Source organism: Gelidibacter sp. (assembly GCF_053579655.1).
Genome location: NZ_JBMDWE010000004.1, coordinates 56,922 through 114,592, shown reverse-complemented (window position 1 = coordinate 114,592; position 57,671 = coordinate 56,922). Strand labels below are relative to the sequence as shown.

41 protein-coding genes and 1 riboswitch (1 of these 42 only partly in view) are annotated in these 57,671 nt (G+C 37.7%); of the genes, 19 read left to right on the top strand and 22 right to left on the bottom strand.

The annotated features are described in order from the left end of the window. Positions 1-85 precede the first annotated feature (85 nt). The 4 genes from ACOH2D_RS03670 to ACOH2D_RS03655 all read right to left on the bottom strand — a co-directional run bounded on the left by ACOH2D_RS03670 (position 86) and on the right by ACOH2D_RS03655 (position 3,464). On the bottom strand, positions 86-685 hold the full coding sequence (locus tag ACOH2D_RS03670; protein WP_348035298.1) for a DUF5683 domain-containing protein: 600 nt from the start codon (positions 683-685) through the stop codon (positions 86-88). Then, positions 675-1,574: a ParB/RepB/Spo0J family partition protein gene (locus ACOH2D_RS03665; RefSeq protein ID WP_348035297.1), complete on the bottom strand. Its 900-nt coding sequence runs from the start codon at positions 1,572-1,574 to the stop codon at positions 675-677. The genes ACOH2D_RS03670 and ACOH2D_RS03665 overlap by 11 nt, the downstream gene beginning before the upstream one ends. Continuing rightward, positions 1,574-2,338, bottom strand: a complete 765-nt coding sequence (locus tag ACOH2D_RS03660) for a ParA family protein (protein ID WP_348035296.1) — start codon at positions 2,336-2,338, stop codon at positions 1,574-1,576. Before ACOH2D_RS03660 ends, ACOH2D_RS03665 begins: the two co-directional genes overlap by 1 nt. Positions 2,339-2,579: 241 nt before the next feature. After that, complete coding sequence (locus ACOH2D_RS03655) at positions 2,580-3,464, bottom strand: SDR family oxidoreductase (RefSeq protein WP_449534387.1); 885 nt, start codon at positions 3,462-3,464, stop codon at positions 2,580-2,582. Between the two features lie 214 nt (positions 3,465-3,678). Between ACOH2D_RS03655 and ACOH2D_RS03650 the strand changes: the two genes are divergently transcribed. The 10 genes from ACOH2D_RS03650 (at position 3,679) to ACOH2D_RS03605 (ending at position 18,427) form a co-directional block, all read left to right on the top strand. After that, the gene (locus ACOH2D_RS03650; protein ID WP_449534386.1) at positions 3,679-6,447 is read left to right on the top strand and encodes a M16 family metallopeptidase; all 2,769 of its coding nucleotides are present in this window, start codon (positions 3,679-3,681) and stop codon (positions 6,445-6,447) included. Between the two features lie 238 nt (positions 6,448-6,685). Then, positions 6,686-8,326 (top strand): CTP synthase, encoded by a 1,641-nt coding sequence (gene pyrG, locus ACOH2D_RS03645; protein WP_348037821.1) that lies wholly within the window; start codon positions 6,686-6,688, stop codon positions 8,324-8,326. A gap of 102 nt (positions 8,327-8,428) precedes the next feature. Further along, the gene (gene yidC / locus ACOH2D_RS03640; RefSeq protein WP_348037819.1) at positions 8,429-10,324 is read left to right on the top strand and encodes a membrane protein insertase YidC; all 1,896 of its coding nucleotides are present in this window, start codon (positions 8,429-8,431) and stop codon (positions 10,322-10,324) included. Positions 10,325-10,763: 439 nt separating this feature from the next. Continuing rightward, a complete protein-coding gene (locus ACOH2D_RS03635; RefSeq protein ID WP_348037817.1) occupies positions 10,764-11,474 on the top strand; it encodes a toxin-antitoxin system YwqK family antitoxin in 711 nt (236 codons plus the stop codon). A 332-nt stretch (positions 11,475-11,806) separates the two neighbouring features. After that, positions 11,807-12,994: a tRNA 2-thiouridine(34) synthase MnmA gene (gene mnmA, locus ACOH2D_RS03630; RefSeq protein WP_348037815.1), complete on the top strand. Its 1,188-nt coding sequence runs from the start codon at positions 11,807-11,809 to the stop codon at positions 12,992-12,994. A gap of 31 nt (positions 12,995-13,025) precedes the next feature. Next, complete coding sequence (locus ACOH2D_RS03625) at positions 13,026-14,639, top strand: S8 family serine peptidase (RefSeq protein WP_449534385.1); 1,614 nt, start codon at positions 13,026-13,028, stop codon at positions 14,637-14,639. Further along, on the top strand, positions 14,640-15,584 hold the full coding sequence (locus ACOH2D_RS03620) for an NAD(P)H-dependent flavin oxidoreductase (RefSeq protein ID WP_449534384.1): 945 nt from the start codon (positions 14,640-14,642) through the stop codon (positions 15,582-15,584). It abuts the gene before it with no gap. Between the two features lie 526 nt (positions 15,585-16,110). Next, positions 16,111-17,499 (top strand): MATE family efflux transporter, encoded by a 1,389-nt coding sequence (locus tag ACOH2D_RS03615; protein WP_449534383.1) that lies wholly within the window; start codon positions 16,111-16,113, stop codon positions 17,497-17,499. 119 nt (positions 17,500-17,618) lie between these two features. Next, entirely contained in the window at positions 17,619-17,846 is a 228-nt protein-coding gene (locus ACOH2D_RS03610; protein WP_348038115.1) for a DUF8828 family protein, read from the top strand. Beyond that, the gene (locus ACOH2D_RS03605; protein ID WP_348038113.1) at positions 17,846-18,427 is read left to right on the top strand and encodes a phosphatase PAP2 family protein; all 582 of its coding nucleotides are present in this window, start codon (positions 17,846-17,848) and stop codon (positions 18,425-18,427) included. Before ACOH2D_RS03610 ends, ACOH2D_RS03605 begins: the two co-directional genes overlap by 1 nt. Here the strand turns inward: ACOH2D_RS03605 and ACOH2D_RS03600 are convergent. The 6 genes from ACOH2D_RS03600 to ACOH2D_RS03575 form a co-directional block, all read right to left on the bottom strand. Then, positions 18,424-19,305, bottom strand: coding sequence for a diacylglycerol/lipid kinase family protein (locus tag ACOH2D_RS03600; RefSeq protein ID WP_348038111.1), 882 nt, complete (start codon positions 19,303-19,305; stop codon positions 18,424-18,426). The genes ACOH2D_RS03605 and ACOH2D_RS03600 overlap by 4 nt on opposite strands. Positions 19,306-19,563: 258 nt before the next feature. Beyond that, a complete protein-coding gene (locus tag ACOH2D_RS03595) occupies positions 19,564-20,925 on the bottom strand; it encodes an acyl-CoA dehydrogenase family protein (RefSeq protein WP_348038109.1) in 1,362 nt (453 codons plus the stop codon). 776 nt (positions 20,926-21,701) lie between these two features. Beyond that, entirely contained in the window at positions 21,702-22,748 is a 1,047-nt protein-coding gene (locus ACOH2D_RS03590) for a YncE family protein (protein ID WP_449534382.1), read from the bottom strand. A gap of 5 nt (positions 22,749-22,753) precedes the next feature. Further along, positions 22,754-24,580: a TonB-dependent receptor gene (locus tag ACOH2D_RS03585; protein WP_449534381.1), complete on the bottom strand. Its 1,827-nt coding sequence runs from the start codon at positions 24,578-24,580 to the stop codon at positions 22,754-22,756. A gap of 31 nt (positions 24,581-24,611) precedes the next feature. After that, a riboswitch (cobalamin riboswitch) is annotated at positions 24,612-24,829 on the bottom strand. Positions 24,830-25,176: 347 nt separating this feature from the next. Beyond that, positions 25,177-26,277 carry a methylmalonyl Co-A mutase-associated GTPase MeaB gene (gene meaB, locus ACOH2D_RS03580; RefSeq protein ID WP_449534380.1) on the bottom strand — a complete coding sequence of 367 codons (1,101 nt, stop codon included), beginning with the start codon at positions 26,275-26,277 and terminating at the stop codon, positions 25,177-25,179. A gap of 16 nt (positions 26,278-26,293) precedes the next feature. Further along, positions 26,294-26,866, bottom strand: coding sequence for a DUF2911 domain-containing protein (locus tag ACOH2D_RS03575; RefSeq protein ID WP_348036123.1), 573 nt, complete (start codon positions 26,864-26,866; stop codon positions 26,294-26,296). Between the two features lie 483 nt (positions 26,867-27,349). On the opposite strand from ACOH2D_RS03575, the gene ACOH2D_RS03570 reads away from it, so the two are divergent. From ACOH2D_RS03570 to pncA, 5 genes are all read left to right on the top strand, one after another. After that, the gene (locus ACOH2D_RS03570) at positions 27,350-27,802 is read left to right on the top strand and encodes a KTSC domain-containing protein (RefSeq protein WP_348036124.1); all 453 of its coding nucleotides are present in this window, start codon (positions 27,350-27,352) and stop codon (positions 27,800-27,802) included. Positions 27,803-28,050: 248 nt separating this feature from the next. Further along, entirely contained in the window at positions 28,051-29,589 is a 1,539-nt protein-coding gene (locus ACOH2D_RS03565; RefSeq protein ID WP_449534379.1) for a bifunctional metallophosphatase/5'-nucleotidase, read from the top strand. Between the two features lie 578 nt (positions 29,590-30,167). Further along, a complete protein-coding gene (locus tag ACOH2D_RS03560; protein WP_348036126.1) occupies positions 30,168-31,193 on the top strand; it encodes a threonine aldolase family protein in 1,026 nt (341 codons plus the stop codon). A 17-nt stretch (positions 31,194-31,210) separates the two neighbouring features. Further along, positions 31,211-32,608 carry a nicotinate phosphoribosyltransferase gene (locus tag ACOH2D_RS03555; protein ID WP_449534378.1) on the top strand — a complete coding sequence of 466 codons (1,398 nt, stop codon included), beginning with the start codon at positions 31,211-31,213 and terminating at the stop codon, positions 32,606-32,608. A gap of 303 nt (positions 32,609-32,911) precedes the next feature. Then, a complete protein-coding gene (pncA, locus tag ACOH2D_RS03550; RefSeq protein ID WP_449534377.1) occupies positions 32,912-33,517 on the top strand; it encodes a bifunctional nicotinamidase/pyrazinamidase in 606 nt (201 codons plus the stop codon). Positions 33,518-33,873: 356 nt separating this feature from the next. Here the strand turns inward: pncA and ACOH2D_RS03545 are convergent, their stop codons facing one another. The 3 genes from ACOH2D_RS03545 to nrfH form a co-directional block, all read right to left on the bottom strand. After that, positions 33,874-37,038: a cytochrome c biogenesis protein gene (locus tag ACOH2D_RS03545; protein ID WP_449534376.1), complete on the bottom strand. Its 3,165-nt coding sequence runs from the start codon at positions 37,036-37,038 to the stop codon at positions 33,874-33,876. A gap of 61 nt (positions 37,039-37,099) precedes the next feature. Continuing rightward, positions 37,100-38,599, bottom strand: coding sequence for an ammonia-forming cytochrome c nitrite reductase (gene nrfA, locus ACOH2D_RS03540; RefSeq protein WP_348036130.1), 1,500 nt, complete (start codon positions 38,597-38,599; stop codon positions 37,100-37,102). Between the two features lie 12 nt (positions 38,600-38,611). Next, positions 38,612-39,211 (bottom strand): cytochrome c nitrite reductase small subunit, encoded by a 600-nt coding sequence (nrfH, locus tag ACOH2D_RS03535; protein WP_348036131.1) that lies wholly within the window; start codon positions 39,209-39,211, stop codon positions 38,612-38,614. A gap of 508 nt (positions 39,212-39,719) precedes the next feature. On the opposite strand from nrfH, the gene ACOH2D_RS03530 reads away from it, so the two are divergent. After that, the gene (locus tag ACOH2D_RS03530) at positions 39,720-41,288 is read left to right on the top strand and encodes a serine hydrolase (RefSeq protein ID WP_449534375.1); all 1,569 of its coding nucleotides are present in this window, start codon (positions 39,720-39,722) and stop codon (positions 41,286-41,288) included. 151 nt (positions 41,289-41,439) lie between these two features. Here the strand turns inward: ACOH2D_RS03530 and ACOH2D_RS03525 are convergent, their stop codons facing one another. Then, positions 41,440-45,381 carry an AsmA family protein gene (locus ACOH2D_RS03525; protein WP_449534374.1) on the bottom strand — a complete coding sequence of 1,314 codons (3,942 nt, stop codon included), beginning with the start codon at positions 45,379-45,381 and terminating at the stop codon, positions 41,440-41,442. A gap of 299 nt (positions 45,382-45,680) precedes the next feature. On the opposite strand from ACOH2D_RS03525, the gene ACOH2D_RS03520 reads away from it, so the two are divergent. The 3 genes from ACOH2D_RS03520 to ACOH2D_RS03510 all read left to right on the top strand — a co-directional run bounded on the left by ACOH2D_RS03520 (position 45,681) and on the right by ACOH2D_RS03510 (position 47,830). Beyond that, positions 45,681-46,871: an NlpC/P60 family protein gene (locus ACOH2D_RS03520; RefSeq protein ID WP_348038147.1), complete on the top strand. Its 1,191-nt coding sequence runs from the start codon at positions 45,681-45,683 to the stop codon at positions 46,869-46,871. A 274-nt stretch (positions 46,872-47,145) separates the two neighbouring features. Then, complete coding sequence (locus ACOH2D_RS03515) at positions 47,146-47,484, top strand: type II toxin-antitoxin system RelE/ParE family toxin (protein WP_348038149.1); 339 nt, start codon at positions 47,146-47,148, stop codon at positions 47,482-47,484. Between the two features lie 4 nt (positions 47,485-47,488). Beyond that, positions 47,489-47,830 (top strand): helix-turn-helix domain-containing protein, encoded by a 342-nt coding sequence (locus tag ACOH2D_RS03510; protein WP_348038151.1) that lies wholly within the window; start codon positions 47,489-47,491, stop codon positions 47,828-47,830. 142 nt (positions 47,831-47,972) lie between these two features. Here the strand turns inward: ACOH2D_RS03510 and secA are convergent, their stop codons facing one another. The 8 genes from secA to ACOH2D_RS03470 form a co-directional block, all read right to left on the bottom strand. After that, the gene (gene secA, locus ACOH2D_RS03505) at positions 47,973-51,326 is read right to left on the bottom strand and encodes a preprotein translocase subunit SecA (protein ID WP_348038153.1); all 3,354 of its coding nucleotides are present in this window, start codon (positions 51,324-51,326) and stop codon (positions 47,973-47,975) included. Between the two features lie 175 nt (positions 51,327-51,501). After that, on the bottom strand, positions 51,502-51,723 hold the full coding sequence (locus tag ACOH2D_RS03500) for a DUF2795 domain-containing protein (RefSeq protein WP_010177336.1): 222 nt from the start codon (positions 51,721-51,723) through the stop codon (positions 51,502-51,504). 159 nt (positions 51,724-51,882) lie between these two features. Continuing rightward, on the bottom strand, positions 51,883-52,455 hold the full coding sequence (locus ACOH2D_RS03495) for a cob(I)yrinic acid a,c-diamide adenosyltransferase (protein WP_449534373.1): 573 nt from the start codon (positions 52,453-52,455) through the stop codon (positions 51,883-51,885). A 187-nt stretch (positions 52,456-52,642) separates the two neighbouring features. Then, positions 52,643-53,974 carry a DUF58 domain-containing protein gene (locus ACOH2D_RS03490; protein ID WP_449534372.1) on the bottom strand — a complete coding sequence of 444 codons (1,332 nt, stop codon included), beginning with the start codon at positions 53,972-53,974 and terminating at the stop codon, positions 52,643-52,645. Between the two features lie 166 nt (positions 53,975-54,140). After that, positions 54,141-55,196 (bottom strand): AAA family ATPase, encoded by a 1,056-nt coding sequence (locus tag ACOH2D_RS03485; RefSeq protein WP_449534371.1) that lies wholly within the window; start codon positions 55,194-55,196, stop codon positions 54,141-54,143. Between the two features lie 4 nt (positions 55,197-55,200). Continuing rightward, entirely contained in the window at positions 55,201-56,406 is a 1,206-nt protein-coding gene (locus ACOH2D_RS03480) for a DUF4350 domain-containing protein (protein ID WP_348036638.1), read from the bottom strand. Next, positions 56,403-57,131, bottom strand: coding sequence for a hypothetical protein (locus ACOH2D_RS03475; protein ID WP_449534370.1), 729 nt, complete (start codon positions 57,129-57,131; stop codon positions 56,403-56,405). The genes ACOH2D_RS03480 and ACOH2D_RS03475 overlap by 4 nt, the downstream gene beginning before the upstream one ends. Continuing rightward, positions 57,128-57,671, bottom strand: partial view of a stage II sporulation protein M gene (locus ACOH2D_RS03470; protein WP_449534369.1) — the 3' portion only. The gene runs 443 nt beyond the window's last position; only the last 544 of its 987 coding nucleotides appear in the window; the start codon falls outside the window, past its right edge; its stop codon occupies positions 57,128-57,130. The genes ACOH2D_RS03475 and ACOH2D_RS03470 overlap by 4 nt, the downstream gene beginning before the upstream one ends.

Genomic DNA, 57,671 nt, shown 5'->3' with positions numbered 1-57,671 from the left:
ACTTCGACTTGGCTCAGTACAGACTTGCTGTTCGCGATTAATCATTCCCTTGGGTATTAAAATCTTTAGCATGCTCGTTTCATGATTAAAATTTAAAATTCAAAGTCACACCCAAATTGGTGGAGTTTTCCTGTTCATTATATTTGAAATGCGGCTTTAGAGCCAAATTTTCATCTAAATTATATTGAAGTAAATGCGCATCCACGTTGGCATCAATGATATTGAGCGCATAGAGTCCGAAGGTAATCAGTAGGGATAATTCTTTGTTACGTCGCAAGGTGTTTTGTGCGCGGATCAAACCTTCACTCGAAACTTTTGGAGATGGGCCATCGCCATAAAACTCATCATCGGTATGACCTGCGAGTCTGCTTTTGTAAGCATTACGATAGCGCTTATACACTTTATCATTGTCTAAGTAGAAATACACTCCAGTCCCAAGAGCGGCATAAACGATTGGAATTTTCCAGTATTTTTTGTTGTAAGCTTGTCCCAAACCAGGTAAAACGGCCGAATAGAAAGCTGCCTTAGAAGGGGCTAAAATGTTCATCGGTTCCCTAACGGGGCTGTCAATAATAACTTCTTTGGCAATATTTGAAGCAATACTATCTGTTTTGGTTTGTGAAAAGCCAAAAAAACAGACATAAAATAAAATAAAAGTGGTTATATAAAGACGTTTATTTGGCACTTTGAACGAGTTTTTTGATACGATTAAAATCTTCTTCAGAATGAAAAGGAATGCTAATCGTGCCCTTTCCGTTCTTACTCAGTTTAACGTTAATTTTTTGTCCAAAGTATTCTGAAAACTCTTTCACGCCATTTTCAATGAATTTTGGCAACTCTTCTTTTTCAGGAACTTTAGTTTCGCTCTTGTTGTGATAGTTTTTAACCAATGCTTCCGTATCTCTAACCGATAATTTATCAGTGAGAATTTTCTCGTAAATATCGAGCTGGCTGGATTGGTCTTCAATATTGATGATGGCACGGCCATGACCCATAGAAATGAATCCGTCGCGCATTCCTGTCTGAATAATAGGATCCAATTTTAAAAGACGCAGATAATTGGCTATTGTAGAACGTTTTTTACCCACGCGCTCGCTCATCTGTTCTTGCGTCAACTGAATTTCGTCTATCAAGCGTTGGTAAGACAATGCGATTTCAATAGGATCTAAATCCTGGCGTTGGATGTTTTCCACCAAAGCCATTTCCAAGGATTCCTGATCATTGGCAATTCTGATATAAGCGGGAATAGTCGGTAATCCAAGAAGTTTGGAAGCTCTAAAACGACGTTCTCCAGACACCAATTGGTATTTGTTGAACTCAAGTTTTCTAACCGTTATGGGTTGAATAACGCCCAATTCCCGAATGGAAGACGCTAATTCCTTAAGTGTTTCTTCATTAAAATTGGTTCGTGGTTGAAACGGATTGATCTCAATGGCTTCCAATTCCAACTCGACAATACTACCAATAACTTTATCGGCATTTTTATCCTGAACCGATGTAATATCGTTCGCAGGATCTTTTAAAAGTGCTGATAATCCTCTTCCTAAAGCTTGCTTCTTTATTGCCTTCGCCATTAACCGTTCTTTTTAATAATTTCTTTTGCTAAATCTAAATAATTGGTAGCTCCTTTGCTGCTCACATCATAGTTGATGATGCTTTCTCCAAAACTAGGTGCTTCCCCCAAACGTACGTTACGCTGAATAATCGTATCAAAAACCATATCGCTAAAATGCTTCTGCACCTCTTCAACAACTTGGTTTGACAAGCGTAAACGCGAATCATACATGGTCAATAACATGCCTTCAATATCTAAGTCCTGATTATGGATGCGTTGTACACTTTTGATGGTGTTCAATAATTTACCAAGACCTTCCAAAGCAAAATATTCACATTGAATCGGAATAATGACCGAATCGGCAGCGGTAAGTGCATTCAAGGTCAAAAGTCCTAAAGATGGTGCACAATCGATCAAAATATAATCATATCTATCTTTCAGATGGGTGATGGCTTTTTTGAGCATGTACTCACGCTCTTCCTTATCGACTAGCTCAATTTCAATGGCTACAAGGTCAATATGTGCCGGAATAATTTCCACATGAGTTGCGTTTGAAGCAATGATGCACTCTTCGGCCGTTGCAGAATGCTCAATAAGTTGATAGGAACCTATTTCAACACCTTCTACATCAACCCCTAAACTAGATGTTGCGTTGGCTTGCGGATCGGCATCAATTAACAATACTCTTTTTTCTAATGCACCTAAGGAAGCGGCTAGATTTACTGATGTTGTTGTTTTTCCAACACCTCCTTTTTGGTTGGCTATTGCAATGATTTTACCCATTAAATGATCTGATTTTAGAAGTGGTAAAAATACAATTATTTACGAGTTTAAAAAATGATACTTGTTAACAAAGCCACCTTGATTTTAAAAGACTCCGTCTTGAAAAATGCGGAAAGGCTGATGGTTTGTTTTCAGCGCTTTAACTGTGTTTGAATCGATTATCGGACAAATTGAGTTTATTTTATCATCTGTATTTTCGTTTTAAAAGCTATTTAATTCACGTAGGAAAAGGTGTGTTTATTTATTTCTTATCTTTTTTTGCACGGATCATCGCTTCGAGTTGGTCCCACATTTCTTCTGGAATTTGTTCCAATAAATTAAACTGTCCGGCGCCTTTTAGCCATTCGCCGCCGTCAATGGTAATCACTTCGCCATTGATATAAGCCGAGAAATCAGAAACTAAATAGGCTGCTAAATTTGCTAGTTCCTGATGTTCGCCCACACGCATTAAGGGGACTTTTTTGGCCATATCAAACTTGTCTTTTAAATCGCCCGGCAGGAGACGATCCCAAGCGCCTTGTGTTGGAAAAGGTCCTGGAGCAATGGCATTAAAACGCATGCCGTATTTTGCCCATTCTACCGCAAGACTTCGCGTCATGGCCAATACACCAGCTTTTGCAGTGGCACTTGGCACCACGTAAGCTGAGCCTGTCCATGCATAAGTAGTCACAATATTGAGGACATTCGTATTGATTTGTTTGGTATCAATCCAATGTTTGCCAAAAGCCAAAGTGCAGTTTTTAGTGCCTTTTAAAACAATATCAATAATTGTGTCAAAAGCATGGGCTGAAAGTCGCTCAGTCGGCGAAATGAAATTCCCCGCAGCGTTATTGAGGAGTACATCTACTTGGCCAAATTTGTCGAGCGTTCCTTTCAGCATGGCTTCGACCTCGTCATATTTGCGAACATCACATTGCAACGGGAGGCAAGAGCCCTGGGTTTCTTTTTCCAATTCTTCAGCCGTAGTTTTTAATTTGTCGAGGTCACGTGACGTAATAGCGACATTGGCACCCAATTCCAAGAAATATTTCGACATGGCTTTGCCTAATCCGCTGCCGCCGCCAGTAACTACGATTGTTTTTCCTTTTAGAGCATCATCTCTAAGCATTTTTTGAGTATAGTTCATGCTGTTTGTTTTTAAATGGTGAATTTAAAATTAATGATAATATGTTACGATTGTGTTTTTGAGATGTCAAATTACTCATAATGGATGGGTTTTCTTGCTTGCTTGTCAAAAGAAGGACTCATAAATCCTAAGAAACTCAGAAAATAATTAATTGTAGAAAACCATAGCATATTCATTTTGTTATATCTTTATAATCAATTAATTATCCAAAAATATGAAAAAACATATCCCTCTTTTAAAAATTGCATTCGCAATAGTTTTGTTTTTGTCGCTATCCCTTTGCGCAACCGCTCAAATTAAAGAAATTGCAAGCGTTGAAGGCATTACCGAATACCAGTTGGACAATGGGCTCAAAGTCCTATTGTTTCCTGATAATTCCGCACAAACCATAACGGTTAACATCACTTATATGGTAGGCTCCCGCCATGAAGGTTATGGCGAAAAAGGCATGGCGCATTTATTGGAGCACATGGTGTTTAAGGGTACGCCTAACCATCCTAACATTCCGGAAGAATTATCTTCACACGGCGCACGACCCAACGGTACTACTTGGTATGATCGCACTAATTATTTCGAGACTTTCAATGCCACCGACGAGAATTTGGATTGGGCTTTAGACCTGGAATCCGATCGAATGGTTAATTCCTATATTGCTAAAAAAGACTTGGAATCTGAGTTTTCGGTAGTTCGCAATGAATTTGAAATGGGAGAGAATTCGCCTAGCAGGGTGTTGCTCGAAAACGTTGCTAGTGCAGCATATTTATGGCATAATTACGGACAATCCACCATTGGGAATCGCTCGGATATTGAGCGTGTGCCTATTGAAAATTTGCAAGCTTTCTATAAGAAATACTACCGTCCCGATAATGCCATCTTAATGGTAACGGGCAAGTTTGATACCGAAAAAACCTTGGCGTTAATTCAACAGAAATTTGGCGCTATCAAAAAGCCAGAAGTTAAATTAAATGACATCCCAACCATTGAGCCAGAACAAGATGGTGAAAAACGCGTCAGTTTAAATCGGGTGGGCGATTTGCAAATTGTTTCCGCACTTTATCACGTGCCAGCAGGATCTCATGAAGATGCCGCGGCAATGGCCATTGCTGAAGAGGTTTTGACTAATGAGCCTTCCGGCAGATTGTATAAAGCCTTAGTGGATGGTAAAAAAGCTTCAGGGATTTGGGCGTTTACACCGTTTACCAAAGAACCGGGATTTCTGTACATTAATGTCGATGTGCCTTCAGATAAGTCCTTGGCAGACGCCGAAAAAACCTTATTGAGCACTTTAGATGGATTGGCATCCAACCCGATAACGGAAGCCGAATTAAATAGAGCGAAAGCCAATTTGTTAAAGCAAATAGATCAGGTTTTTAGAAATTCATCTTACTTGGGCACCTATATGAGTGAATTTATTGGCGCAGGCGATTGGCGATTGGCCTTCATTTTTAGAGACCGTATTGAGGAGATGACAGTTGCTAAAGTAAATGCCGCCATTAAAAAATACGTCATTCCTACCAACAGAACGGTAGGGAATTTTGTCCCAACCAACAATCCCGTGCGTATTGGTATTCCACATACTGAGGATGTGGCAGGTTTAGTGGCCAATTATAAGGGCAAAGAAGCCATGGATGCAGGACAGGCATTTGATGTGTCTTATGAAAACATTCAAAACACCTTACAAACGGGTTCTTTGAAAGATAGTCAGATTGAATATGGATTCATCAAGAAGGATAATCGTGGTAAAACCGTAAATCTGACCTTCGATTTGCGCACCGGAAATGTAAACCAGCTCATGAACAAAGGTCTTCTGGCAAAATATACCGCGAACATGTTGAATAAAGGGACTAAAACGAAATCCAGACAAGATATTGAAGATGAGTTAAGTGCCTTAAAATCGTCGATTTATTTTAATGGTTCCAACGGACGTCTTACGGCATCTATCAATAGCACGGAAGAAAATTTAATGGCCACTTTGGCTTTAATGACAGATATGTTGAAAAATCCAGTATTTGATGTCAAAGAATTGGAGAAACTAAAAACGCAAGATTTGGCGAGTCTTGAAGAAAATAAATCGGATCCGCAAGCGGTTGTCGTAAGGCAAATTGGGTTGTTAAACAATCCTTATAAAAAAGGGCATCCGTTATATAATATGACTTTAGACGAAGAAATTGCTGCCATAAAAGCGGTAAATGTCGCTGAATTAAAAGCTTACCATAAGGATTTTTATGGTGTGAATAAAAGTGCCTCCGTCGTGGCTATTGGGAATATGAATGAAGAGGCTGTCAAAACATATTTTGATAAAAACTATGCCGATTTCAAATCTGATAAACCCTATACAGAAATCAGTAATAAGTTTCAAAACAGTAAGCCTGCAAATGAAAATCTCATCACACCAGATAAGAAAAATGCGTTGACCTTAGGTGTTTTATCCTTTGAAGGAAGTCAGTATGATAAAGATTTTGCAGCCTTGCAGGTTGCGGGCGAAATTTTTGGTGGTGGATTCCTAAACTCGCGCATTGCCGAACGTTTACGTCAAAAAGATGGCGTAAGTTATGGTGCAGGAGGTTATGTAAATGTTGATCGCAGTAATGACGATAAAAACTCTACCATATTTATTTATGCCATTTATGCACCAGAAAATGCAACGAAAGTACAACAAGGCTTCAAAGAAGAAATTGCGCGTTATATGGCTGATGGCATTACTGAGGACGAGCTTAAAAATGCCGTGAACGGATGGGTACAGGAGCAAAATGTATCCAGAGCTAAGGACGGGGAGTTGGCAGGTGTGATCAATACCAATTTGTATTATAATCGCGATATGATGTTTCAAAAAAACATTGAAGAGGATGTTAAAAAGCTAACGGTTGAAGATGTCAATAAAGTCATCACTAAGTATTTTATAAACTTTGAAAACTGGACCGTTGTCAATGGTGGCGATTTTAAAAATCCTGAAATTAAGCAAGGTGATAAAAAAATAGATTAGCAAAAAATCGTTCAAAAATATAGACCCGCTTCATCAGATTTGACCTTGAAGCGGGTTTTTATATTTTTTAAATTCGGGTTTTATGAAGTTCTTAAAAAATCGATAACTCATACAGATGGATGGTTATGAGTGTTTTGTGAGGCTTTTCGGCGTGTGGATTATCTTCAGAAATAACTAAAATTAGATACTCTAATAACTATTTAAATTTTGTAAATTTGCCTGCGTTTAACAACGCATCATGGCAACTACTACAAAATACATATTCGTCACTGGAGGAGTAACGTCTTCCTTAGGGAAAGGCATTATTGCAGCCTCTTTGGCAAAATTACTTCAAGCGCAAGGCTACAGAACAACCATTCAAAAATTGGATCCTTATATTAATGTCGATCCGGGTACAATGAATCCTTATGAGCATGGTGAATGCTACGTTACGGATGATGGTGCCGAAACCGATTTGGATTTAGGACATTATGAACGTTTTTTGAATGTGCCTACAAGCCAGTCAAATAACGTGACTACCGGTCGTATCTATCAAAGTGTGATTGAAAAAGAGCGTCGTGGCGAGTTTTTAGGGAAAACCGTTCAGGTCATTCCACATATTACCGACGAAATTAAACGCCGCATCCAAATTCTTGGAAATTCTGGTGATTATGATATCGTTATTACCGAAATAGGAGGAACCGTTGGCGACATTGAATCCCTACCTTATATTGAGGCAGTACGTCAATTAAAATGGGATTTGGGAGAGCATAACGCGATCGTGATCCATTTAACTTTGGTGCCTTATTTGTCTGCAGCAGGCGAATTGAAAACAAAGCCTACTCAACACAGTGTCAAAACTTTGATGGAAAGTGGCGTTATGGCAGATATTTTAGTATGCCGTACAGATCGTGAGTTGCCGTTAGACTTACGCCGTAAACTGGCCTTGTTTTGCAACGTTCGTGAGGAAGCTGTCATTCAATCTATTGATGCGTCAACAATTTATGACGTGCCTAATTTGATGCTGGAACAAGGATTGGATAAAGTGGTTCTTAAAAAATTAGATCTTCAAAGTGATAAACCAGATTTGACACAATGGAATCAGTTTTTAAAACGACTTAAAAATCCTAAGAGCGAAGTAACCATTGGATTGATTGGTAAATATGTAGAATTACAGGATTCTTACAAATCTATTTTGGAATCATTCATTCATGCAGGTGCTGAAAATGAAGTGAAAGTAAATGTAGAATCGATTCATTCGGAACATTTAACCGTAGAAAATGCTGCTGAAAAATTAGCGCATTTAGATGGTGTATTGGTGGCTCCCGGTTTTGGAGAGCGTGGTGTGGACGGAAAAATTGAGGCTGTTAGATATGTGAGAGAAAACAATATTCCGTTTCTGGGGATTTGTTTAGGCATGCAAATGGCAGTGATCGAATATGCTCGAAATGTTTTGGGTTTAAAAAACGCCAATTCAACAGAGATGAATCCGCATACCTCTGATCCTGTCATTGATTTGATGGAATCACAAAAAAACATCACGGATAAAGGTGGAACCATGCGTCTTGGCGCTTGGGCTTGCCATTTGGAAGAAGGAAGCATTGTCAAAGATGTTTATAAAAAATCAGATATTTTAGAGCGTCATCGTCATCGTTATGAATTTAACAATGCGTATAAACAGCAAATTGAAGACGCTGGTATGAAAGTTACCGGAGTTAATCCTGAAACCGGATTGGTGGAAATTGTCGAAATCCCTGCTCATAATTGGTTTGTAGGTGTGCAGTACCATCCCGAATATAAAAGCACAGTAACCAATCCACATCCATTGTTTGTGGCATTCGTGAAAGCTGCCTTAGGTTATAAAAACAAAAAAAACGGTGTCAGTATGGCACAAAATTAAAATTGGATGCATTTTTGCTCTGAAAAATCGTATTAAAAAATAATTACCAACTTAAAAAGACTTATCGGATTTTAAAAACTCTCAAGTCTGAATATCAAATACATGGAAGAAAAGAAATTTGATCTCAATTCGATTATAGGATTCGTTCTTATTTTTGGGATATTATTGTTCATGCTATGGCAGAACCAACCAACTCCTGAGGAGCTTGCAGCAGAGGAATTAGCGAAAAAAGTGCAAGTAGCGGCAGAGAAAAATGCGGAAGTGAAAAAAGACACTTTTGTTACCAATGCTGAAGATTATTCCAATACAACGGCTTCTGATTCTTTGAAGCTGGAAGCCTTGAAGAATAAATTAGGTGCTTTTGCGTATGCATCAACCCTACCATCTGCTAAAGATCATGAGACTTTGGTTGAGACCGATTTGTTAGAGTTAAAGTTTAGCAATAAAGGAGGATACCTTTCTGAAGTCAAACTTAAGAAGTTTGTGAATTCTGATTCCGTGCCCATCTATATTATTAAAGATGGTAATGCTGCTTTTAATATTTCATTTTCAACAACGGATAACAGAAATTTAAACACCCAAGATCTTTATTTCGAACCAACGATAACCAAAAATGGTGAAAACACGGTGGTGTCGATGAAACTTAAAGTTTCTGAAAATAAGTTTTTGGAGTATCGTTATGAGTTGAAGCCAAACGATTATATGTTTGGTTTCCATGTGCGTTCACAAGGATTGAGTGATGTGTTCAATAGTTCTCAGGAAATTAATCTGGATTGGAAGATCAAGACTTATCGTCATGCCCAAAGTATTTCTTACGAAAACAGATATACCGAGCTTATTTTTGAATATGAAGGCGGTAAAGATGATTATTTAGGTCAGGGTAGTTTTAAGGATGATACCAAAAAAGATATTACTTGGATCGCTAATAAGCAGCACTTTTTTACCTCAATTCTTTTAGCCGATCAACCTTTTAAATCGGGATATTTTTCTTCAAAAAACTTAGTTGAAGATGAAGATATAGATACTCTTTTTACTAAAGCATTCGCCAGTAGATTGCCGTTGGCTCTTGAAGGTGGAGAACTTAATAAGAGCATGGACTTGTATTACGGGCCAAGTGATTATAAAATCCTGAATGCTTATGATAGAAATCTAGATGAAGTGCTTCCATTAGGTTGGGGAATCTTTGGATGGATTAACCGCTACCTATTTATTCCTTTATTTGGATTTTTAGGATCCTATATGTCTTACGGAATTGCAATTGTGGTCATGACGATCTTGATCAAATTGTGTTTGTCATTCGTTCAGTACAAACAATTCTTGTCACAAGCTAAGCTTAAGATCATTAAGCCAGAATTGGATGCGATCCGTGAGAAATACAAAGACAACAAGATGAAAATCCAACAAGAAACGATGGCGCTGCAGTCTAGGGCTGGTGCAAGTCCGTTGGCTGGTTGTATTCCAGCGTTGATTCAGTTGCCAGTGTTTTACGCTTTGTTCCAATTTTTCCCATCGGCCTTTGACATTCGTCAAAAGAGTTTCCTTTGGGCAGATGATTTATCGTCTTATGATACGATTTTGGATTTACCATTCAAGATTCCTTTTTATGGGGATCACGTGAGTTTATTCCCAATATTGGCCTCTATCGCTATTTTCTTTTATATGAAAATGACTACAGGACAACAAATGGCTACACAACCAACGCAAGAAGGAATGCCGGATATGGCGAAAATGATGAAGTATATGATTTACTTCTCGCCAATCATGATGTTGTTCTTCTTTAATAACTATGCTTCTGGATTGAGTTTGTATTATTTCATTTCGAACTTGATTAGTATTGGGATTATGATATTCATCAAGAATTTTGTTTTGGATGAAGAAAAAATCCACGCACAAATTCAGGTTAATAAAGCAAAACCTAAGAAAGAAAGTAAGTTCCAAAAGAAAATGAAAGAGATGATGGAACAAGCGGAAGAGCAGAAAAAACAAGGAAAACGGTAAGTTTTTCTTCAAAAATTATAAAGATATGCCTCTGAGTTTTCAGGGGCATATTTTGTTTAAGGTCTATTGTATGGTATTTTTGTGAAGAGGAAAGTCAACTAAATTTCCCTTTAAAATCTATTGGCAGTGCGACAATTTTTAAATGATTGGGTTATTGAATGAGACATTTTATTTATAAATTCTGTCTGTTACTTTCCATGACGAGTGCTTTTGTCTGTGACAGTGCATAAGGTGTTCTGGCCTTTCTGAAGCATACTCTTTAATATAGGAAGTGTTCGTACTGGAATGCAAAATGGATCGCTCAATAGATATTCTAATCCTATAATTAGGAATAACAACGGTAAAATCTTTAAGGTTTTGAAATAAGTGTCATTTTTTTGAGTTTATTTGTTCGACATAAGATTAACTAAACAGTTTTTGAGTTTAATGAATTTGTAAAATGATTAAGCAAAATATTATTTTAGGGTTATTTTTAACCCTGTTTTTAACACCTATGCTTGCGCAAGATCTTATTAATCAGCTCGATAATGACGGGAAGCGCCATGGTTTATGGAGAAAGGATTTTGATAACACTACTCAGCCCAGGTACGAAGGTGTTTTTGAACATGGCAAAGAGGTTGGACTGTTCAAGTTTTATAAAATGGACGGAAAGAAGAGTGTGTTGAGTGCCACCCGAGAATTTTCGGCTAATAATAACAATATCATTGTGAAGTTTTATTCATCCAAAGGAAAACTGATCAGTGAAGGTCAAATGGTCGGCAAATTGTTTGTCGGGAAATGGGTGTATTATCATAATAAAACCAATGGCATTATGATTGTTGAACATTATAATGACCAAGGGCAATTGGATGGCGAAAGATTGGTGTATTATCCCAAAGGTCAACTGGCGGAGCAAACCAATTATGTGAATGGCAAACAAAACGGGAATTCAAAAGTGTTTTCTGAAAACGGGGTGGTGATTAAAGATTTTTTATATAAAGATGATATGCTTGATGGTATGGCTAAATACTACAATGCTGCCGGACAGTTATTAGCGGAAGGTGTTTATAGAAATGATAAAAAACATGGGATTTGGAAATACTATGAAAACGGTGTTTTAAGTGAAGAAAAGGATTTTACGGTGTATAGTAAAAATCCGGGGAAGCAGTAGGGAAGGGTTTCAGGTTTCAAGTTTCAGGTTTCAAGTTGTCCGAAGTTTAAATGCCATTTTGTGCTTGAATTTCGATTGCAACTTGTTTGCTGAGCTTATCGAAGTATATATTTCTTCGCGTCCCTTGCGCCCGACTTTGCGTCCTTGCGGTTAAAAAAGTAGTTTCTTACTTAAATGCAAAGGCACTAGGTTTCTTCGCAAAGGTGCAATGTATTGGTGTTGACGCTATGTGTTGAGACTTACGAAATTTTCTCATTTCAATTTGGACTTCATTTTCATTTTCATTTTCAATTTCGATTTCAATTTCAAACGAATCTTCGTAATTTTGCAAAATGAAAAGAGTAATAGTAGGACTTTCGGGAGGTGTAGATTCAAGTGTGGCTGCGTATTTGTTAAAGGAGCAAGGCTATGAGGTCATTGGCTTGTTTATGAAAAATTGGCATGATGATTCTGTGACCATTTCTGATGAATGTCCATGGTTGGATGATAGCAATGACGCCATGTTGGTGGCAGATAAATTAGGAATACCCTTTCAAACGGTCGATTTGAGCGAGCAATATAAAGAACGCATCGTCGATTATATGTTTGACGAATACCAAAAAGGCCGTACACCAAATCCCGATGTGCTTTGTAACCGGGAAATAAAGTTTGACGTGTTCATGAAAATCGCCCTCGATTTAGGTGCAGATTTTGTGGCTACAGGTCATTATTGCCGTAAAGGTGTCTTGCAAAAAGATGGCAAAGAGATCTATCAATTGCTTGCTGGCGTTGATACCAATAAAGATCAGTCTTATTTTTTATGTCAATTGTCTCAAGAGCAATTATCAAAAGCCTTATTCCCTATTGGTGAATTAACAAAACCTGAAGTCCGCAAAATTGCTGCCGAACAGGATTTGATTACGGCAGATAAAAAAGATTCCCAAGGACTCTGTTTTATTGGTAAAGTAAGACTTCCCGAATTTCTACAGCAAAAATTACAGCCAAAAGAAGGTGTGATTGTTGAGATTTCTGCGGAACAACATATATACAATCAAACAACGCCAGACTTTACTTCTGAAAAGGACAAGTTTGATTATTTGACCCGAAAAATTGACTATAATATTTCTGACGGAAAAATAGTAGGCAAACATCAAGGGGCGCATTATTTTACAAAAGGTCAGCGTAAAGGACTTGCCGTTGGTGGCACCGTCGAACCACTTTTTGTAATCGAAACGGATGTTGAAGAGAATGTCATTTATACGGGTCAAGGTAAGGAACATCCAGGCTTACTTAAAAGTGCCTTGTTTGTTAATAACGATGAAGTCCATTGGATTCGTGAAGACCTAAAACTAGGTTTAGATCAAACGATGGAAGTCAAAGCGCGAATCAGATACCGTCAACCTCTTCAAAATGCAACACTACATCAACTTGAAAACGGACTTTATGTGATTTTTGAAGAACTTCAATCGGCTATCACTGAAGGTCAATTTGTGGCTTGGTACCATGATGACGAATTAGTTGGTTCGGGAGTTATTTCTTAAATTGCAGTAATAATTTTCCGAATTATTGCTGATGAAATTGAAGATCTTCTCGTTTTTATTTTGCTTTTTTTCTTATGCAGTCTTCGCACAGCAAGATGCGTGGGTATATTTTACCAATAAGGAAAACGTTGAAGTTGCCATTCAAAATCCAATTTCTATTCTTTCACAAAAAGCCATTGATAGAAAAAACGCCCATAATATTGCTGTAGACGTTAGGGATGTGCCGGTTAATGAATCCTATATTACGCGTTTAAAAACTACTAGTGGCATTACAGTTTTAGCAAAATCCAAGTGGATGAATGCAGTCCATGTAAGAGGTGAAGCTTCTGACATCTCAACACTTTTTGATTTGGATTTCGTAGCGTCCATTGACTTTGCTGATAAAAATTTAAATGATTTATCACGACCAGCAAAGCAAAAGGATAAGTTTGCCCTTGAGGCCAGTTTGGAAGATTTTAATTATGGAAGTGCTCAAAATCAAGTCAGCATGATCCATGTGGATGCGCTTCATAAAGAGAATTATACAGGCGAAGGACTTATTATTGCGGTTATTGACGCCGGTTTTCCCAATGTCAATACGATGACGTCCTTCAGCAGATTAAGAAATAACAACAGATTGTTGGGCGGTTACGATTTTGTAAACCGAACTTCTGCCTTTGACGCATACACTGCCAGTTCCCATGGAACAAAAGTATTGAGCACCATGGCAGGATATGTTGAAAATAAATTTGTAGGTACGGCTCCGGACGCGTCTTATTATTTGTTTCGCACAGAAGATGCTGCATTCGAAAATCCAGTTGAAGAAAGTTATTGGGTAGAAGCCGCTGAACGCGCCGACAGTTTGGGAGTTCATATCATCAATTCATCTTTGGGATATTCTGATTTTGACAATCCTAAGTATAATTATGCGCCATCAGCTATGGATGGAAAAACCACCTTTATCAGTAGAGGTGCTCAAATTGCCTCACAAAAAGGGATTTTAGTGGTTAATTCCGCTGGGAATGAGGGCAATGCTTCCTGGGGAATTGTCACGGCGCCAGCAGATGCTCCAGGCGTTTTTACCGTTGGTGCGGTAAACAGTGCTGGACTTTATGCTTACTTCAGTTCGCGAGGCAGTGCCTTTCAGCCCACTCAAAAGCCTGATGTGGTGGCTTTAGGTTTAGGATCGATGGTTATTACGGATTCAGATTATATCGTTAATAATAATGGGACGTCCTTTAGTTCGCCCATGGTGGCAGGAGCTATTGCCTGTTTGTGGCAAGCCTTGCCCAATGCAAGTGCGGATGAAATTAAACAATTCGTCAGGCTTTCAGCTTCACAATACACGGCACCCGATTACTTTTTGGGTTATGGGATTCCAAATTTTCAATTGGCACTTTCTCACGGACTTTCAGTTGTAGAAGCTGAAGTTGAAAAGTTTAAAGTGTATCCAAATCCTGTTTCAAGTCATCTTCATCTTCAATTACCATCCAGTAATGGAACACAGACGCTTCATGTTTATGATGTGTTGGGAAAAAAAGTAATCGAGCAAGTCTATTCGGAGGGGAATCCCAAATTAGATGTGTCACAATTGGCTAAGGGCATATACGTCCTTACCGTTATTTCAAAGAGTGAAATCTTAACTTTTAAATTCATAAAATCATAAATGTCAAATAAAATTACCGAGCTTTTCAATATCCAATACCCAATTATTCAAGCCGGAATGATTTGGAACAGTGGATGGCGATTGGCTTCAGCTTCAAGTAATTCCGGAATTTTAGGTCTCATCGGTGCTGGATCTATGTATCCTGATGTTTTGCGAGAGCATATTCAAAAATGTAAAAATGCGACGGATAAACCTTTTGGCGTCAATGTGCCCATGCTTTACCCGAATATCGAGGAGATTATGGATATCATTGTCGAAGAAAAGGTCAAAATCGTTTTTACTTCTGCTGGAAATCCTAAAACCTGGACATCCTGGCTGAAAGAACGCGGTATCACGGTCGTTCACGTGGTCAGTAGTGTGAAGTTTGCATTGAAAGCCCAAGAAGCAGGAGTTGACGCCATTGTTGCCGAAGGTTTTGAAGCAGGAGGACACAATGGTAGGGAAGAAAGTACGACCTTAACTTTAATCCCTATGGTCAAAGAGGTGTTGGAGATTCCGCTTATTGCAGCCGGTGGTATTGCCACAGGTCAAGGCATGTTAGCCGCCATGGTTTTAGGTGCTGATGGCGTTCAGGTGGGTAGCAGATTTGTCGCCAGTGAAGAAAGTTCGGCGCATCAAGCCTTTAAAAAGGTTGTTGTTGAGATCCAAGAAGGTGGAACGATGCTAACCTTAAAAGAATTGGCACCGGTTCGAATGATTAAAAATAAATTCTATAATGATCTTGTCGAACTGTACAAAACAGCGCCAACACCTGAGGATTTAAGTGCCTTATTGGGTAGGGCAAGAGCAAAGCGTGGGATGTTTGAAGGTGATTTGGAGGAAGGCGAATTGGAAATCGGCCAAATTGCTGGATTGATTCATGATATCAAACCTGTCACGAGAATTGTTGAAGATATGTTGTCAGAATATGAAGAGGCGAAACAAAAAGTAAAAAGCTTTTGTTAGACACAATTTTTTGCTTTTAACCGTTTTTCCCTTACGCCTAATTCAAAAGGTTTCCCGCAGCTAGCGGAGATTCTTGATTGGCTTGAAAAAAACAGGTTGATATTCCTGCCATTGTTGGTGTTTTCCACCAACAATGTTGTTCAAACCCAAAATTCTCCGATTTTTGACTTGATTTTGTTCGAAGGGGAATTCAGGAAACCTTATGAAAAACGAAAAGGGAAAAAATCCCCTTCTCATTTTGAAATGCTTTAACAACATATTTTTAAATCCTCTAAAATAATAGCTAAAACTTTCTTTACGATATGTTGAACCTCATACGGAAATATATGAGAGCTATTCTAAGTAATTCTTGATGTAAAAATAAGCGATACCAGGAGTTTTAAATTTATAACGCTTCAATTTATTAACAAAATCAGAAGGTAAGTTGATAGCTGTCAAATTGTTGGTTCCTTTTTTCGAAAGATAATTAGAAAATGATTCATTAAAGAAGGGCAATCCATTATCTTTGCATCTTTAAATTTTCCACGTGATTTTAGCTCAATATACCAAAGAATTTAAGTACAATTTAAACTTGGCTGCACCAGTTATGCTGGGTATGCTCGGGCATACATTTGTAAGTCTTGTCGATAATATCATGGTGGGGCAGTTGGGCGCTACTGAACTTGCGGCAGTGTCATTAGGTAATAGTTTTGTTTTTGTGGCCATGTCGTTGGGGATTGGTTTTTCTACAGCAATTACGCCTTTGGTGGCAGAAGCGGATACAGAAAAGGATTTTGCAAAGGGAAAATCGGCATTAAAACATGGCTTGTTTTTGTGTACAGCCTTGGGGATTGTGTTGTTCGCGTTACTTCTTTTGGCAAAACCATTGATGCTAATTATGGATCAACCTGAAGAAGTAGTGGCATTAGCCATTCCTTATTTGGATTTGGTGGCGTTTTCATTGATTCCACTCATCGTTTTTCAGGCCTTTAAACAATTTAGCGACGGATTGTCCTTGACAAAATATCCGATGTACGCTACCATTTTAGCTAACTTGATTAATGTGTTGCTCAATTATCTTTTGATTTTTGGGAAGTTCGGATTTCCGGAATTGGGGATTGTTGGAGCGGCTATAGGGACTTTGATTTCTAGGGTCGTGATGGTTTTTTTCTTATGGTGGTTGTTGAGAGCACGTGAGAAATCGAAGGCTTTTGTTACCGACATCAAGATTTTTGTTTTGGAATCGCCTATGCTCAAAAAGATCATAAATATTGGGTTGCCAAGTGCCATGCAAATGTTTTTTGAAGTGGCTATTTTTACTTCTGCCGTATGGCTTAGTGGTACCTTAGGACAAAATCCGCAAGCGGCAAATCAAATCGCTTTAAATTTGGCGTCCATGACCTTTATGGTCGCATCAGGATTAAGTGTGGCCGCGATGATTCGTGTCGGCAATCAAAAAGGACTTAATAATTTCACGGAATTGCGACGTATTGCCATTTCTATTTTCTTGTTGGGCGTTGTTATTGCAGTGGTTTCTGCGGTTGTATTTTTCTTATTGCATAATGTCCTTCCAACGATTTACGTGGATTTAGATGATCCTATCAACGCTATTGACACGAGAGAAGTAGTAGCCATTGCGTCCACCCTACTTTTGTTGGCTGCTATTTTTCAGATTAGTGATAGTTTGCAGGTCGTTGCCCTCGGCGCCCTTAGAGGTCTTCAGGATGTCAAAATTCCGACAATTTTGACCTTTATATCCTATTGGGCTATCGGATTTCCTATTAGTTATTATTTTGGAAAAGAAGAGGCGTTAGGAAGTACTGGGATTTGGTTAGGGCTTATCGCCGGACTAACGAGTGCCGCCATATTATTGTTCATCAGATTTAATTATTTGACCAAAAAACTCATAAAGTCGGAAGTGCCTAAAATGGCTTAAGTTTAGAACTTAAAGTATTTGAAGTACCTTGAGTACTTAAAGTTAGTTTGACGATTGGATTTTTGAAAATAGTGATAACTTTGCACACTTTAAGTACTCATAACTCATAACTTCAAAACATGGAACTACCAAAATTCATCCTCGGCGATAACACAGATTTTCCAGATGCTATTTACATCATTCACACTGAATTTCCTCGATTCATATTAAATTTAGAGGATGACGAAGTAGAGTGGATGGAGGAATTTGATGAACATGATGAAAAGGAAATCGCTTCTGGTACAGAGAATTTGATTCAGGAGGCTACAGATTTTTACGACCGAGAAATCGAAAGATATAATGAATAATGATTGATCAAATATTACAGTGGGATACTGAGGTTTTTATGTTTTTGAACGGCTTGGGAACATCCTCCTGGGATTTGTTTTGGTTAATCTATACCTCAAAATTCACTTGGATTCCATTTTACGCTTTACTCCTTTATCTGATTTTTAGGCAATTGCCGTTAAAAGCATTTTTTACAACTATAGTTGTGGTTGCCTTAATGATTGTGGTTGCCGATCAAACCTCCAATCTTTTTAAAAACGGATTCCACAGATTGAGACCATGCCATTTAGCAGAATTGATGGAGACTATGCGTCTCGTTAAATCATATTGTGGCGGTCAATATGGATTCTATTCTGCGCATGCTTCCAATACGATGGCGGTGGCGTTTTTTATTGGGTTGACTTTAAAAAAACGCTTTAAGTATTTACTGTATATCATGATTGTTTGGGCAATCTTGATGAGCTACAGCCGTATTTATATTGGGGTACATTATCCTTTGGATGTTCTTGTGGGAATGATTTTTGGTGTGATCACAGGAACGATTTTTTACAAACTCAACGGTTATGTGATCCAAAAATTTAATTTCAATTCGAAGGATTAGGCAATAACGTGAAGTGATTTTTCCAACAAGGAAATGTTAATGGCTTCGCTATTGATATTGAAAAACTCGCCATCAATTTGACTTTCATACACCTTTTTATTGGCTTGATGAATTTTGATGGCATTGGCTTGATAGCATTTTGCTTCCTTAATCAAATGGTGTTTTTTAATCAAGATTAAAAACCCAAAGTAAAGCGACTTTAACCGTGATATTTTTGAAACGATAAGCACATCCAACAAGCCATCTTGTAAAGACGCCATGGGTGTTAAACTGATTTTATAGCCCATTTCATTGGAGTTGGAAATAAAAACCATAAAAGGATTGGTTTGAATCTTTTCGCCGTTTATTTCGACCGTTATTTCATTTCCATAATTCAAATCTTTTAAAGCTTTTAAAGTTGATTTGATATAGCTGAGCAATTTTCTTTGGTTGGAATTTTCATAATGTCTAATCACTTGCGCATCAATGCCAATACCTGTATTGCTAAAAAAATAATGTTCGTTGATAAGGCCAACATCAATTTTCTTCACGCTTTTTGTTTTTATAAGAGCGATGGCACTTTCAATAGTTTTTGGTATTTTTAAATTGGAGGCCAATCCGTTTCCTGATCCTAAGGGGATAATACCTAAAATGATGTTCGTATTTACTAAACACGAGGCCACTTCATTTATGGTGCCATCGCCGCCACAGGCTACAATAATGTCGGCATCTTCTGTGATGGAAGTATGAGTTAGTGCTTTGGCATGTTTCTTATAATCAGAATTTTTTATGGTAATCGCATAGTCTTCCTTTTCAAAGAAATTTTCCAAAAATTCTCGACTTATAAGATGGTTGCCAGAACCAGCTGCAGGATTCACTATAAAGTGTATGTTTTTCAAATAATTTTCCTTTAATTTTTAGATTCTGAATACTTCATGGACAGTCTTGTAAGTGGGAAAGTGAGGTCTGTAGCAAAAGTCTGAAAAGTCAGCGAAAGATATTAATTTAAAGACATAATTTATCAAAAATTTAAGAATGTAAAATATTACAATCGACCATTTGTAAATGTTTTATGATACCATTTCTACAGATGTTAAATGCTTGCGATTATGAATGAATATGGTCGATAATGTTCCATATTATAAAATGTGTATTTTTTATACAAACGCACTATAGCCGGTAATTGCTCGCCCCACAATTAAAGTGTTTATTTCTTTAGTGCCTTCGTAAGAATAAATGGCTTCCGCATCGGCCACAAAACGTGCTACATTATATTCCAACAAAATACCGTTGCCGCCCATAACTTCCCTTGCCTGACTCACGACGTCGCGAGTTCTCAAAGAACAGAATACTTTTGCCAAGGACGCATGTTCGTCGGTTAGCAAGCCTTGATCTTGTAATTCAGAAAGACGATAGACCATCGTTTTCATAGCGGTTAAATTGGACAACATTTCTACTAAATGGTTTTGAATCAATTGAAACGAGGCGATTGGTTTGCCAAATTGTTCACGTTTTTTGGTGTATTTCAGTGCGTTTTCATAAGCACCTCTGGCGCAACCAACCGCTTGCCAAGCAACGCCAGCTCTGGTCATGCGCAATACTTTGGCGGTATCTTTAAACGAATTGGCATTTTGAAGGCGGTCTTTTTCTTGAATTCTGCAATCTTTTAAAGTGATGATGGCATTCTGAACCGTACGCAACGCCATTTTATCTTCAATTTTTTCGGTTGAAAATCCTGGCGTATCTTTTCTTACCAAAAAACCTTTCACCTTGTTGGTTTCTTCGTCTCTTGCCCAAATAATGGTGACGTCCGCAAAGGTGGCATTTCCAATCCATTTTTTTTGGCCGTTCAAAATCCATTCGTCGCCTTCCAATTTGCAAGTGGTTTCCATTCCGCCGGCCACGCCACTTCCTATATTAGGTTCGGTTAAACCAAAGGCACCGATCAGTTCCATTTTTTGCATTTTTGGCAACCATTCTTCTTTTTGCTCTTCGCTTCCGCAGAGGTAAATCGAACCCATGGCCAAGCCGCTATGTACTCCGAAAAATGTCGAAATCGAAACATCCACGCGCGCCATTTCTTCGGCAATAATTCCTTCCATAATAAACGGAAGATCAGGACAGCCGTAGCCGCGATAAGCAATTCCACAAATATTCAATGCGGCCAACTTGGGAATGATTTCCATGGGGAATTTGGCTTTTTTCCAATAATCGTTCGCAATCGGTTCTATTTCTTCTTGCATAAACGTGCGGACTTTCATTTGAATGGCGCGCTGTTCTTGTGTGAGTTTCAAATCTAGATCATAAAAGTCGCCGTCAATGGGAGGGAGTTGGTGTTGGCCTTTTTTGCTTTTTTCTGTCAGCATTTTCATGAGTCCGTCGAGTTGTTTATCATCTAATTCGCCCACGGTTTTCATGATTTTAGGTAAATCAATCTTTTCTGAAATTTTGCTTAAATCGGCAAAATCAACTTCTTTCATCAAATTGATGACGGATTTTATTTTATTGAATAACTGCATAATGCGCTTGAGTTTTTAGATTAATTGTTGAAAAGTTAGTCATTTCCTATAAATTAATGAGAATCGAAGTGTGCATTAACAGATAGACTTTTTAACGCGGTAGAAATCGAAATCGAAATCGAAATCGAAATCGAAATTGAAAATGAAGTTGAACTCGAAATCTGAAACTTTGAATTTTGAACTTTTTCTCTCGCAAAGTCGCAGAGACGCAAAGTAACCGCGTAGAAGTTAAAACGAAGAAGTGTTTAGGTTTTAAACTTAAAGTAAAATGCGTATTAAGTTGCGGCCTTAGCGAAAAAACCTTGTGTCCTTAGCGTTTAAATAAATACAATTCCTAACCGCAAGGAGCGAAAAGTTGTACGCAAGGGACGCTAGGAATTAAATGATTAATGTCAAATATTGATGAGAATAGAAATAAGGATAATTATAAAAGAAGTTGATGAGTTTATTGGTTTATGAATTTAGATGTGAGTTAATGAAAACTAAACTCTTTAAATCTCCTAAACTTAAAGACATCGCTAGTATAAATGAAATAGTCTATGAGTTTATTTGTTTATGAGTATAAATGTGAGTTGATGAAAACTAAATTTTTTTAAACTCCAAACTCATAATCCACGGTAACTTCAAAAATAAAAAGGTCCATGAGCTTATCGGTTTTTTGGTTAAGATGATGACTCATTAAAACGAAATCCATCTCAACTTTTTTAAACTCCTAAACTCATAAACCTTTGAAAATCAATCTTAAAAACAAGCCTAAGATCCTATCTTCAGATTACTTAATTATTACCATAAACACCATTCGCTCCCATCCCAGCGGTAAATGATTTTAGGAATTTTCCGTTAAGGTCGTACACTAATACTTCAGAATTCTCCGTAAAACCTTTCACATCTGTAAAGAAAATTTTACCGTCCACAACATTAAAGCCATAGCCTAAATCCCAAGAATCTCCCGTTGCTTTGGTATCTACAAGTTCAGTATTGGCTAAAGAGGTGACGTCTGTTCTAAATTTGAAGATTTTTGAGCCAGAAAAGAAGTAGATGAAATTATCTGCTACTTCAAGTTTATTGGCATTTGTAAGTCCTTCTGCGAAAGGAATCTCACCAATAACTTCATTGTTGCTTGTAGTTATTTTAGTGATTCCTGTTTTGTGTAAGGCGTACAAAATGCCATCTTCTATTTGCATGGAATTTAATCCAACACCTACTGAAATGTTTTTAACAATGGTATTGGTTTTGTTATCTATTACGGTAATATTGTTACTAATATCATTCCAATTGGCATCAAACAACGTATTTCTTGCATAAATAAAATTATCATCCTGTATTATTTCCTGCACCTCTTTGTTAATCTCAATTGTGGTAATATGTTGAAAGCTTTTGGCATCAAAAATCTCTACGGATTTAGTACTGTTATTGGTCACATAAAGTTTTCCGTTTTCGATCACGGCATATCTTGGTTGGTTTATTTTTTCAGTAATTGTAGCAACGCTTTCAAAGGTATATCTATTGACGACTTCAATTTTATTACTATTGTTGACTATCAAAAATGCGTAATCAGCATCAAACGCTATAGATTGTAAAACGTCGCCAAGCGTAGTGCCATTGACACTTTGAAATACTTTTTGAGTCACTTTCGTCAAATCATTGTTAATAAAAGTTACAGATGCATTTGGTTTTCCAAAATTACCTTCGTTGCTAACAAGATAGCCGTTGTCAAAATCGCCTTTGAATACTGCTACAGAATCGTCAGAATCACTGCATGAACTGAATGCTAAAAGAACAATTAAGCAAAGCGTACTGAATTTAAAAAATTGTTTGATCATTTTTATTATAGTTTTAAAGTTAAATTAATATGATAATTTCTGCATGGCATCGGTTTGTAAGCCATGGTTTTATAGTCGTTATTGAATAGATTGTTGACGCCTGCACCTATAATCCAATGCTCTTTATTTCCAAAAGCATAGTTTGCTGAAAGATTGGTCAAAAAGAAATCATCAAGGATTTCGTTGGGATTGTTATCACTATGCGTAAAAACCGTTCCAGTGTAAATTGTATTGAGTCGCGCAGAAAACCTGTCGATTTTATATGAGAATCCCAAGGTGGCTTTATGATAGGGCACGTAGATTAATTGATAATCCGTTTCATTGTTTTTAGAAACCGTATAGCTGTAAAGCGCATTAATATGGAGATGATGTTTATTGAGATGAAAACCATAGTTGACATTACTTTCCAAACCATAAGATCGCACGCTATTCGTATTTACAGGGCGCCATAAATCGCCAGAATAGGGCAACCAACGAATCAAATCCTTGATATCATTATAATAAGCAGTCAAGCCGAATTTTAAATTATCGAAGGTAAATTCGTTCGAAAGTTCATATTGCATTGAAGATTCTGCTTTTAAATCAGGATTTTCGATGCCTGGCCAGTACAAATCATTAAACGTTGGTGTTCTGTAATTTTTAGAAATGGATGTTTTAAGCGCATATTCAGGGATGGGTTGCCAGCTGGTACCAAGCGAAAACAGAATCGGGCTTTTATAACCTTCGTTCAATTCTCCTCGTAAAGTCGCTTGATAAATGAAATTTTTGGTCAATTTATGTTTCATAAAGGCATTGGCACTTCCATTATTGCGTTTGATATTGTCGTAGTTGGATCCGTTGGCAGTGGTCAAATTATATTCGCCGCCAAAATTCAGCAATAATCTTTTGAATTGCATTTGATAATTGTAATTCGCAATATAAGTCCATCCCACGCCATTGGTGGAACCTTCGCGACTGTCGATTTCGGGATAAAATCGATACTTTTCGTTAATCAAAGCTAATTTTGCTGTGGATTGGTTCTTGCCAGATTTATGCTGGTATTCACCCAACAAGCGTAAATTATCATCGGTGTATTTATTACGTGTTTGTGACGATTCAACAATTGAAAAATGCCTATCGCTAAAAAACCAATTGGAATACACCTTAAAGGTGTTTTTGGTGTCTAGTTGATACATGCCATTTACGGAGGCATTCAGGTTATAAAATTGTCCGTTTTCGTTGTGATTGTTCGTCTTAAGATATTTATAATCATTATCGGAATCTAAATAACTCACACCGATTTGTAAATTGGTTTTTTCACCCGAAATACTGTGATTGGTGCTGATGTTCTTCGTATTAAAGCTTCCGTAAGATGTACGAATGTCATGCGAATTTTCTTGATCAACCGAGAGGTTATTATTCAAATACACGACGCCGCCGATGGCTCCTGTTCCAAATTGTGTACTTCCACCACCAGGACGCACTAAAATTTCAGAAAGGTTCTGTGTGTTGACTTGGCTAAAATCGGTTTGTCCTAAAAACGTAGAATTGATATTGATGCCATTCCAAACTACGGCGGTTTGTTGAGCGGTAGTACCTCTAAATGAAGGAGAAGTCACCATTCCGAAGCCGTTTTCTTTAAAGTAAATGGGAGTTTCGAATTGTAAAACTTCGGTAAGTTGTGGTCGGTAATTGGATAATACAGCTTTGTTGAGCAGGATGATCGGTTGGCCAACAGATTTGTCTTTTAATTTTTCAGATTTTAGAAAAATAGTATCCAAAACAGTTTGGTTCTCTTGTGAATGACCAAGAAAAGTAAATAACAATAGAATATAAGAAATATAATATCTCATAAATGCTGTTTATCCCGAACAGGTGTTTTTTAAATGGTTGTTGTTATTGGCAGGTCTCCTGGCTTGCGTCTTCTTGTGAACCTTCCCGCTAAAAAAGCAGTGGTAAGTAGTTTTTACAATAAGCATCCCGAAATACATCAAGACTAAGCGTACAGTTGCGGGAACAGCTTCTGATTTTAACAGAATTCCCTTTTAATCACACTATTATTTCTCAAATGATAGTGTTAAACCAATAGTTTGCAAAGGTAGATGAATATGTAGGAAGGAGAAAGAATTTGGAGGAAAGAATTAAGTATGGACTTCGATAAGCTCAGGGACCAGTTGAAATTGATAATTCGACAAGCTCAGTAAACGCATTGAAATTAAACTCCTAAACTTATATATCAGAAAAGGGTAAGCTTATTCGGTCAGGCTCCAACAAGAAACCATAAACCAGAAGCTTGAACTTTAAACTCTTAATCTCACTATCATTACGTTGCGACCTTTGCGAAAAAACTTTGCGCCCGTTGCCTTTAAATAGAAAGTAATTTTTAATTTCAAGAACGTGGTGCCCATTCAAACATGAAATTTGAAACAAGAAATTATAATCTTGAAACTTAATTTTGAGATTCCTGCCTTCGCAGGAATTCTGCCAATAAAATTTCCGCAGCAGCGAAAGGAGAGGTTTCCCCATTTTCAATGTGATCCAACTGAATTTTTAATTCTTTTTTGATGGAAGGATTATTGTAAAAATCAGATTTTAATCGGTCATCGATGGTTTGGAGTAACCAGAATTTGTTCTGCTCCTTGCGGGTATGTTCAAAAAAATGAGTTTCCTTCGCAACGGATAAATAGTTTTCTATCAATTCCCAAACTTCTGGAATGCCTTTATTTTGAAGTGCACTTGCGAGTAAAACCTTCGGTTGCCAACCCGACTCTTTTGGGGGATAGAGATGTAATGCGCGATTAAATTCCACTTTGGCAATTTTGGCGTTTTTAAGATTATCGCCATCTGCCTTATTGATCACGATGGCATCGGCCATTTCCATAATGCCACGTTTGATGCCTTGCAATTCGTCGCCAGCTCCAGCCAATTTTAACAATAAAAAGAAATCAACCATACTATGGACCGCAGTTTCACTTTGACCAACCCCAACGGTTTCAATCAAAATGGTATCAAATCCGGCTGCCTCGCACAAAATAATAGTTTCTCTAGTTTTTCGCGCCACACCACCAAGGGAGGTGCCGGAGGGCGACGGACGGATAAAGGCGTTTTCATCTTTGACCAAATCTTCCATTCGGGTTTTATCGCCTAAAATAGAGCCTCTGGTCAAGCTACTGCTAGGATCGACCGCTAATACAGCGATGTTCTTTCCTTGTGAAGTCAAAAAAGTACCGAACGTTTCAATAAACGTGCTTTTTCCAACGCCTGGAACCCCGGTAATTCCAATTCTGACCGATTTATTGGCATAGAGCAGACACTTCTGAATAATTTCATTGGCCTTATGTAAATGTAAAGGATTCGTGCTTTCCACCAAAGTAATGGCTCTACTGAGAGCGGTACGATTTTTCGCTAGGATACCTTTTACTAATTCGGTTGCTGAAGGTTGGCTGAGTCGTTTGTTTTTTATAGAAGCAATAGCACCTTTGTTGGTCGTTTCAGGTTCAGAAACACCTTCATTTTCTTGTAATGCTGAAGATTTGCGATGGTCAGTCAAACTTTGAGAATTTAATCTATTGTGGTTGCACCTTGCTGATTTCCATTGGGATTTCAATTTTAGTTTGATCCCAAGTCATGGTCATTTTTAAGCTATCCATAATGTTTGTGAAGCCAATGGTAAATTGCTCAATGGTGTGGTCGGTGTGTAAAACCGGCACATCAATCTCTACAAGGTCATACTTGGGTTCGCGCATGGGCTGCATATGCTCGTCAACACCCCAAGGGTATTGTTTGGTATTAAAACAAACGGTCCATACGCTATCCGTAGGAATGGTCCAAAGCGTATAAATTCCTTTAGGAACAGTAATGCCGCCCACAATCAAGTTTTTATTGGTCGTAAATGTCGTGGCCTCGTTGGCACCCGTACGCCAGACTAAGTTGTATGGTACTAGAGCTCCAAAAATCTCGCGCCCTTTTTTAGAAGGGCGTGAGTATTGAACTTCCAACGTGGTGTCATTTTGTTCGAATTTTACGATAGCCTTGGGGCTAGTTTTTGAAAATACATCTTCAATAAAGTAAGAGTATAAAAATAAACCTATTGCTACAAGAACTAGTATAACCAAAAGACGTTTTAAAAACGTGTTCATAAAATAAAATGGATAATTAATGTGAAACGATGTAAATATAATTCAAAAAGTAAGGTCTTTAAAGTACTTAACGTTGTTTTATAATAAGTTGGTATGATTTTTTGATAAAAAAGTTGAAAATTTCAGAATCCTATTTTTCACGGCAACTTTAAGATGTGCTCGGTCAATAACCAAAGAGAACCATAAGAATGCACACTCAAAAGAAGCTTTTTTACCAAAATTGAAGTTTTTAGCATCCAGTTTACGATTGAAAATCTATTATTCAGATAATGTTGAATTTCAAGAGTGAGGAGTTGTTGGTGGAAAACACCAACAACGGCCGTTGATATTTTAAAATGCTATCCATAATATTTTTATGCAATTGCCAAAAAAGAACTGCCCGAAAGAAGCTAAATAAAGGTTAAGGATGAAAAAACAATCGGTAATTTATTGTAATACATTGAATATTAACTCGTACTTTTGCGCCCTCAAATAAAATTTGAAATGAAGCGCATAAATGAATACAAGAAACTCTTTGGAGTGGAAAACGAAGTCGAATTAAAGACTTTAAAAAAAACTTACCGTGATTTAGTAAAAGAATGGCATCCCGATAAATTCCAAAATGGAGACGCCTTGCAGGAAGAAGCTGAAATACAAAGCCGAAAAATTATTGATGGCTACCATTTTTTAGTAAGTATGGCGCCAGAAACCATTGCATCAAATTTAGAGGCGTATACTGAAACGATTACCAACTCAGGAATCGCAGATTATACGCACAAAGGTTTATTGATGGAAATCACTTTCTTGGATGGATCAACTTACGAATATTTTGGTGTGACCAAACAGGTTTATATCAAAATGATCAATAGCGACAAGGTCAACCGTTTTGCTAAAAGAAATATTTATCCAAATCGTCTATATAGAAAATCCAAAAGAATTCTTGAACCTGCTCAGTAGGAAGAGGGACGAAAGGCTTCGCAAATATAAACTGCGAAAAACGACATAATCATTATTAAAGGGAACACCGTTATTTTAAACGTGTTCCCTTTTTTTTAGCGACAATATATGAGCCGAGACCGAGCACATATCTAAAGTTTATAAGGTACTTTTTTTTGTTCTTTAAGTGCTGATTATGAGTGTTTTTAAAGGAGGCTAAAGTTTTTATTCAGACTGTAAATGCCTATTTTGCATAAAATATCACAATTATGAAAAAAAGAATTACGCTTCTGTATTTCGTGGTTTTACTGTTTGGAACTTCTTGCTCTGTAAGGCAGAAAACCACTTCAATCAAGGATGATGGTAAAATCGATATTGTTTTTGTACAGGTCAATGATGTGTATGAAATAGCACCTTTAGGAGGCGGGAAAGAAGGCGGCATCGCCCGTGTTGCAAGTTTAAAAAAGCAGGAAAAAGAGAAAAACAAGAATACATTTCTTGTGATGGGAGGAGATTTTGTGAGTCCCTCCATTTATAACAGCTTGAAATACGAAGGAAAAAGCATCCGCGGCAAACAAATGGTAGAAGCCTTAAATGCTGCCGAGATGGACTTTGTCGTTTTCGGTAATCATGAATTTGATATTAAAGAAGATGAACTCCAGTCACGAATTGACGAATCAGAGTTTACCTGGGTTTCTTCAAATACATTTCATAAAAAAGGAGACATTATTGAGCCTTTCTACAAATCTTTGACAACACCTTTTCCAGAAACTTACATTTTAAATGTCATCGATGCCGATGGTACGCAGGCCAAAATTGGAATTATTGGATTGACGCTCCCTTTTAATAAAGCATCCTACGTATCCTATACCGATCCGATAGAAACCGCTAAGAAGTTGTACGAAGAAATAAAGGAATCAGTAGATGTCGTAATCGCTTTAACTCATTTGGATCTGAAGGACGATATTAAACTTGCTCAAGAGATTCCGAGTTTAGGATTAATAATGGGCGGACATGAGCATGATATGCAATTCGAAAAAGTCGGCGATGTCTATATTACCAAGGCTCACGCCAATGCGAAAACGGCTTATGTGAACACCTTAAGTTTGAATAAAAAGAATGGTCAAGTAAAAGTGTTTCCACAATTAAGATACCTGAATGAAGAGATAGCACTTGATGATTATACAAATTCAGTTGTTGAAAAGTGGGTGCAGATTGCGAATGACAACTATAATTCGTTAGGATTTGATGCAGAGAATATTGTTATAGAAAAAAGTGAACCGCTTGAAGGGCGGGAAATTATAATCCGATCACAGCCGACCAATTTAACAGATCTTGTGGTCCGCGGCGTGCAAGCTGCCGCGCCTTTGGCGGATGTCGTCCTTGTGAATGCGGGCGCAATTCGCGTTGACGATATTTTAAATGCTCCAGTGACTCAATATGATATCTTGCGAGCGATGCCGTTTGGGGGAGAAATACGAGAAGTTGAAATGACGGGCAGTTTACTCGCTCAGATATTGGATGTCGGGGAAAGTAATAAAGGCATTGGCGGGTATTTATTGCGGAATGAAAACCTTAATAAGAAAGATGGTCAATGGACTCTTGGCGCAGACAGAATCGATGCAATTAAGGTTTATAGAGTCGCGATGTTAGGGTTCTTGCTTACCGGAATGGAGGCGAATTTAGGCTTTTTAAAAGAAGATCATCCTGAAATTCTCAAGGTATATCCCATCGAAACCTCTAGCGATAATCCGCTGTCTGATATTCGATTGGCCTTGGTATATTACTTAAAGAGCTTGAAGAATTAAGAGCTAATGAAAACTATGAAGCTCTTTTAAGTACGATGGTAGCAAACCTGAAAAACTTATGTTAAATTTTCATTCAAGGATTAAAGACGTCTAATTTTTTTGTATTTTTATAAGACAATCATATCGGGGTGCTTAAATCAAGTAAAGTAGCTGAGAATATACCCGTTGAACTTCAAAAGGAATAATCCCTATAGAAGGAATATGATTTGCAAAGGGAACAACGTAATCAAACACTTGTTCCCTTTGTTATTTCCAAAAGCTTCTTCCAGAATTTAGGTTTTTGTGAATTATAAAATGCGCTCAAATAATAAGAAATACCACAATTTGGAATTTAAATTCAGCTAAAATCAATTGTTTTAAAAAAGCGACTTTCTAGCCGGTTTCTAACAAAAAATACCCTTAACTTCGTCAGTAAAACATATTTTTCGGCTAACTTTATGGCTTTCTGAGGACTTTTCCAATTGAAGTGAAATGTGTAAGCGAAAGCAATTATCCTTTCTGTTTCATAAGATATTTGTTTCCAAGAAACTGAAATAGAAAAAGACTTAGACGAAAAATTTAAAGACAGATTTAAAATAATGACAATAGATTTAAGAAGCGATACCCTCACAAAACCCACGACAGGAATGCTCAATGCGATGATGCACGCTGAAGTAGGTGACGACGTCTATAAAGAAGATCCATCGGTCAACAAGCTTGAGGAAAAACTCGCCACGATGTTCGGGATGGATGCAGCACTATTTTTCCCTACCGGAAGTATGGCAAACCAAGCGGCCATTAAATTGCACACGCAACCTGGAGAGCAGTTAATTGCTGATAAATGGGCACATGTGTACAATTTTGAGGGCGGAGGTGCTTCCTTCAATAGCGGGGTTTCCTGTAAATTGGTGGATGGACATCGCGGAATGATTACTGCCGCACAAGTTGAAGATCATATCAATCCACCAGATTTTTATCACAGTCCACTGACTAGTTTAGTGTGTTTAGAAAATACAACGAATATGGGTGGCGGCGCTTGTTATGATTTTTCAGAAATTCAAAAAATCCGAGCAGTTTGTGATAGCCATCACTTAGGTTTTCATTTGGATGGTGCGCGCATTTGGAACGCTTTGGTAGCTCAAAATCAAGATCCAAAAATTTATGGGGAAGTTTTTGATACCATTTCAGTTTGCCTTAGCAAAGGACTTGGTACGCCAATAGGCAGTGTGTTGCTAGGGAAAAAGAAATTGATGGATAAGGCGATGCGCGTGCGTAAAGTTTTGGGTGGTGGCATGCGACAAATTGGTTTTATGGCGGCTACGGGAATTTATGCGCTTGATAATCATATCGACCGATTGCGGGAAGATCATAAAAGAGCTTCAGAAATTGCGCAGGTGCTGTCAGAACAACCTTTCGTCAAGAAAGTGGAACCTACCGAAACGAATATTGTTATCTTCTATCTGTCAGAACACATTTCCGAAAAGGAGTTTATGACGGATTTACATCAAAATAACATTAAAATCAGCAATATGGGACAAGGCAAACTACGCATTGTAACCCATTTAGATTATACCGAAGACATGCATCATCAATTTTTGGATGTCTTAAGAAAATTAAACTACTAATTTAAAACAAAACACTTTTGATCATTACAGCAGCTTATACCGACCTCTACCAATTGACTATGGCCCAAGTCTATTTTAATACCAAACCTGATGGGCTAGCGGTCTTTGACTATTATTATAGAAACAATCCTTTTGATGGTGGCTATGCTATTTTTGCCGGACTGGAAGATATATTGAATATTTTTGAAACCCTGAAATTCTCGTCTTCTGATATTACGTATTTGGAAACCCATGGATTCGAACAGGATTTCTTGGATTATTTACGAGATTTTAGCTTTAAGGGCACCATCATTTCAAGTAAGGAAGGCGATGTTGTTTTCCCTAACCGTCCTATTTTGCAAGTGGAAGCGAATATTATAGAAGCACAGATTATAGAAACACTTTTGCTGAACATTCTGAATTTTCAGACCTTGATTGCCACAAAGGCGAGCCGCATCCGTTACAGCGCGAAAAATGAAGTTCTGTTGGATATGGGCCTACGTCGCGCCCATGCTACAGGTGGCTATTATGCTTCACGAGCTGCGGCCATTGGTGGTTTTGACAGCACAAGTAATGTAAAGGCAGCCGAGGATTATAATATTCCTTCTTCAGGAACTATGGCGCACTCTTTTATCCAAAGTTATGACGATGAATTACGGGCTTTTCGTGATTTTGCAAAGTACCGCCCTAAAAACTGTGTGTTCTTAGTGGATACCTATAATACACTTAAAAGTGGATTGCCAAACGCTATTATCGTGGCCAAGGAAATGGAAAGTAGAGGCGAGCAGTTGTTGGGTGTGCGATTAGACAGTGGCGATTTAGCCTATTTGTCTAAGAAAACACGAAAAATATTGGATGATGCCAATTTAGGATATGTGCAAATTGTAGCCTCGAACCAGTTGGATGAATACGTCATCAAAAGTTTGAAGGAACAAGGAGCGCCTATTGATATTTATGGGGTAGGAACAAATTTGGTTACCGGTAATCCGGACGCGTCGTTGGGTGGCGTGTATAAATTATCTGAATTTAATGGCGAGCCACGAATTAAGCTTTCCGAAGATATTGTTAAGGTGTCACTGCCTTACAAAAAACAAGTTTATCGAATGCTGGACGAAAACGGGATGTTTTATGGAGCGGATGCTGTGGCGCGTTTCTCTGAAGAAAATGTACAGCAAATGGTACATCCATTTGACCCAAGAAAGAGCTTAGACCTCAATCGCTTTGAACACGAAACCTTGCTAGAAAAAGTTATGGAAAATGGCAAGAAAGTTCTGTCAGCTCGTACTGTTTCTGAAATTGCGGCCTATTCGAAAGCACGTTTGGAAAAACTTCCAGAAGAATATAAACGTTTTCAAAATCCACACATCTATAAAATAGGTTTGAGTACTAAACTGAAGCAAGAACGCGATGCGTTGGTTCAAACGCATAAATTTTAGATGTGATTTAGAAATATTAGAAGTCTTTTGTGTTGAACAAATTCAAATGACAAAATAGACACAGATTTCACGGATGTGCACTGATTTTATACATCTTTAGACTAATATATTCGTGAGATTACTTTGGATAGTTTTTTCACTAATTTTAGTGAGTTATGTTTATTCGTTTGTGATAATTAGTGAAATTAGTGTCTAAAAAAAATGTTTATTAAATGTATTACTTTGTGATTTCGCAAATTCAAATTGTCAAAGACTAATTGATTGATTAACTCTACAAAATAGCTCAAATTAAAAAATAAACACATGAAAACTCTTCTCATAGTTGATGTACAGAACGATTTTATGCCGGGCGGAGCTTTAGCAGTTCCTGAGGCCGATAAAATAGTACCCGTAATCAATAGCATTCAACATAAATTTGATCTGGTGGTGGCGGCGCAAGATTGGCATCCAGCCGACCATGTGAGTTTTGCATCCAATCATGAAGGAAAATCTATTTTTGATGAGATCGAACTTCATGGGAAACCACAAACCTTATGGCCAAATCACTGTGTGCAAGAAACTGAAGGTGCCAAGTTTCATCCCGATCTCAATTCCCAAAAATGGGAAGCGATTTTTAGAAAAGGAACGGATAAGGAAATTGATAGTTATAGCGCCTTTTATGACAATGGCCATTTGAAGTCTACTGGATTGGCTGGTTATTTAAGAGAAAAAGGAACTTCCCAACTTTTTTTATGCGGTCTTGCAGGCGATATCTGTGTTTACTTTTCAGCGTCTGATGCTTTTAAAGAAGGATTTGCCTGTTTCTTTATTGAAGATGCTTCTCAGCCATTAGATGCAGAGGATTTTAAAGGCATTAAAAATAAGATGGAATATTTGGGAATTCAGATTATTTCGTCGGAGGATATTTAGGTTCGGTTCGAAGTAGAATCTACTTCAAGAACATTTGTTTTAAAGAGATAAGTTACAATTTTTGACACAAAATTGTTGGTGGAAAACACCAACAATGGCATGAATACGAGGCTGATGTTATTTGTGAACCTTTGTGTCTTCTTAGTGTAACTTTGCGTCATAGCTTTTGGTTAAGCATTCTCGCTTTATAAGTTTCCCGCGAATCATCGCAGATCGTTTCGGCTTAAAATTAATAATCCGACAGAATTTCTATAGATTTCTGTCGGATTATTTGTTTACAAAAGAAGGGGCTGGTGCAAAATATCTGCAAAAAATCCTTCTTCAAGTTTCTCTCTTCATGCTTCCTACTTCAAGCTTCAAGCTTTTTTAACGCCTTTCTTCTTAAACTTTCTAACTCTTACAAATGCTATTACCGCTACAACAATGACTATTGCAGTGAGTACATAAATAAAACTCGGCACCGGAATAGGATCTCCAGCGGCATAACTATGTAAGCCGGTTAAATAATAATTCACCCCGAATGAAGTCATTATAATTGAACCAAATGCCAGAACACTCGCCACGTTTAATGTATATCGTGTGTTTAAAGCAGGTACAAATCGTAAATGCAAGACGATGGCATAGATAATGATCGAAATCAATGCCCAAGTTTCTTTCGGATCCCAAGCCCAGTAACGGCCCCAAGATTCGTTTGCCCACACACCTCCTAAAAAGGTACCCACGGTTAAGACAAACAAGCCAATGGTCATGGAAATTTCATTGATATAGGTCAATTCTTTGATGCGGATATCAATTATTTTCGCACTGCTTTTCGTTTTTATAATCATTAAAATCAAGGCCATAAAGCCTAACACAGCTGATAATGCCAAAGGTGCATAACTACTGACGATTGTGGACACGTGAACCTTCAACCAAAATGACGATTTCAATACTGGCATCAAGTTAGTAATCTCAGGGTTTAGCCAATCTAAGTAACTCACAAATAGGAGGGAACCTGTAAATAAAGTTGCCAGCGGAAGCGAGAAATCGGAATTTCTAAAAGTCAATAATCCGCAGAGCATCAAAACCCAAGCCACAAAAACCATCATTTCATAACCATTACTCCATGGTGGATGCTGTGCAATATACCAACGCAGTAGAATGTTTCCTGTAAAAATCAAGAAACTGATTAATGAAACTACAACAAGAATATTCCAAAAAACATTTATAAATCGCTTCTGAACAAATATTTTTGAAAGTGCCAAGACCAACATGATCAGGCCGATGGTAAAGAAGGTTTGAAATAACCAAAAGTTAAGGTTCATTTGGTTATACCATATTTCCGCTTCAATGTGTTTTTCACTTGGAATGATTTCCGAGCCTAAGATACTTTGGTAAGTGTCTATATAAGATAATTTATCGGTGGCACCTGCCCAGTTTTTAGCGGCGATATCATTAAAATAGGTTCTGGTAATATTTTGGACAAACAGCCCATCTTCTTCTGGAAAGTCTTTGAAATTATGGTTGTAACTAAACCACTTATGATTTTCATCCAAACTGTTTGGGAAAATGTTTAGATAGTTTCCAGAGAAAATATTGAATAAAATATTAAAACGCTCATCGACTTTGATGACTTCCTTGTCAAACTCATTTTGTTCAGCAGGTTTTTTAGCATGTGCTTCTTCTGCCATTTTTGAAAGTACGTAATCGCCTTCTGGATTAATTAAATGATCGAAGGAAATATAGCCATCGGAAGTAATTTTAAGAGGTTTAAAATAATCACCGCCTTTGATCGCTTCTATTTTGATGACCGGTATTTTCTGCCAAGCTCCGGGAGAAACGTGCATGGCTAAAAAAACCTGATCCGCATCTAAAGCGATGACTTTGCCATCTTCTGTTTTATATTTGAAGGTTGTTTTACCATAGATTTTCCGAAGAAATTCTGAAGATAAAGTATTGATCGGTTTGATGCGTCCATCAACATCCTGAACGAGGATGCGTCCAAATAAATCGGAATGCTGCTTATCAATAACTTCATTGATGACCAAATCAGTGACCGAAGGAATGGAATCCTTTTGCATTGGCGATTGCGCAAATGTTGCTAACGAACTAAAGAGCGCTAGCAATAGGAGTGGCGTATGCTGTTTTACTTTTTTTAAGCTTTTGCTAATGGCCGTAAAGCGGGTTCTTTTTCCGAATAGGGTAAAGAACATCCCAACCATCATCGAAAAATACCCAATATATGTAGTCGTTGTTCCCAAGACATCGTGATTTACGGCCAATAAAGTTCCTTTTTCATCGGTGTCATAGCTGGCTTGATAAAAACGAAAGCCGCCATAATCCAAAACATTGTTCATATAAATTCGGAAGGGCATTTGGGTATCGCCATCAATAACCGAAACTTCGCTCGCGTAAGAGGATGGACTTTCTGAACCTGGATAACGCTCCAGTTGAAATTCGTTTAACTTCACTGAAAACGGAATTTCTATGGGCATGGCTCCATATGAAAAGCTAAGGTTTATATCGCCAATATTCGTTTCGTGCGTGGTTGGTAAAAAACCTTTTCTATAAAGTAGCATCACTTCCTCATTTTTTTCGCCGACCTTAACATTTAAGACGATAGCATCATCTTTAGTAGGATCGTTGTCTTTTGGTTTTTCAGACGTACTGACCAATTCAATACTGGCCTTTTTATGATAGGATAATGGAACAAAAGATAAATCCCCATGACGATATAAAGTTCTGAGCAACATCGGTTGTAGTGAATCTCCTTGTATGACGCCCGCTTTTTGATCGGCCATGATAAAGAAATCAAGTTGATGAGGCGCCCAAATTTTGAACTCGCCGTTTTCTTCAGTAATATTAATAATTCCTTCTTCTTGGGCTTCAAATCCTACTTTGTGTTTTTCGGGCCCTATAATTTCAATTTCTCCTTTAGTTAAAAACAGTGTTTCTCTACCGTTTCCAGAAGTCACAATCATTTGCAATAAAGGCGTTCCTTTTGCTGAATTATCAACAATTTCTGGTAAAGCATCTGCGACAAATTCTTTTAGTGATATTTCAATGGGCGTATCTTCTAAATCTGTTTTAATGGTAAAACTATTGTCATTGAGAGGAGAGAACTCCTTCTTTTTTTGAAGATGTCTGGTTTTGTTGCCATTAGAAATATGAACCTGCAAATAGTTTTTATCCGAAATAATGGTATTTGAGCTTTGTCCTTCTCTGATGCGCATGATCCCTCCATAAGAGTCATAGCGTGTAATTCCGGCGCCGATGACGATGATAATGAAGGCAAGGTGGAATAGGAGCACGGCCCATTTTTCCTTGCGCCATAAGTTGTATTTGAAGGTGTTGGCTAAAAAGCAAAGCGCGAGGCCAACCATTACTAATTCAAACCAGAGCGCATCATAGATTTTGATCCAGGCGGTGTCGGTGCCATAATCATTTTCCATAAAAGTTGCGGTAGCCATGGCTACCGCAAAAATTAATAGTAAAAGTAAGGCTAATGTTGATGATGAAAAGAAACGATAAATAGATTTCATAGGGCGTAATCTGACTTTAAAAAGTCTTTAATAAATTTTAAACCAATCGGTAAGCACGCTGTTATTTAGTGGCGCTCACTACTTTTTTGGAACCCATTTTGGCTTCGCGGGCTTTGGCCTCTTCTAACCATTTTGGTAAAGTGTTGGCTTTAAATTTCTCTTTATCTGCTCTCAGTTTTTCCATATCGAGTCCGATATATTTTTGTGCTTTTGCTTTTGTTGAAATATCAGGCATTGGCACAGGTTCATTATGTCCTAAAGATGCTAAAAGACGCGCTAACATCACACGTGCTTCTTGAGCTTCGGCCATTCCGCTACCCAATACTCGTCCAATTTCTACAGGAGAGTGGAAGGAAGCGCCATGAGACGCCGCTGAAAAATCCCAACGCCATTGTGCGTGACGGATGCTCATTAAAATATCTTTCATTTGTGCTTCTGTTGCTCCAAGTTCCCAAGCTTTTCCTGCTTCGATATGTGCTTTTACCAATAAGTCCTCTAATTTGATTCTGTTTTCATTGGCTTTTTTCTGTCTGTCATAAACGTTGGTAATCAATTTGGTAGTTTCTTCTCGATGACAAACTTGACATGAGTTGGCCACATTATTTAAAGGCGACTGTAAATGGTGATCGGTAAACTTTTGTCCGCCTTCACTCTTATAAGGCATATGACAATCGGCACATGAAACGCCACGATCGGCGTGAACTCCTGTAAGGAATATCTCGTAATCTGGATGCTGCGCTTTCAACATTGGCGCTTTACTGATAGCGTGTGTCCAATCTGAGAAGCCTATGTCATCGTAATATTTTTCCATATCTTCAAATGCAAATCCATTTTCCCAAGGGAAAGTAAGATAACTAGTTCCTTCATGGCCAGGTTTGTTCTTGTTGAAATAGTACTCCACGTGACATTGTGCACATACTAAAGAGCGCATTTCTTGGTGGGTTGACTGATTGATATCTTTACCCATCGCTTGAAAAGCTTCAACCAAAGCAGGTCTTGTAATACGCAACTTCATATTCCCTGGATCGTGGCAGTCCGCACAACCAATTGGGTTGACCACTTCTGAAACGTTTTCTGCCCAAGTGCCGGCATAGAATTCTCCAACACCATGTTCGTCCATCAAACGTGGAACGTCCGGACCTTTACATGCCCAACACGTCGCTGGCATTGGACCATCTTCTTTGTTTTCTGGCGCTCCAGGACGTAAAGAGTTGTGAAGGTCTTCAATGGCATAAAAGTGCCCACGACCTTGATTATAATCTTTTGAAAACGCATAGCCTGCCCAAAGCACAACCATTCTTGGATCTTCTGCTAACATATCAACAGTTGCCGATCCACCTTGGTAAGAACGGAAGGACGTATCTGCGGTTTGCATATAAGATTGATACTCTCTCGGATAGTTTTTGCCCCACTCCTCATTTCTTGGCTCATTTTCACCAATTTCCACATTAGGAACATATTTGTATTTGGCCTCACTTTTCCTGTTAATGATGCTTGACGCCAGTAGTCCTAATAAAAAGACAACTACAATTGTTACGACGAAGAGAACTTTGTTTTTCATATTTGTTACGGTTTATTGTGCTTCCATTTCTTTTGCTAACCATTCCGGAATGACCATTTCATCTTGATCGGTAGGGAGTGGGGCGATATTATATTTTACTGTTGATAAGCCATGTATTCGACCATGTGGTACTTCTTGATGACAGGACCAGCATGCTCTATCGGTACGGTTTTCTTTATGGTTTTCAATCCAGCCGTCATATTTAACCTCTGTAACTTGCTGAATATGGCACCGGATACAGTTGTTTTGTACGACTTCTTCTGAGGCGGGACGCATGGTGATGACATCTGGTTCCATTCGTGCCGTAAAAACTGCCGAGTGGTATAAACCATCTTTCGCCTTAAAATAATAGGAGTTGAAAATGTTGTCTTGTGGCACGTGACATCCGTTGCAGGAAACCCATTCACGATGTGAACTGTGCATCCAACTGTTATAAACAGGAGTCATGACGTGACAGTTAACACAAGCTTGAGGATTATCTGATAAATAGGAGACCACTTCTGCTTCTCGCATCAGGAAAAAACCCATTCCCATGATGCAAGCAATTGCAAAAACTGCAAATGTTCGCCAAGAGGATCCTTTGTCTGGAAGTATTTTGTATTTGAACTTCATATTATCATGAATTGTAGGGTAAACTTATACAATAGGTTTTCGTATAAAGATGAGAAATATCATGTATTGGCGATAGATAGAATTTAATTTGGAATTAATATTCCAAAGAATATGAGGGCCGGTTCAGACATTTTATCAAAATTCGCATTAAGAAATATTTAACAGATTAGTAATCAGGGCTCATATTCTTTAATGTGCTGTTTTTATGGACGTTTGCGTCTTCATTATTAGGTGTTTCTCCAACCGAAAAAACTCATTTAGAATGTTTCTAAAATTCAAAATTCCTACAAATAATTCAGATCATTAAAAAAGGCAGCTTAAGTGAAGTATGCCATCTAAAGTGTAAATTGTTATTCTAATTTTAACGGTTCATCAGGAGTGTAATTATAAATGTCGGAAGGGATTATAGATCTATTTTCTTTTTTGATTTCTTCTTAATTTTAAACTCAAAAATTTCTAACTTGAACCCCTTAATAAAACTGATATTTCAATCATTCAAATCCTTTTTATGAACACTATTTCTTTCAAAACTTTTACCCTAGCTTTTTTGTTCCTCTATTTTAATCATTCAATAAAAGCACAAGTTCTAACTACTTCTCAAATTGATAGTTTGGTTGAGAAAACGATGAAGACTTTTAACGTCCCAGGAATGGCAGTGGCGGTTTTAAAAGATGGTAAGTTTTACCATAAAAACACTTACGGCGTACGCTCGATAAAAACCAATGCAGCGGTCAACGAAAATACACTTTTTGGTGTGGCTTCAAATACCAAAGCTTTTACAGCGGCGGCATTGGGGCAACTTGTTGATCAAGGAAAACTAACTTGGGATACTAAAGTGAATGATGTGATTCCTGAATTTAAACTTCACGATGCCTACGTTACCAGTGAATTCACCGTTCGTGATCTCCTAACGCACAGAAGTGGTTTAGGGCTTGGTGCCGGTGACTTGATGGTTTTTCCTGCCACAAATACAACCACCTTGCCAGAAATGATTCATAATATGAGGTATTTAAAACCGGTGTCGTCTTTCCGCTCACAGTTTGATTATGACAATTTACTTTACATTATTGCGGGCGAAATTGTGGCTCGCGTTTCTAATAAAACCTATGATGACTACATTATAGAAAACTTTTTTAAGCTCTTAGGCATGGATCGTTCCTTACTTTCTATGGCTATAATCGATGCCGATGCCAATCGTATTGATGGTCATGCGCCGGTAAAAGGAAAACTGGAAATTACAGGCTATACTTTTACTCAAATTGCAACGCCAGCCGCAGGAATATATGCGTCAATTAATGATATGGGCAAGTGGGTACAAGCGCTTTTGGATGAAGGGAAATATGGTACGCAACTTAAAGACAGTCTTTTTAGTAAAGCAACATATCGTGAAATGTTGACACCTCAAACGCTTGTTAGCGCTGGTAGAGGACCTTACAATACACACTTTTCAGCCTATGGATTGGGCTTCTTTTTAAGTGATGTCAATGGTTACTTTCAGGCAACGCATACAGGTGGTTTATTAGGAATTGTGAGCCAAGTGGTCATTCTTCCTGAACTTAATTTGGGAATGATTGTACTGACTAATCAGGAAAGTGGCGCGGCTTTTAACGCGATTACCAATACGCTTAAGGATGGCTATTTTGGTATTAAGGGTAAAGATAGAATAAAGGAATATAATGAACGTCGCCTTGCTGGAGAACGCAAGGAGGACAGTATTGTTTCAGCGGTGGAAAAAGATATTGCGGCACAACTTAAAAGCAAAACTGTAATCCCTAACCCTTCCAATTATATAGGGACTTACCAAGATCCTTGGTTTGGAGATGTTGTGATCAGTACACAAAACAAGAGTCTTCACTTTAGGGCTGAAAAGCTTTCGGATTTAACCGGAACCATGTCTTATTATAAAGGCACAACATATGCCGTGCGCTGGAATGATCCATCACTTAAAGCAGATGCTTTCGTGACGTTTAGTTTGGATATTGAAGGTAAAGCCAACGGATTTAAAATGAGTCCGATTTCGCCATTGACTGACTTTAGTTATGATTATCAAGATCTGGATTTTAAGAGAGTGAAATAAAAAAGATTTCTGAATTGATAGAACGTGAGTTGTTGGTGGAAAACACCAACAACGGCTTATAATAATCACTTATTTTTTGTGAAATCAGACCTTTCAGGTTTTAACTCGTCCGCCGAAGCTTCAGCGTAGGAGGAAAACCTGAAAGGTCTTTTCATTCCTGCATCTTTCTCAATTTCCGATTTCCTAATTTGATTTTGACTTTGAGCTTTTGTTTTCTAACATTTTTATTGTTTTTATCTTGAAGAAATTGGACAAAGAATTTTGCCCCCGCGTCTTTATATGCTTTTTTTTCGGGTAGCGACAAACCATCATTTCTTTTAAGGTTTTGCCAAGGTACAGATAACCAGATATTCATATATTCATCAAGCTTCAAATTACCTTCAGCAAACAGATGAATGGCTGACGATTGGATTTCTGTTTGGGGAATGCTGATGTTGCCATTTCTAATTTCAAAAGTTTGAACGATGGGTCTGAATTGTAGATTTTTAAAGCGTTCGGCTTTCATCAACGGAACATTTTCCATGAGGGGTTTGTAATTGTAAAGTGCGAAGTTTTTCAGTTCCAGTTGTAGAATTCCGTTCAAGGAATTCACCTTTAGTTTTCCTTCCATATCTAAACTTCCATATCCCTTTATCTGGAAATTTAAATTTCCTTGAATGCTGTCTGCTGCTCTTAATTCGTCATTATTAAAATAATCGAAGCTGATCAGAATCTCGTGCAGATCCATGTTATTGACAATCATGTCAATGACAACAGGCGTTTTGTTTTCAGTGGCTATTCCCACAGAAACATCCATTTTTATGGAGCCACCATAATAGTCAAGCTGCGTATCATCAATTTTGAAATCTCCATTCTTATCAAATAAAAGCGCGGATTCAAAACCAGTAATAATCAATCGCTCATGTTTTAAGGTGTCTATTTCGATGACAACATTTGGATAAAATGACTTGTTGATCTTTCTCATGGATTCTTTCCACTTATTAAGGTCAAAAGACTTGTTGTCCGGATCTCCAATTGTCGATTGCTCTAAAAACTCCTTAATGTTGAAAGTGTCGATATAAGGTGCATAGACGGAAAAATTGGACCTGTGATTGTTGAGGTCATTTCCATTATTTATAAATTCAGAAAAATGATCAATGGCTCCCGAAAAATAGACTTTACTTTTTCCAGGCAATTTGATATCAAGTGTTTTTAGCGTCGCTAAATCATTATTTATTTCGATATGTAAACTATCCATAGGAATTTGAAGGTTGGCCGCTTTATAATGCACCATAGTGCCGCCGATTTTTAAATCGCCAAATCCCTCAGAGTTTAATAACTTCAAATCTTTGGATTGGGCTTTGTAATTTCCAAAGAACTCAAAATCGCCCGACTTAAATACAAAATTTGTGGTTTTTAAATAGTCATTTAAATCTTCGGATTTCCCTTTGACCTTGACATAAAAATCGAGGTCAAACGGATTGTTTTTTAGAAGTTCTGTTTGACTTGAATGTGCATTAATTTCGCCGTAGATATTGGCTACGGTTTCTTTGTAATGTAAATCCAAATAATTCAATTTCAGAATGGAATCATTTTCAAAATAGATTTGAGCCTTTATATTCTCAGTAATCAAAACTTTATATTTTAGAGAATCGATGTCCAGTTCAATTTCCGGATTAAATCTATTGATGTCTTTAAATATGGTATGCAGTGCCTTTTTGCTTTTTTTGGCTTTAGGTTTCTCTTCGTTTTTAAACGAATTGACGGTAGCCAATAATTCATCACCATCCATAAAAGAGGCGGTAATTTTTAAAAACACAGATCCAGGATCTTGAATCTCATCCAATAAGATATTAGGAAATTGTTTTATGTTTCCATCGAGCATAATATGATGAAGTTCGTCGATTTTCAAATTAAATTGCTTGAGAAGAATTTCTGAATTATCAATGATTAGAGATAAAGAATCAATAGCAATCTCCATCTCTGCCGGCTCATAATAGAGATTTATATGGTTCAAATTTAAATCGCCTTGAGCGCTGTTCAAAAGTTCATTAAACTGCTTGATATTGCCTTTTATTTGTCCATTGAATTTATAGTCGCCTGAATCTATTCTGAAAAGTGTGATGTTGAATAAGTCTTTAAAAACCTTTATTGGACCACTGGAAGTCGCTTCAGCATTCAAATAGATGGCATCATTTAAGTTGCTTTGTGGGCCATGTACTCTAACTTTGCCCTTCAGATGTGTGATGGCCTCATCATATTTGAAGTTGAAATTACGCAGCAAAATGGTTTCAGAATCGATGAGCTCAATATTCGATTTTAGATCATTTATACTGACGTTATTGTATTTTAACTCAGCGATATCGATACTAAACTGCGGATGAAATTGGCTGTAAATAGCTTCAAGTGTTTCGTGTAAATCTTTGCGATCGTCAATTTTTTCATTGGATTTTGGCACAAATTCTTTCGCCATAACAAGCAGATCATTAATGTTTAGGTTTTTAGAATGTATTGAGATTTGGCTTGTGGTTGGAAGGGTTGGAGTTTTGGAAAGCAGTCCGGAGATGTTTTTTAGGCTTCCCGTAAATATTAAATCTTCTCCATTTAATAATTTGATGACTAGTTCCCTTAACAAGGCGTTTTCTTTTTGTAAAGACACGGCGATGTACTGTATCGGCAGCTGAAGCCCGTTTTTCTTTAGGACGACGTGGGTATCGTTTAAATTAAATTCGCCAGTTGCTTTATTTAAAAACTGATACGGATTTGGAATATCGCCCTCAATATGGGTGTTCAAATTAAATTTCCCACCTTTAAAATCAAAATTATCCGTGTCAATAATGGAAGCTAAAGTGGCATTGCTGCCATTTAAACGCAGATTTGCATTTATGAAATTTAAGGCTTCAGGCGTGCTTTGAAAATAAGAATCACGGAAGTCAACCTTTATGTCATCTAAGATGGCATTTAGGCTGTCAAAATAAAGTTTAAAGTCCTTGGTTGACTTCTTTAAAATTCTCAAGCTATCCGTCTCATAAATATCAGTAGTAAAATTGCCGCTAAAAGACGTGTTCTTAAAATGAAATTTATTCGCAATGACAACGTCATTATTGGTGGTGGAGAATGTAGCCGTAATATCCGGATCGTTGCCATAGGCAAAATTACCTGCAATTTTAGCACTGGTTTTAAAAGGCTTTTGAATGTCATAATTTTTCAGTTTATCTGATAGATTATTCGTAAGTAAACCTTTAACAGCTTTAAAATCAGTTTGTGAATTTTCTAAATTGAACACATAGGCGCTGATTTCAGATAAGTCAAAAGTGGCATGGAGCTGAAATGTTTGATGATCAATCTGGAGAGGGAAAACAGGAATGTCTATTTGGTTATTATCTATGTCGAAATTGAATTTTGAATTTCCCGTAACATGTGCACCATTAAAAAAACTACCGTTTTGAGTGTTAAATCCTAAGTTGTTAACCGTTATATCTAGTTTGGTTGTACCATTTATTTGTTGATCATTACCTTTAAAGTTGCTTCTGATGCTGTGAATGTGAAGGTTGAAGTTCTTGTTTAAAACTTGATCTTTCATAATGTATTTTACATTATCCAGTGTTAAAGACGCACCTTCCCTATTGAGCCATTCCGGAAATTGAAATCCTTTGCGCTTTGGCCGATCTAATTTTAATTGCTCATGATAGGCCAAGGTTCTTTTTGAAATTACTTCAGAAGAAAATACGGCGTTTTTGATAGCAATTCTTTTAAATGCAAAATCGCCACGCAAAAGTTTTCCAGCGCCAATAACTAATTTGGTTTCTTCTATTTGAAGTGTCGAAAATTGATCTGTAATAGTATCGCTATTGGTGTGATGGATGTCTTTTAAAGTAAAACCAACGTTTGGAAATCCGCTTAAAAAACTAGCGTTTACTTTTCCTATGGTCAAAGTGCCTGTGCCGTTCTCGCTGTAACGCTCCTGCAACATATTAAGGATACGGTCTCTATTAAGCCAGCCAATGGTAAAAAGAGTGATGGGGAGAAAAATAATAATGGCTAAGGTCACAAGAGTCCTTTTAAGCCATTTTCGGCTTTTAGATGCTTTGACCTTGACATTCTGGGTTTTCAAGTTGAAAGTTTATTGAAAAATAAGGAGAAAATTTGGAATGAAAATATTATGACTCCAAATACTTGATTGACGGTTCTGTGCCAATTAAAAGTTAACATGAAATAAAGACGAGTCCTTAAAAATCTTTCGGTCATTACAAACCCATTTTGAAGACCTAATTATGTAGCAGTTCTTGGTGTATTGTTGTGTTTTTAGAAAGTAAACTTCATAAACAACAGCATCTGTTTAAAAAGTATGTTAAGAATCTATAAAAGAATGGTATAATTTTATATTTTGCTGTTTTTAAAAACAAAATAGAAATGGCACAGAAAATAGCAAAATTAGGTTTTTCCCTTTTACTTCTTGGAGGCGTGCTTAGTTGCACAGACAAAGTTGAAAACAAGGAGTATTTGACCGATGAAATAGAAGTTGTTAAAACCCAATATGCTCCAGATAAAAGAGTTGCTCTCTTTGATGTCAATGCAGAAAAAAGCGGTAACGCATACATTTTAAAAGGCGAAAGCAATTTGCCAGATGCGGTGGCGACTTTGAAAAGTAATCTTGAAAATGCTAAAATTGAATATGTAGATAGTATTCAGCTTTTGCCAGCAGCCAAATTGGCCGATAAAACAAGAGGCTTGGTAACCATATCCGTGGCCAATTTGAGAAGTCAGCCAAAACATTCGGCTGAATTGGCTACTCAGGCTACTTTAGGAACTCCGGTAAAAATTTTGAAAAACGATGGAAGTTGGTTATTAATCCAAACCCCAGATCATTATTTATCGTGGGTTGACAATGGTGGCGTTGAACCGATTACCGAAGCCGAACTTGAGCAATGGAAAAAGGAGCCTAAATTGATTTATACGAACATCAGCGGGAGCAGTTATTCTGAACCTAATACAGCATCACAAGTAGTTTCTGATATTGTGGCAGGGGGGATTTTACAGATTCTAGGCGAGGAGAAAGGTTTTTACAAAGTTTCTTATCCTGATCAAAGGATTGCATTTATCAATAAAAATGAAGCTGAGCTTTATGACTCGTGGATATCACAAGCTGATCCATCGGAAGAAAATTTGGTAGCCACTTCAAAGAGTTTGATGGGCTTGCCTTATTTATGGGGCGGAACGTCGCCAAAAGGTGTGGATTGTAGCGGTTTTACTAAAACTATCTATTTCTTAAATGGAATTGTTTTGCCGAGAGACGCTTCACAGCAAATACACACGGGAGAGCAAATTGATGATACTAAGAATTTTAAAGATCTTCTTCCTGGAGATTTATTGTTTTTTGGGACTAAAGCAACGGACTCAACTAAAGAACGAGTAGTGCATGTAGGCATGTGGATTGGTAATAATGAATTTATTCACTCTGCCGGCCGCGTTAAAATAAATAGTGTTGATAAGGATGCGCCAAATTATGACGCGTATAATGTCAATCGCTATCTACGTACCAAAAGACCATTGAACGGGCCTAAAGAGGGTTTGATCAATTTAAAAAGCACACCACTTTTATAGTTAGATGACGAGATTGCTTATCGTGACTTTACGATGTAGTCACTTTCTTTTGTATCTATCAATTTTAGATTAGAGAAATCACAAAACCAAAAAATCCTGACATCTTATGTTATCAGGATTTTTTTTATTCAAGAGACCTCACAGGTTTTAAAAACCTGTGAGGTCTTTTTTGCATTATCACCCTAATTGCCTTTAGCAAAAAACGCGTCAAAAGTTTCCATATAGTTCAACTTTTAGGTGTATATTTGTTATTTAAAACGAACAAATGAACTGAATGAAACCAAAATTTGAAATTGTCTTCCTCGATCAAGCAATCGACTTTATGGCCAGTTTAGACTCTAAAACCAAACAGAAGATCTATTATAATTTAGACAAATCGAAATTGGAAAATGATCCTAAATTGTTCAAAAAGTTAAGCGGAGACATTTGGGAATTCCGAACAAAATACAACAAACTTCAATTCAGACTTCTCGCATTTTGGGACAAAAGTGATAAAGTTGAAACACTCGTCCTTTCTACTCACGGAATCGTTAAGAAAACGGATAAAATCCCTAAAGCTGATATTGAAAAAGCAATAAAAATTAGAGCAGAATATTTTGACCAAAAAGAGTAATGTTATGGATGCAAAAAACAGAAAAATGAAAATGATGACGCTTGATCAAATGAAGGACCAAGACATTGGTAAAATTGGAACTAAGGAACGTGATAAATATGAATTTGACCTCCGACTGGAAGTTTTGGGAGATATGATAAAATCCGTCCGAAAAGAACGCAAACTCACACAGGAGCAGCTTGGCGAATTAATCGGCGTACAGAAATCACAAATTTCAAAATTGGAGCGAAATACAAAAAATGTTACGATAGAAACTATTTTAAAAGTTTTTGGAGCATTAAAAGCAAATGTTAAGTTTAGTGTGGAAATAAATGAAGCGGAATTCACAGTTGTGTCAACGCAATAGCGGAATATTTGCTTGTTCAAATTTAACAATAGAACTAAAGATGTAGACTAATCGTTTGAAGGTCTTAAAACGCAAAAAAATCCTGACATCTTATGATATCAGGATTTTTTATTAACGAGATTCCTGCCTCCGCAGGAATTTGTTATTCTTCAGTCAACACCCAATCCCCTTTAGCTAATAAAGGCTCTGCTTGTTTGTATTTTAAAGATTTGTTTTCACCACTCAATACATGTTTGATGGTAACTTGCTCATTACGACCAATTTTTGGTTTGTCGCGTACAATGGTTTCTACCACTTCTTGACGTTGTGTATTGCCTGCAGCCCTGCTTTGATTAGAGCGCTCGTCCAAATTCGGGATTTCTTCCTTGTTGGTTTCTAGTTTTTCTTTAGAACGTACTTGACGTGCTTCCTGAATGGCATCCGTGGATTCTGATGGCAATTCACCTTTAAATAAAAAGGAGATCACATCTTTATTCACTTGGTCAATCATCACCTTAAACAATTCAAACGCCTCAAACTTGTAGATCAACAACGGATCTTTTTGCTCATGGACTGCCAACTGAACTGATTGTTTCAATTCGTCCATTTTGCGTAAATGCGTTTTCCAAGCATCATCAACAATGGCCAAGGTAATGTTCTTTTCAAAATCATTGATCAACTGTTTACCATGGGTTTCATAAGCTTTTTCAAGATCGGTAACGACTTGTAAATTCTTAACGCCATCAGTAAACGGCACCACAATACGCTTGAATTTATCACGCTGTGTTTCGTAAACGTTTTTGATCACAGGGAAAGCCATATCGGCATTACGCTGCATTTTTTCTTTATAATGGCTGAAAGCTGCTTTGTATATTTTTCCAGCAATTTCCTGATCTGACATTTTGCCGAATTCTGCCTCTGTAATCGGCGAGCTCATGGAGAAATAACGAATCAGTTCAAATTCAAAGTTCTTAAAGTCGTTTGAAGCTTTGTTGGTTTGCGAAATGTTTTCTGAAGTATCATAAATCATATTCGCAATGTCGACGCGTAAACGTTCGCCATGCAACGCATTGTGACGACGTTTGTAGATAACTTCACGTTGGGCATTCATGACATCATCATATTCCAATAAACGCTTACGGACACCAAAGTTATTTTCTTCAACTTTTTTCTGTGCACGCTCAATGGATTTTGAAATCATAGAATGCTGAATGACTTCGCCTTCCTGTAAGCCCATTCTATCCATCATTTTTGCAATACGCTCACTTCCGAACAATCGCATTAAATTATCTTCTAAAGACACATAAAACTGTGAACTTCCTGGATCTCCCTGACGTCCGGCACGACCACGCAACTGTCGGTCAACACGACGCGAATCATGGCGTTCTGTACCTACAATGGCCAAACCGCCTGCTTTTTTAATCTCATCTATTAACTTTATATCCGTACCACGACCCGCCATGTTGGTAGCAATGGTTACTTGTCCTGGTTTTCCAGCTTCAGCAACAATATCTGCTTCTTTTTTATGGAGTTTCGCGTTCAATACATTATGAGGCACTTTACGTAAGGTTAACATCTTACCTAATAACTCACTGATTTCAACAGAGGTTGTTCCAATTAAAACTGGACGACCTGATTCCGATAATTTAGTGACTTCATCAATAACGGCGTTGTACTTTTCGCGCTTGGTTTTGTAAACCAAATCCTCACGGTCATCACGAACAATAGGTCTGTTGGTTGGAATTTCAATCACATCCAATTTGTAGATTTCCCAGAACTCTCCAGCTTCAGTAACAGCAGTACCTGTCATCCCCGCTAATTTGCGGTACATTCTGAAGTAATTTTGAAGCGTTACCGTTGCAAAAGTTTGGGTAGCAGCTTCAATTTTTACGTTTTCTTTGGCTTCAATCGCTTGGTGCAAACCATCGCTATAGCGACGTCCATCCATGATACGACCTGTTTGCTCATCAACAATCATGACTTTATTGTCAATGACCACATATTGAATGTCTTTTTCAAATAGGGCGTAAGCTTTTAATAATTGGTTCAAGGTGTGGATACGTTCAGATTTGATACCGAAATCCCTGAATAATTCTTCTTTAGCTTCCGCTTCTTTTTCTTTAGAAAGGTTTTGAGATTCAATTTTTGAAATCTCCATTCCGATTTCTGGCATCACGAAGAAATTCGGATCATCGTTACCAGAAAGGAAATCAACACCTTTATCGGATAATTCAACCTGATTATTTTTTTCGTCAATCACGTAGTACAGATCCGCGTCGATTTTTGGCATCTCACGGTTATTATCCTGCATGTAGTGATTTTCAGTTTTCTGAAGGAGTTGCTTGATCCCGTCTTCACTTAAGAACTTGATCAAGGCTTTGTTTTTAGGAATCCCTCGGTAAACTTGTAATAATTTAAAACCACCATCTTTCATATTGCCTTCAGCAATCAGTTTTTTGGCTTCCACCAAAACGCCAGTCAAATATTGACGTTGAACGGCTGCAATAGCATCAACTTTCGGTTTTAGTTCATTAAATTCATGACGTTCGCCTTGCGGAATTGGCCCAGAAATAATCAATGGCGTACGAGCGTCATCCACTAAAACGGAATCCACCTCATCCACAATGGCGTAATGGTGCGGACGTTGTACTAAATCGTCAGGCGAATGTGCCATATTATCACGCAAATAATCGAATCCAAATTCGTTGTTCGTTCCGTAAGTAATATCGGCGTTGTATGCTTTTTTACGTGCTGCGGAATTTGGTTGATGGTAATCAATACAATCCACGCTCATGCCGTGAAATTCAAATATAGGGGCCATCCACGCGCTATCACGTTTGGCCAAGTAATCGTTGACCGTAACTAAGTGCACGCCTTTTCCGGCGAGGGCGTTGAGGTACATTGGAAGTGACGCCACAAGGGTTTTACCTTCTCCAGTTTGCATCTCGGCAATTTTACCTTGATGAAGTGCCACACCACCAATAAGCTGCACGTCATAGTGAATCATGTCCCAAGTAATTGGTTTTCCGGCGGCATCCCAAGAGTTTGCCCAAATGGCTACGTCATCCTCTAAGGTCACATAATCCTTTCTTCCAGAAACTGCACGGTCAAAAGCACTTGCGGTTACTGCGATCGAAGAATTGTTTACAAAACGTGTTGCGGTTTCTTTAACAACTGCGAAGGCTTCTGGTAAAATATCGTTTAGAACCTCTTCTGTAACTTTATAGATATCATCTTTAATACTGTCTATTTTAAGATAAATATCCTCACGTTCATCAATGTCTTCTGTGGTTTCTGCTTCTTTTTGAAGTTTTTCAATAGTCTCATTAAAAGGTTGTCGTGCTTCGGCAATCTTCGCTTTGAAAAAATCGGTCTTTGCCCTTAATTCGTCATGCGATAAGGCTTCCATAGCTTTTCCGAAGCTTTTAACTTTTTCTACAATAGGAGTGATGGCTTTGACATCCTGTTTGGATTTATCGCCAACAAATACCTTTAATACTGAATCTAAAAAACTCATAAGGTGTTCTTATTTACACTTCGACAAGCTCAGTGTGCATTAATATAAATATGTCGTTTGTATGCTGTGTTTACCGTTTAAGGCTCACAAATATACGGTTTGTGCTAGGTTTATTAAAAAATAGCGCACAAAAAAAGTCTCTTGAGGAGACTTTTTAACTATTCTTTAGATTTATCTAATATTCATCCTCATTCCAGAGGTAATCTTCATCGGTTGGGTAATCTGACCAAATTTCTTCTATTGAATCGTAAGAATCGCCTTCGTCTTCAATAGCTTGCAAATTTTCAACCACTTCTAAAGGTGCACCAGTACGGATAGCGTAATCGATCAATTCGTCTTTGGTGGCTGGCCAAGGTGCATCACTTAAATAAGATGCTAGTTCTAGTGTCCAATACATTTGTTATTCATTTAAATTTTTGCAAAAATAAATTTTTTGTTCATTAAATCAAGTAAAAAATGAATTATTTCATAATTAATAAAAAGAACGTATAATTATCACATAATTTCTTGATTCTTAACAGGTCATCAAAAAAAATATAACTGCCAAATAACCCTGCTATTCTTTTTGAGGAATCCATTGAATTTCGTCAGCGTGTAAATCATGAGACAACTTTCGTGCCAACACAAATAGATAGTCTGACAACCGATTTAAATACATTAATGTCTCCGGATAAAAAGGCTCTGCGTCATTAAGTGCCGATGCCAAACGCTCGGCCCTACGGCACACACAGCGCGCTATGTGACAGAATGACACAGTTTGATGTCCGCCGGGTAACACGAAGTGTGTCATTTCTGGCAAGGATTCATTCATCAGGTCCATTTCGTTCTCCAATCGTTGGATGTCCTCTGAAGAGATTTTTGGAATGTTCAAGCGTTCTTTGCCACTTTTGAGTATGGCTTTATTTGGATCGGTTGCTAAAATAGCGCCAACCGTAAATAAGCGATCTTGAATGATCATTAAAATTTCTTTGTGATGTTGATCAATATTTTGATCTCTAATCAAACCGATATGAGAATTCAGTTCGTCAACCGTGCCGTAACTATCAATGCGGATATGGTGTTTTGGGACTCTTGTGCCACCAAATAAAGCGGTGGTGCCTTTGTCGCCTGTTTTTGTATAGATTTTCATGTCGTTATAATTTGAAGTTCGGAGCACGAAGCTCGAAGCATGAAGTACGAAGATACGATAGAATGGAAAATTATTTCACGACAGCACGAATGTTTTTTGGAAAGTTAGAAGTTTGAAGCACGGAGCATGAAGTCTGACGACTGCCGACTGAAGACTGCCAACTGAAGACTGAATACTTCCAACTAACCTAAAGCAATCCCCGCGATTTAATCTCCAGATACTTATTAATCGTATCAATGGTCAAACTCTCAGGCGTCGTTAAAATAGAGTAGATGCCATATTTTTTCAATTCCTGAACGATGAGTCGCTTTTCAAAGGCGAATTTTTCGGCAATAACTTTGTCGTAAACTTGCTGAATGGTGGCTGCTTTTTCGTCTACAATGCTGTTCAATTCGGTATTTTTGAAGAAAATAACGACAATCAGATGGTTTTTTGCAATCGCTTTCAAATAAGGTAATTGTCTGTTTAAACTGTCTAAAGTTTCAAAATTGGTGTAGAGGAGAATGAGGCTTCGTTGTGTAATATTGCGTTTGATATTGGCATACAATCGGCTGAAATCACTTTCAAAATAATCAGTTTTGATATTGTAAAGCGATTCTAGGATTAATCGCATTTGTGAATTCCGGCGCTGGGCGACCACGATGTTTTCGACATTCTTGGAAAAAGATAACATGCCAGCTTTATCGTGTTTTTTTAAAGCAATACTGCTGATTACTAAAGTGGCGTTAATCGCATAATCCAATAAGCTCAAGCCTTCAAAAGGCATTTTCATCACACGGCCTTTATCGATGATGGAATAGATGGGCTGTGATTTTTCATCCTGAAATTGGTTGACCATCAAACTGTTCTTTTTGGCGGTCGCTTTCCAGTTAATGGTTCGTAAATCGTCGCCGATGACATAGTCCTTGATTTGTTCAAACTCCATGGTATGACCAATGCGTCGGATTTTCTTAACGCCATAATCCTGCAAGGTATTATTGACATTCAAGAGTTCAAATTTGCGCAATTGCTTAAAACTTGGATAGGTGGGCACCATCGCATTCGTGTCAAAACGGAAACGTTTGGCAACCAAGCCTATTTTTGTATAGGCATAAATATTAAGCGTTCCAAAGTGATATTCGCCCCGTTCTGTAGGTTTGAGCTTGTAGGCAATGCGGTCAGTATTTTTTGCTTTGATTTCTAACTTCAGATTAAAATCACGCACTTGAAATTGAAAAGGCACTTCATCGATTACAGTCAAATAGACGGTAAACGGGTAATTGTTCTCAATATTAATTTCGACTTGATTATTATCGCCATTTGAGAACTTATCAGGCAAAATACGATGGCCGACAATTTTATTTCCACCAAAAAAAACAATGATAACGTCCAAAAAAAATAACATTAGCACGACCAAAATGGAGAGTTGCGCAACTCCAAATAAAAACGGAACAAAATAACTGAATACAAACAGGGTTATAATGAACAATCCACTATAAAAAAACCGAGGCTGTAGGTAAAAGGGTTTAAGGAATTTCAAGTTTATAATTTGTTTTTTGCCATGAACCTGCCCGTCCATTCAGGCGGGTTAACGAATGTTTTTAATAAGCTTGGAGTTGGAAGCAAGAAGCATGAAGTCTGCCAACTGCTGACCGAAAACTGAGACTGCGACTGCTAACTGAAGACTGAAAACTGCCAACTGAACCCTACCTCGGAATCTCAACATTCTCAATAATCTGTTTGATCACATCGGTACTCGTGATGCCTTCCATTTCTCTTTCTGGAGTTACTATCACACGATGGTGTAATACAGGGATGGCAGCGCGTTTAATGTCTTCAGGAGTTACAAAATCACGTCCTGACATGGCGGCAAAAGCTTTACTGGCTTTTAAGATGGCAATGGAGGCTCTTGGGGAAGCGCCCAAATACAAAAATTGATTGTTTCGTGTGGCCATAATCAAATCGGCAATGTATTTTAACAAATGCTCTTCTACTAATACTTGCGTTACGAGCGCTTGGTATTTGATGATTTGTTCCGCCGTTAAAAATGGTGTGATGGCATCTGTTTTGACACGATCCTGCAAATTGTGCTCGCGCATTAAAATCTCAATTTCCTCTTCTAGATTGGGATAGCGCACTTCAATCTTAAATAAAAACCGGTCGAGTTGCGCTTCGGGCAAACGGTAGGTGCCTTCTTGTTCAATCGGATTTTGGGTGGCCAGAACCATAAATGGAGAATCCAGGTTATAATAATTACCATCAATGGTAATTTGCTGTTCTTCCATAACCTCAAACAAAGCAGCCTGTGTTTTTGCCGGTGCTCGATTGATTTCGTCAATCAAAATCATATTGCTGAAAATAGGGCCTTTTTTAAACTCAAATTCGGTCGTTTTCAAATTGAATACAGAGGTTCCTAAAATATCACTCGGCATTAAATCGGGCGTAAACTGAATTCGGCTAAATCCAACGCTTAAGGATTTCGCCATCAGTTTCGCCGTAATCGTCTTCGCGACACCTGGGACACCTTCAATTAAGGAATGGCCTTTGGCGAGTAAAGAGGCCATCAGCATATCTAACATATCCGATTGGCCAACGATAACCTTGCTCATCTCTTCCTTGATCTTTTGCACATTTGTTTGCAGTTCAGAGAGGTCGAGGCGGTTGGTAAATTGAATGTCTTCCGAGGTTTCTTCCTGAATGATTTCTGGAATTGGTGTGGATTCTATTGGTGTTAGTCCTTCAAAAGGGTCTTGATTTTCCATGTATTTATGAGTAAAATTCTTCAATGTGTTTATTGAGTTTCAAAAGGTTTTCTTCAAAAAACTCATTCTTGGTCCGTAACCAATTGATGAAATTAATGGTTTTTTTGACGGATTCTTTCTTCTTTCCAGATTTTTGAGAGAGTTTGGTAATGAACTCGTCGTTTAAATTGGTGGTGTCTAAATTGTAATCGGATCGTATCTTCTCTAAAAAATATGTAATTTTCTTATCGATGAGGTTTTTATGATCTTGTGTTTCATAATAGAGATTGGAAATGGTTTTTACAAATCCGACGGTTGTGTTTTCCAATGGTTTTACAATCGGAATGATGCGTTGGCGTCGTTTGGCATTAAAAACCATAAATAATAAAGTTAGAAATAGAGCCAAATACCAAGCCCATTTGAAGGATTGCTGTTGTAGAAACCAGCTCAAATTTGATTTTTCTTGAGCATCGCCATAGTAGGAATCGAAAAACTTGGTATAGGAATCAAAATAGATCGTCTCGTTTGGTAAATAGGAGAGTACGCCTTCCGTATAAAGGTAGCGCTGATCCTTTAAGATGTTGTAATTGGTAAAGACTCTCGGCTCTAAATGTAAATAGATGGTTCCGTCTTCAAAAGGAATTTCCAAAAAATTGGTAAAATTAGGGTCATCGTTCACATAGCCCAAAGCTTTATAGTTGTTGGCTACAAATTTCGAGAAATAGGCAGAGCTTTCACTTTTATCAATGGTTGTGTTTTTAGATGTTAAACTCGAATTATTAAAGTTCAGTTTTGCAATAATGTCTTTGTTTTTAATGCTATCTACGGTTAAATTCAAAGTATCCAATAAAGTTTGTGGGAAAGTGTAGTCGGACATGAAAATGGTGTTTCCGCGGCCTGCAAAAAGGAGTAATTCTTCTATATCTGCGTCCACTAAATAATCGGAATTACCGACTAATATAAAATTTCCTTCTGCCACGTGGTCGCCATAGCCATCTTCTGAATTCGCATAAAAATAGTTGTAAGGCGTATAGTAAATGGTTTTCATTTTCTGATCCTCAAACAACTTCGATAATTCTTTATAAAACACACTGACGCCGTAAGGCTTGTTGCTTTTTTCATTATAACTTTCTTCCCAATCTACCGTGCGATTATTGCTGTAATCGATTGTGATGGCAATCGTGATGACGGTTGCTGCAATGACGAGTAGGGTAACTAAGGTTTTGTTCATGAGTTGATCTCTTTAATAAGTTGAACAAAACTAGCCTTGGCCAATTGGTATTGCTTCATATCCAATGCAAACTCGCCATACCAGGTATAATTATAAATGTAGGAGGTATAGGCAAAATCCTTGCTGAATTTTTCAGCGGCAATCGCATTCATATAATCGGCGTTGGTTTTATCATCGGCGTATTTAATGAAGTTTTTGAGGGTCAATTGTTTTAAAACCAGTAAATAATAATATCGGATGGCCAATCGATAATCGTTGGTGTTTTCGGCATTAGCGATAAGGGTTTTAATGTCGGCATGCTTTATGTTTTCAGCAGTGATTTCGCCGTAAGATTTCAGTTTCTCATTATTTCTTGAAGAAAATAGTTTGCTGCTCCCATCATTTAAAAGCGTGTAGGCTAAATAGCCGACGGCAACAATCAGAATAAGAATGAACAACCAATTGAGCGCATTGAAGTTGAATGAAAAATCATTTGCGTTATTGTCCTCTTTTGAATACGGTTTGTTTTCAGAATATTTAGACGGATCGCCATGTTTTGATGAGGCGGAGCGCACTTCTTCCTTGCCTTCGTAATTGTACTTTCTGCCTGAATAATTGTCCTTAAAACCCTCTTTAAATTGACGTTCAGTTTGTGGTTGCTGCATAGTAGAACTTGCCCAAAGTGAAGTATTCACATTGAGCAGAAACATGCAGGCCATAAAAATAAGCGTCAGGTTAAATTTCATTTAAGCGATTGTGGGATCAGTTGTGCGTCGAGTTTTTTCTTTAAAACAAACGGATAGATGAGATAATAGTAGCTAATACATCCTAAAGTGACCAAGATAATACCAACGGAAATCATTTTGGGCATTTCTTGAGAGTATCTTGTGATGAAACCTTCTAAAAATCCGGCGAAAAAAGTAAAAGGAAAGGTGCTGATCAATATTTTGACGCCTGTTTTGGCGCCTTCTTTAAACGAAGTGAATCGTGAATGCGTGCCAGGAAACAAAATGCTTGCTCCTAATATCAATCCTGCCGCTGCTGATATGACAATGGCAAAAATTTCCATGGCACCATGAATCCAAATGCCTCTGACGCTTTCCCAAAAAACGTCCTTTTCATGAAAAAAGTATTGGAAAGACCCGAGCATGATACAGTTTTTGAATAAAATATAAACCGTACCGAGTCCGCCGAAAATACCCAGAACGAAAGCAATCACACCAACGCGTAAATTGTTTACGGTAATCCCAATAAAACTTCCCCAATTGCTGCCGCTTTTATAAACT

Coding starts and splice junctions, on each gene's coding strand:
- ACOH2D_RS03665 (WP_348035297.1), bottom strand. CDS start 1,574: ATGGCGAAGGCAATAAAGAAGCAAGCTTTAGGAAGAGGATTATCAGCA.
- ACOH2D_RS03660 (WP_348035296.1), bottom strand. CDS start 2,338: ATGGGTAAAATCATTGCAATAGCCAACCAAAAAGGAGGTGTTGGAAAA.
- ACOH2D_RS03655 (WP_449534387.1), bottom strand. CDS start 3,464: ATGAACTATACTCAAAAAATGCTTAGAGATGATGCTCTAAAAGGAAAA.
- ACOH2D_RS03650 (WP_449534386.1), top strand. CDS start 3,679: ATGAAAAAACATATCCCTCTTTTAAAAATTGCATTCGCAATAGTTTTG.
- pyrG (WP_348037821.1), top strand. CDS start 6,686: ATGGCAACTACTACAAAATACATATTCGTCACTGGAGGAGTAACGTCT.
- yidC (WP_348037819.1), top strand. CDS start 8,429: ATGGAAGAAAAGAAATTTGATCTCAATTCGATTATAGGATTCGTTCTT.
- ACOH2D_RS03635 (WP_348037817.1), top strand. CDS start 10,764: ATGATTAAGCAAAATATTATTTTAGGGTTATTTTTAACCCTGTTTTTA.
- mnmA (WP_348037815.1), top strand. CDS start 11,807: ATGAAAAGAGTAATAGTAGGACTTTCGGGAGGTGTAGATTCAAGTGTG.
- ACOH2D_RS03625 (WP_449534385.1), top strand. CDS start 13,026: ATGAAATTGAAGATCTTCTCGTTTTTATTTTGCTTTTTTTCTTATGCA.
- ACOH2D_RS03620 (WP_449534384.1), top strand. CDS start 14,640: ATGTCAAATAAAATTACCGAGCTTTTCAATATCCAATACCCAATTATT.
- ACOH2D_RS03610 (WP_348038115.1), top strand. CDS start 17,619: ATGGAACTACCAAAATTCATCCTCGGCGATAACACAGATTTTCCAGAT.
- ACOH2D_RS03605 (WP_348038113.1), top strand. CDS start 17,846: ATGATTGATCAAATATTACAGTGGGATACTGAGGTTTTTATGTTTTTG.
- ACOH2D_RS03595 (WP_348038109.1), bottom strand. CDS start 20,925: ATGCAGTTATTCAATAAAATAAAATCCGTCATCAATTTGATGAAAGAA.
- ACOH2D_RS03590 (WP_449534382.1), bottom strand. CDS start 22,748: ATGATCAAACAATTTTTTAAATTCAGTACGCTTTGCTTAATTGTTCTT.
- ACOH2D_RS03585 (WP_449534381.1), bottom strand. CDS start 24,580: ATGAGATATTATATTTCTTATATTCTATTGTTATTTACTTTTCTTGGT.
- ACOH2D_RS03575 (WP_348036123.1), bottom strand. CDS start 26,866: ATGAACACGTTTTTAAAACGTCTTTTGGTTATACTAGTTCTTGTAGCA.
- ACOH2D_RS03570 (WP_348036124.1), top strand. CDS start 27,350: ATGAAGCGCATAAATGAATACAAGAAACTCTTTGGAGTGGAAAACGAA.
- ACOH2D_RS03565 (WP_449534379.1), top strand. CDS start 28,051: ATGAAAAAAAGAATTACGCTTCTGTATTTCGTGGTTTTACTGTTTGGA.
- ACOH2D_RS03560 (WP_348036126.1), top strand. CDS start 30,168: ATGACAATAGATTTAAGAAGCGATACCCTCACAAAACCCACGACAGGA.
- pncA (WP_449534377.1), top strand. CDS start 32,912: ATGAAAACTCTTCTCATAGTTGATGTACAGAACGATTTTATGCCGGGC.
- ACOH2D_RS03545 (WP_449534376.1), bottom strand. CDS start 37,038: ATGAAATCTATTTATCGTTTCTTTTCATCATCAACATTAGCCTTACTT.
- nrfA (WP_348036130.1), bottom strand. CDS start 38,599: ATGAAAAACAAAGTTCTCTTCGTCGTAACAATTGTAGTTGTCTTTTTA.
- nrfH (WP_348036131.1), bottom strand. CDS start 39,211: ATGAAGTTCAAATACAAAATACTTCCAGACAAAGGATCCTCTTGGCGA.
- ACOH2D_RS03530 (WP_449534375.1), top strand. CDS start 39,720: ATGAACACTATTTCTTTCAAAACTTTTACCCTAGCTTTTTTGTTCCTC.
- ACOH2D_RS03520 (WP_348038147.1), top strand. CDS start 45,681: ATGGCACAGAAAATAGCAAAATTAGGTTTTTCCCTTTTACTTCTTGGA.
- ACOH2D_RS03515 (WP_348038149.1), top strand. CDS start 47,146: ATGAAACCAAAATTTGAAATTGTCTTCCTCGATCAAGCAATCGACTTT.
- ACOH2D_RS03510 (WP_348038151.1), top strand. CDS start 47,489: ATGGATGCAAAAAACAGAAAAATGAAAATGATGACGCTTGATCAAATG.
- secA (WP_348038153.1), bottom strand. CDS start 51,326: ATGAGTTTTTTAGATTCAGTATTAAAGGTATTTGTTGGCGATAAATCC.
- ACOH2D_RS03500 (WP_010177336.1), bottom strand. CDS start 51,723: ATGTATTGGACACTAGAACTAGCATCTTATTTAAGTGATGCACCTTGG.
- ACOH2D_RS03495 (WP_449534373.1), bottom strand. CDS start 52,455: ATGAAAATCTATACAAAAACAGGCGACAAAGGCACCACCGCTTTATTT.
- ACOH2D_RS03485 (WP_449534371.1), bottom strand. CDS start 55,196: ATGGAAAATCAAGACCCTTTTGAAGGACTAACACCAATAGAATCCACA.
- ACOH2D_RS03480 (WP_348036638.1), bottom strand. CDS start 56,406: ATGAACAAAACCTTAGTTACCCTACTCGTCATTGCAGCAACCGTCATC.
- ACOH2D_RS03475 (WP_449534370.1), bottom strand. CDS start 57,131: ATGAAATTTAACCTGACGCTTATTTTTATGGCCTGCATGTTTCTGCTC.